Origin of the sequence: Flavobacterium chilense, from assembly GCF_001602525.1 — a bacterium.
GTDB lineage: Bacteria > Bacteroidota > Bacteroidia > Flavobacteriales > Flavobacteriaceae > Flavobacterium > Flavobacterium chilense.
The window spans coordinates 57,672-115,342 of sequence record NZ_LSYT01000007.1; the positions used below are offsets into that span (position 1 = coordinate 57,672).

The 57,671-nt window shown below is 33.9% G+C and carries 60 protein-coding genes (2 of these 60 cut by a window edge); 49 read left to right on the forward strand and 11 right to left on the reverse strand.

The annotated features are described in order from the left end of the window. Window positions 1–834, reverse strand: partial view of a PQQ-dependent sugar dehydrogenase gene (locus A4F88_RS16535; protein ID WP_068843762.1) — the 5' portion only. 441 nt of this gene lie to the left of the window's left edge; 834 of the gene's 1,275 nt are visible here — the first part of the coding sequence; the start codon lies at window positions 832–834; its stop codon lies beyond the left edge, outside the window. Between the two features lie 184 nt (window positions 835–1,018). On the opposite strand from A4F88_RS16535, the gene hpt reads away from it, so the two are divergent. The 5 genes from hpt to A4F88_RS16560 all read left to right on the forward strand — a co-directional run bounded on the left by hpt (window position 1,019) and on the right by A4F88_RS16560 (window position 7,098). Beyond that, complete coding sequence (gene hpt / locus A4F88_RS16540; protein WP_068843763.1) at window positions 1,019–1,549, forward strand: hypoxanthine phosphoribosyltransferase; 531 nt, start codon at window positions 1,019–1,021, stop codon at window positions 1,547–1,549. A gap of 74 nt (window positions 1,550–1,623) precedes the next feature. After that, on the forward strand, window positions 1,624–2,196 hold the full coding sequence (locus tag A4F88_RS16545; protein WP_068843764.1) for an adenylate kinase: 573 nt from the start codon (window positions 1,624–1,626) through the stop codon (window positions 2,194–2,196). 200 nt (window positions 2,197–2,396) lie between these two features. Continuing rightward, on the forward strand, window positions 2,397–3,671 hold the full coding sequence (locus A4F88_RS16550; RefSeq protein WP_073075443.1) for a hemolysin family protein: 1,275 nt from the start codon (window positions 2,397–2,399) through the stop codon (window positions 3,669–3,671). 104 nt (window positions 3,672–3,775) lie between these two features. Then, complete coding sequence (gene obgE, locus A4F88_RS16555) at window positions 3,776–4,777, forward strand: GTPase ObgE (protein ID WP_068843766.1); 1,002 nt, start codon at window positions 3,776–3,778, stop codon at window positions 4,775–4,777. Between the two features lie 176 nt (window positions 4,778–4,953). Continuing rightward, window positions 4,954–7,098 (forward strand): S46 family peptidase, encoded by a 2,145-nt coding sequence (locus A4F88_RS16560; protein WP_068843767.1) that lies wholly within the window; start codon window positions 4,954–4,956, stop codon window positions 7,096–7,098. Window positions 7,099–7,298: 200 nt separating this feature from the next. Here the strand turns inward: A4F88_RS16560 and A4F88_RS16565 are convergent, their stop codons facing one another. After that, on the reverse strand, window positions 7,299–13,646 hold the full coding sequence (locus A4F88_RS16565; protein WP_068843768.1) for an alpha-2-macroglobulin family protein: 6,348 nt from the start codon (window positions 13,644–13,646) through the stop codon (window positions 7,299–7,301). A 130-nt stretch (window positions 13,647–13,776) separates the two neighbouring features. On the opposite strand from A4F88_RS16565, the gene A4F88_RS16570 reads away from it, so the two are divergent. Both A4F88_RS16570 and A4F88_RS16575 read left to right on the forward strand, forming a co-directional pair. Continuing rightward, entirely contained in the window at window positions 13,777–14,460 is a 684-nt protein-coding gene (locus A4F88_RS16570) for a tetratricopeptide repeat protein (protein WP_068843769.1), read from the forward strand. 70 nt (window positions 14,461–14,530) lie between these two features. After that, window positions 14,531–15,886 carry a UDP-N-acetylmuramate--L-alanine ligase gene (locus A4F88_RS16575; RefSeq protein WP_068843770.1) on the forward strand — a complete coding sequence of 452 codons (1,356 nt, stop codon included), beginning with the start codon at window positions 14,531–14,533 and terminating at the stop codon, window positions 15,884–15,886. A gap of 100 nt (window positions 15,887–15,986) precedes the next feature. Here A4F88_RS16575 and A4F88_RS16580 read toward each other — a convergent pair whose 3' ends face one another. Further along, entirely contained in the window at window positions 15,987–16,619 is a 633-nt protein-coding gene (locus A4F88_RS16580; protein ID WP_068843771.1) for a DUF1287 domain-containing protein, read from the reverse strand. 133 nt (window positions 16,620–16,752) lie between these two features. Here A4F88_RS16580 and A4F88_RS16585 point away from each other — a divergent pair, with 133 nt between their 5' ends. The 4 genes from A4F88_RS16585 to A4F88_RS16600 are packed head-to-tail and all read left to right on the forward strand — an operon-like array spanning window position 16,753 to window position 19,349. Then, window positions 16,753–17,223: a GNAT family N-acetyltransferase gene (locus tag A4F88_RS16585; RefSeq protein WP_068843772.1), complete on the forward strand. Its 471-nt coding sequence runs from the start codon at window positions 16,753–16,755 to the stop codon at window positions 17,221–17,223. After that, a complete protein-coding gene (gene radC / locus A4F88_RS16590; protein ID WP_068843773.1) occupies window positions 17,224–17,913 on the forward strand; it encodes a RadC family protein in 690 nt (229 codons plus the stop codon). A gap of 3 nt (window positions 17,914–17,916) precedes the next feature. After that, window positions 17,917–18,603, forward strand: coding sequence for a YjjG family noncanonical pyrimidine nucleotidase (locus A4F88_RS16595; protein ID WP_068843774.1), 687 nt, complete (start codon window positions 17,917–17,919; stop codon window positions 18,601–18,603). 2 nt (window positions 18,604–18,605) lie between these two features. After that, on the forward strand, window positions 18,606–19,349 hold the full coding sequence (locus A4F88_RS16600; protein WP_068843775.1) for a hypothetical protein: 744 nt from the start codon (window positions 18,606–18,608) through the stop codon (window positions 19,347–19,349). Window positions 19,350–19,364: 15 nt separating this feature from the next. Here the strand turns inward: A4F88_RS16600 and A4F88_RS16605 are convergent, their stop codons facing one another. Next, window positions 19,365–20,642: a replication-associated recombination protein A gene (locus A4F88_RS16605; protein WP_068843776.1), complete on the reverse strand. Its 1,278-nt coding sequence runs from the start codon at window positions 20,640–20,642 to the stop codon at window positions 19,365–19,367. 218 nt (window positions 20,643–20,860) lie between these two features. On the opposite strand from A4F88_RS16605, the gene A4F88_RS16610 reads away from it, so the two are divergent. Beyond that, a complete protein-coding gene (locus A4F88_RS16610) occupies window positions 20,861–21,625 on the forward strand; it encodes a rhomboid family intramembrane serine protease (protein ID WP_068843777.1) in 765 nt (254 codons plus the stop codon). Window positions 21,626–21,690: 65 nt separating this feature from the next. After that, complete coding sequence (locus A4F88_RS16615; protein ID WP_068843778.1) at window positions 21,691–22,197, forward strand: hypothetical protein; 507 nt, start codon at window positions 21,691–21,693, stop codon at window positions 22,195–22,197. Between the two features lie 4 nt (window positions 22,198–22,201). Here A4F88_RS16615 and A4F88_RS16620 read toward each other — a convergent pair whose 3' ends face one another. The 7 genes from A4F88_RS16620 to A4F88_RS16650 form a co-directional block, all read right to left on the reverse strand. After that, window positions 22,202–23,005 (reverse strand): DUF2490 domain-containing protein, encoded by an 804-nt coding sequence (locus tag A4F88_RS16620; RefSeq protein WP_068843779.1) that lies wholly within the window; start codon window positions 23,003–23,005, stop codon window positions 22,202–22,204. A gap of 35 nt (window positions 23,006–23,040) precedes the next feature. Beyond that, window positions 23,041–23,775 (reverse strand): 23S rRNA (guanosine(2251)-2'-O)-methyltransferase RlmB, encoded by a 735-nt coding sequence (gene rlmB / locus A4F88_RS16625; protein ID WP_068843780.1) that lies wholly within the window; start codon window positions 23,773–23,775, stop codon window positions 23,041–23,043. A 91-nt stretch (window positions 23,776–23,866) separates the two neighbouring features. Further along, entirely contained in the window at window positions 23,867–25,246 is a 1,380-nt protein-coding gene (locus A4F88_RS16630) for a SusD/RagB family nutrient-binding outer membrane lipoprotein (protein WP_162268800.1), read from the reverse strand. 17 nt (window positions 25,247–25,263) lie between these two features. Then, entirely contained in the window at window positions 25,264–28,311 is a 3,048-nt protein-coding gene (locus A4F88_RS16635) for a SusC/RagA family TonB-linked outer membrane protein (RefSeq protein ID WP_068843782.1), read from the reverse strand. A gap of 310 nt (window positions 28,312–28,621) precedes the next feature. Then, window positions 28,622–30,127, reverse strand: a complete 1,506-nt coding sequence (locus A4F88_RS16640; protein WP_068843783.1) for a SusD/RagB family nutrient-binding outer membrane lipoprotein — start codon at window positions 30,125–30,127, stop codon at window positions 28,622–28,624. Between the two features lie 11 nt (window positions 30,128–30,138). Then, a complete protein-coding gene (locus A4F88_RS16645) occupies window positions 30,139–33,354 on the reverse strand; it encodes a SusC/RagA family TonB-linked outer membrane protein (RefSeq protein WP_068843784.1) in 3,216 nt (1,071 codons plus the stop codon). Window positions 33,355–33,441: 87 nt separating this feature from the next. Next, on the reverse strand, window positions 33,442–35,157 hold the full coding sequence (locus A4F88_RS16650) for a BamA/TamA family outer membrane protein (RefSeq protein ID WP_068843785.1): 1,716 nt from the start codon (window positions 35,155–35,157) through the stop codon (window positions 33,442–33,444). A 166-nt stretch (window positions 35,158–35,323) separates the two neighbouring features. Here A4F88_RS16650 and rpsL point away from each other — a divergent pair, with 166 nt between their 5' ends. The 36 genes from rpsL to A4F88_RS16825 form a co-directional block, all read left to right on the forward strand. Beyond that, entirely contained in the window at window positions 35,324–35,707 is a 384-nt protein-coding gene (gene rpsL, locus A4F88_RS16655; RefSeq protein ID WP_007136570.1) for a 30S ribosomal protein S12, read from the forward strand. Between the two features lie 24 nt (window positions 35,708–35,731). After that, the gene (gene rpsG / locus A4F88_RS16660; RefSeq protein ID WP_017495022.1) at window positions 35,732–36,208 is read left to right on the forward strand and encodes a 30S ribosomal protein S7; all 477 of its coding nucleotides are present in this window, start codon (window positions 35,732–35,734) and stop codon (window positions 36,206–36,208) included. A gap of 10 nt (window positions 36,209–36,218) precedes the next feature. Further along, window positions 36,219–38,375 carry an elongation factor G gene (gene fusA / locus A4F88_RS16665; protein WP_068843786.1) on the forward strand — a complete coding sequence of 719 codons (2,157 nt, stop codon included), beginning with the start codon at window positions 36,219–36,221 and terminating at the stop codon, window positions 38,373–38,375. Between the two features lie 11 nt (window positions 38,376–38,386). Further along, window positions 38,387–38,692, forward strand: coding sequence for a 30S ribosomal protein S10 (gene rpsJ / locus A4F88_RS16670; protein ID WP_007803605.1), 306 nt, complete (start codon window positions 38,387–38,389; stop codon window positions 38,690–38,692). A gap of 407 nt (window positions 38,693–39,099) precedes the next feature. Continuing rightward, window positions 39,100–39,717 carry a 50S ribosomal protein L3 gene (gene rplC, locus A4F88_RS16675; protein WP_057124294.1) on the forward strand — a complete coding sequence of 206 codons (618 nt, stop codon included), beginning with the start codon at window positions 39,100–39,102 and terminating at the stop codon, window positions 39,715–39,717. Next, complete coding sequence (rplD, locus tag A4F88_RS16680; RefSeq protein ID WP_068843787.1) at window positions 39,717–40,346, forward strand: 50S ribosomal protein L4; 630 nt, start codon at window positions 39,717–39,719, stop codon at window positions 40,344–40,346. Before rplC ends, rplD begins: the two co-directional genes overlap by 1 nt. Window positions 40,347–40,354: 8 nt before the next feature. Then, window positions 40,355–40,645 (forward strand): 50S ribosomal protein L23, encoded by a 291-nt coding sequence (rplW, locus tag A4F88_RS16685; RefSeq protein WP_012022489.1) that lies wholly within the window; start codon window positions 40,355–40,357, stop codon window positions 40,643–40,645. Window positions 40,646–40,654: 9 nt separating this feature from the next. Then, complete coding sequence (gene rplB / locus A4F88_RS16690) at window positions 40,655–41,479, forward strand: 50S ribosomal protein L2 (RefSeq protein WP_035650459.1); 825 nt, start codon at window positions 40,655–40,657, stop codon at window positions 41,477–41,479. A 6-nt stretch (window positions 41,480–41,485) separates the two neighbouring features. Then, window positions 41,486–41,764, forward strand: a complete 279-nt coding sequence (rpsS, locus tag A4F88_RS16695; RefSeq protein ID WP_008464288.1) for a 30S ribosomal protein S19 — start codon at window positions 41,486–41,488, stop codon at window positions 41,762–41,764. 6 nt (window positions 41,765–41,770) lie between these two features. After that, entirely contained in the window at window positions 41,771–42,184 is a 414-nt protein-coding gene (gene rplV, locus A4F88_RS16700) for a 50S ribosomal protein L22 (protein WP_007803631.1), read from the forward strand. Window positions 42,185–42,189: 5 nt separating this feature from the next. Next, on the forward strand, window positions 42,190–42,951 hold the full coding sequence (rpsC, locus tag A4F88_RS16705) for a 30S ribosomal protein S3 (RefSeq protein WP_007803635.1): 762 nt from the start codon (window positions 42,190–42,192) through the stop codon (window positions 42,949–42,951). A gap of 19 nt (window positions 42,952–42,970) precedes the next feature. After that, complete coding sequence (rplP, locus tag A4F88_RS16710) at window positions 42,971–43,396, forward strand: 50S ribosomal protein L16 (RefSeq protein WP_017495016.1); 426 nt, start codon at window positions 42,971–42,973, stop codon at window positions 43,394–43,396. 12 nt (window positions 43,397–43,408) lie between these two features. Next, window positions 43,409–43,600 (forward strand): 50S ribosomal protein L29, encoded by a 192-nt coding sequence (gene rpmC, locus A4F88_RS16715; protein WP_008464297.1) that lies wholly within the window; start codon window positions 43,409–43,411, stop codon window positions 43,598–43,600. 17 nt (window positions 43,601–43,617) lie between these two features. Beyond that, the gene (gene rpsQ, locus A4F88_RS16720) at window positions 43,618–43,878 is read left to right on the forward strand and encodes a 30S ribosomal protein S17 (RefSeq protein WP_007803646.1); all 261 of its coding nucleotides are present in this window, start codon (window positions 43,618–43,620) and stop codon (window positions 43,876–43,878) included. A 2-nt stretch (window positions 43,879–43,880) separates the two neighbouring features. Then, window positions 43,881–44,249 carry a 50S ribosomal protein L14 gene (rplN, locus tag A4F88_RS16725; protein WP_007803649.1) on the forward strand — a complete coding sequence of 123 codons (369 nt, stop codon included), beginning with the start codon at window positions 43,881–43,883 and terminating at the stop codon, window positions 44,247–44,249. 11 nt (window positions 44,250–44,260) lie between these two features. Then, a complete protein-coding gene (gene rplX, locus A4F88_RS16730; RefSeq protein WP_008464300.1) occupies window positions 44,261–44,575 on the forward strand; it encodes a 50S ribosomal protein L24 in 315 nt (104 codons plus the stop codon). Between the two features lie 2 nt (window positions 44,576–44,577). Further along, entirely contained in the window at window positions 44,578–45,129 is a 552-nt protein-coding gene (gene rplE, locus A4F88_RS16735) for a 50S ribosomal protein L5 (protein ID WP_017495015.1), read from the forward strand. A 3-nt stretch (window positions 45,130–45,132) separates the two neighbouring features. Continuing rightward, window positions 45,133–45,402: a 30S ribosomal protein S14 gene (rpsN, locus tag A4F88_RS16740; protein ID WP_031456037.1), complete on the forward strand. Its 270-nt coding sequence runs from the start codon at window positions 45,133–45,135 to the stop codon at window positions 45,400–45,402. A 104-nt stretch (window positions 45,403–45,506) separates the two neighbouring features. Then, window positions 45,507–45,905, forward strand: coding sequence for a 30S ribosomal protein S8 (gene rpsH / locus A4F88_RS16745; RefSeq protein WP_029272051.1), 399 nt, complete (start codon window positions 45,507–45,509; stop codon window positions 45,903–45,905). 18 nt (window positions 45,906–45,923) lie between these two features. Then, window positions 45,924–46,466: a 50S ribosomal protein L6 gene (gene rplF / locus A4F88_RS16750; protein WP_068843788.1), complete on the forward strand. Its 543-nt coding sequence runs from the start codon at window positions 45,924–45,926 to the stop codon at window positions 46,464–46,466. Window positions 46,467–46,477: 11 nt separating this feature from the next. Then, entirely contained in the window at window positions 46,478–46,828 is a 351-nt protein-coding gene (gene rplR / locus A4F88_RS16755) for a 50S ribosomal protein L18 (RefSeq protein ID WP_068843789.1), read from the forward strand. Between the two features lie 3 nt (window positions 46,829–46,831). Then, the gene (gene rpsE / locus A4F88_RS16760) at window positions 46,832–47,356 is read left to right on the forward strand and encodes a 30S ribosomal protein S5 (RefSeq protein ID WP_085950926.1); all 525 of its coding nucleotides are present in this window, start codon (window positions 46,832–46,834) and stop codon (window positions 47,354–47,356) included. 12 nt (window positions 47,357–47,368) lie between these two features. Further along, window positions 47,369–47,551: a 50S ribosomal protein L30 gene (gene rpmD / locus A4F88_RS16765; protein WP_017495010.1), complete on the forward strand. Its 183-nt coding sequence runs from the start codon at window positions 47,369–47,371 to the stop codon at window positions 47,549–47,551. An 11-nt stretch (window positions 47,552–47,562) separates the two neighbouring features. Then, window positions 47,563–48,015 (forward strand): 50S ribosomal protein L15, encoded by a 453-nt coding sequence (rplO, locus tag A4F88_RS16770; RefSeq protein WP_017495009.1) that lies wholly within the window; start codon window positions 47,563–47,565, stop codon window positions 48,013–48,015. Between the two features lie 13 nt (window positions 48,016–48,028). Next, window positions 48,029–49,375: a preprotein translocase subunit SecY gene (secY, locus tag A4F88_RS16775; protein WP_068843790.1), complete on the forward strand. Its 1,347-nt coding sequence runs from the start codon at window positions 48,029–48,031 to the stop codon at window positions 49,373–49,375. Between the two features lie 7 nt (window positions 49,376–49,382). Continuing rightward, entirely contained in the window at window positions 49,383–49,598 is a 216-nt protein-coding gene (infA, locus tag A4F88_RS16780) for a translation initiation factor IF-1 (RefSeq protein ID WP_007136545.1), read from the forward strand. Window positions 49,599–49,610: 12 nt separating this feature from the next. Then, on the forward strand, window positions 49,611–49,727 hold the full coding sequence (ykgO, locus tag A4F88_RS25210; RefSeq protein WP_002987490.1) for a type B 50S ribosomal protein L36: 117 nt from the start codon (window positions 49,611–49,613) through the stop codon (window positions 49,725–49,727). Between the two features lie 2 nt (window positions 49,728–49,729). After that, window positions 49,730–50,104: a 30S ribosomal protein S13 gene (rpsM, locus tag A4F88_RS16785; RefSeq protein WP_007803675.1), complete on the forward strand. Its 375-nt coding sequence runs from the start codon at window positions 49,730–49,732 to the stop codon at window positions 50,102–50,104. An 8-nt stretch (window positions 50,105–50,112) separates the two neighbouring features. Further along, window positions 50,113–50,496 (forward strand): 30S ribosomal protein S11, encoded by a 384-nt coding sequence (rpsK, locus tag A4F88_RS16790; RefSeq protein ID WP_007803677.1) that lies wholly within the window; start codon window positions 50,113–50,115, stop codon window positions 50,494–50,496. Window positions 50,497–50,586: 90 nt separating this feature from the next. Further along, window positions 50,587–51,192, forward strand: a complete 606-nt coding sequence (gene rpsD, locus A4F88_RS16795) for a 30S ribosomal protein S4 (RefSeq protein WP_029272055.1) — start codon at window positions 50,587–50,589, stop codon at window positions 51,190–51,192. A 21-nt stretch (window positions 51,193–51,213) separates the two neighbouring features. Beyond that, entirely contained in the window at window positions 51,214–52,206 is a 993-nt protein-coding gene (locus tag A4F88_RS16800; protein ID WP_026109818.1) for a DNA-directed RNA polymerase subunit alpha, read from the forward strand. Between the two features lie 62 nt (window positions 52,207–52,268). Next, window positions 52,269–52,760 (forward strand): 50S ribosomal protein L17, encoded by a 492-nt coding sequence (rplQ, locus tag A4F88_RS16805; RefSeq protein WP_068843791.1) that lies wholly within the window; start codon window positions 52,269–52,271, stop codon window positions 52,758–52,760. A 243-nt stretch (window positions 52,761–53,003) separates the two neighbouring features. Next, window positions 53,004–54,122 (forward strand): glutamine-hydrolyzing carbamoyl-phosphate synthase small subunit, encoded by a 1,119-nt coding sequence (gene carA / locus A4F88_RS16810; protein ID WP_068843792.1) that lies wholly within the window; start codon window positions 53,004–53,006, stop codon window positions 54,120–54,122. A gap of 102 nt (window positions 54,123–54,224) precedes the next feature. Next, window positions 54,225–55,517 carry a phosphopyruvate hydratase gene (eno, locus tag A4F88_RS16815; RefSeq protein ID WP_068843793.1) on the forward strand — a complete coding sequence of 431 codons (1,293 nt, stop codon included), beginning with the start codon at window positions 54,225–54,227 and terminating at the stop codon, window positions 55,515–55,517. Window positions 55,518–55,672: 155 nt separating this feature from the next. Then, complete coding sequence (locus tag A4F88_RS16820; protein WP_068843794.1) at window positions 55,673–56,950, forward strand: citrate synthase; 1,278 nt, start codon at window positions 55,673–55,675, stop codon at window positions 56,948–56,950. A 65-nt stretch (window positions 56,951–57,015) separates the two neighbouring features. Continuing rightward, window positions 57,016–57,671 carry the 5' portion of a dimethylarginine dimethylaminohydrolase family protein gene (locus A4F88_RS16825; RefSeq protein WP_068843795.1) on the forward strand. 259 nt of this gene lie beyond the right edge of the window, so only the first 656 of its 915 coding nucleotides appear in the window; it begins with the start codon at window positions 57,016–57,018; its stop codon lies beyond the right edge, outside the window.

The following is a 57,671-nucleotide window of genomic DNA, read 5'->3' on the forward strand; positions in this document are numbered from 1 at the left end:
TGTTACATAATCAGGAACAAGATCGTCACCCAATTCATCACGCTCGTTAACCGCAGTCCAAAGTTCCTTGTTTACAGGATTCCAGTCCATTCCAACAGGATTTCGGATACCAGCAGCATAAATTTTTTCGCCAGTTCCGTCAGGATTAACTTCTAATATAGCAGCACGGCGAACCTCTTTATCCATTCCGTTTTCACCCACATTACTTCCGGATCCCACAGAAACATAAATTTTTGTTCCCTCAGGATTCGAAATTATATTTCTCGTCCAGTGATTGTTATAACCTCCGGCAGGAAGTTCAAGAATCTTAGTTCCTTTAGTTTCTAATTTTAGCGGATTATTTTTATAAGGATATCGGTATAATCCGTCAGTATTAGCAATGTAGAAAAAGTCTTTTAGAACCAGCATTCCAAAAGGTTTGTTTAAGTCTTTTATAAAAACCTCGCGTGTTTCAAATTTGCCGTCTTTATCTTTATCGCGTAATACCGTAATTTGATTTTTACTCGTTCTTGTGCCACTTTCCACCACAAAAATATCATTGTTTGGTGCAATATAAGTCCAACGCGGATTTTCGAAACCATCTGCAAACTTCGTTACCGTAAAACCTTCCGGAGCTATAGGAGTTTTACCTTCCGGCCAGCCAATAACTTTACTGTTATTCGTTTTCGATTCAGTAGCATAGGGCGGTGGTAAAATAAGATCGCCAATGGCTGTTTTTACAATCGTGTTGGGTTGCTTAGCCAGAGCTTCTTTTTCCTCCTTTTTCACCTGTCCGTTACAGGCAGTTAATACGGCTAATAAAGATATTGAAAATAATTGTGTGGTATTTCTCATTATAATTCAGGGTTAAATATTTATAGAACAACAATTTAGTAAAATTACAAATGTTTTTAAGGAAATATTTGTAAATATTATGTGATATTTAACATTCTCAAAAAAAAGTATCTACAGTATATTTTGATACCAACAGTTTGGTTGTAATTCTGTATCTTTGCCCATTATTTTAAACATAAAAATAATGATACAACTTCACGATAAACAATTTGTTCCGTTTATTTCGGCTAAAGAAATTGATTTTGCTTTAACTAAAATAGTTGCACAGGTACAAGATGATTTTGGAGATGATACTCCAATTTTTATTGGCGTTTTAAATGGTGCATTTATGGTTGTTGCCGATTTTTTAAAAAAGTACAAAAGCCCTTGCGAAGTTTCATTTATCAAAATGGCATCTTATAAAGGAACCGAAACAACCAATACCGTAAAAGAATTAATTGGTATTAATCAGGATTTGTCCGGCAGAAGCGTTGTCATTATCGAAGATATTGTAGATACAGGAAATACAATCGAAGAGTTAAAGCACCTCTTTAAAGCGCAAAATGTAAAACATTTTAAAGTGGCTACATTATTCTTTAAACCGGAGGCTTATAAAAAAGATATTAAAATAGATTACATCGGAATCAGGATTCCAAATAAATTCATCGTGGGTTACGGATTAGATTACGATGGTTTAGGGAGAAATTTATCCGAAGTATACAAATTAGCAGAATAATAATAAACACACACAACTATATATTCATTTAAAACTTCTTATAAAAAACAGAAGTAACAACACTCACTCATATTATGATTAATATTGTTTTATTTGGAAAGCCGGGGGCAGGAAAAGGAACTCAGGCAGAATTTTTAAAAGAAAAATACAAATTAACACATCTTTCAACAGGAGATATTTTTCGTTTTAATTTAAAAAATGATACAGATTTAGGTAAAAAAGCAAGGATTTTTATGGACAATGGAGAGTTAGTTCCTTGCGAAGTTACCACAGCAATGTTAATTGATGAGGTAAATAAACATCCGGATACACAAGGATTTTTGTTCGATGGTTATCCAAGAACATTAGATCAGGCAATAGCGCTGGATAAATTTTTGCCAACAATTGGGTCAAGCGTTACTGCTACAATCGCATTAGAAGCTGATGACGAAATTTTGATAGCACGTTTATTAGAAAGAGGAAAAACAAGTGGCAGAGTTGATGATCAGGACGAAGAAAAAATTCGTGTAAGATATCAGGAATACAATGAAAAAACAGCTCCACTAATAGGATATTACAAAGAACAAAATAAGTTTCATGCCGTAAACGGTATCGGAACGATCGAAGAAATTACAGAGCGATTAACGTCAGTTATAGATAATTTGTAGAAGCTTTTTCCAGCTGCCGTTTCAAGTCCTCACTAAAAAAACTATTTTTCCACACCATAAAACGAGCTTCCGCTGGTCGCTGTTTTCTGGCAGGAAAAATTAGTTTTTTTAGCTCCGGGCTTTTCACTTTATCTGGGCTATAACACATTTAGGTTACAAATTACATTAACGAGACTATTATATAACGAATAAACCATACATTGGAAATACTAATAATATTTTTTCTAATACTATTAAACGGAGTTTTCTCTATGTCAGAGATCGCATTGATTTCAGCTAGAAAAAACAGACTTGAAACTGCCGCAAAAAAAGGAAATAAAAGTGCCAAAATTGCACTCGATTTAGCCAATTCGCCAAATAAGTTTTTATCAACAGTACAAATCGGAATTACCCTGATCGGGATTTTGACAGGTATTTATAGTGGTGATAAAATTACCATAGATGTAGAAACTTTCGTAAGCGGATTTGAAGTTTTAAAACCCTATGCACATTCAGTTGCAGTAGGAATTGTAGTAGTAGTTTTGACATTTTTCTCATTAGTTTTAGGAGAATTGCTTCCAAAACGAATCGGGTTAAATTATCCCGAATCGATTGCAAAAATGGTAGCAATGCCAATGAAGATTATTTCGATTATTACAGCACCTTTTATTTGGTTGCTAACCACTTCAACAGATTTTTTATTGAATATTTTTCAAATAAAACCAACTGCTGACGGAAAAGTAACCGAAGAAGAAATTAAGGCCATCATCAAAGAAGGTACAGAAGTTGGAGAAGTGCAGGAAATTGAACAGGATATCGTGGAACGCGTTTTTCATATTGGAGACAGAAAAGTAAGTTCTCTAATGACACATCGAAAATCAGTAGATATGTTGCCTTTCAATGCCGATAAAGCCAAGATAAAAGAATTAGTCTTAATGGATTTACATACTGTTTATCCGGTTTACAGAGACAATTACGATGATATTGTTGGGATCGTAACCCTGAAAAATATATTTGCAAACATCGAAAGTGATCATTTCGATTTAGGTGCAATCATGATAGATGCCCCGTATTTAATGGAGCAGACAACAGCTTATAAAGCATTAGAAAATTTCAAAAAAACAGGAATCCATTATGCTTTAGTTTCAGATGAATATGGCGTTTTTCAGGGAATAATTACCCTAAATGACATTCTGGAAGCTTTAGTTGGTGATGCATCTGATTTTTATAAAGATGAATTTCAGCTAATCGAAAGAGAAGATGGTTCATGGTTAGTTGACGGACATTATTCATTACACGATTTCTTAACTTATTTTGAGTTAGATGAACTGACAAATGATTACGAAGTAAATACCGTAAGCGGAATGATTATGACTGAGCTTTCTCATATTCCAAAAGAAGGAGAAAAATTAATCTGGCAAAAATTTGTCTTAGAAGTCATCGATATGGATGGTGTAAAGATTGATAAAGTGTTGGTAAAAGCACTTAAAGAGTAGAGAGAATTTGTTTCAGGTTTCAGGTTTCAGATTTCAGGTTAATTGCGTTAAGCAAACCTGAAACCTGAAACCTGGAACTTAGAACTACACATAAACAAAAAAAAATGACAGAAGGAAATTTTGTAGATTACGTTAAGATATATGTTTCTTCCGGAAAAGGAGGAAAAGGATCTACGCATTTACATAGAGAGAAATTTATTGAAAAAGGAGGCCCGGACGGAGGTGATGGTGGTCGAGGCGGACACGTATATTTGGTTGGTAATAAAGGACTTTGGACACTGTTTCATTTAAAGTTTGCCCGACATATTAAAGCGGGTCACGGTGGAGACGGAGGAGGAGACCGTAGTACAGGAGCTGACGGAGAAGATAAATTTATCGAAGTGCCTCTGGGAACTGTCGTAAAAGACAAAGAAACCGGAGAAACTTTATTCGAAATTACCGAAGATGGTGAAAAAAGAATTCTGTCAAAAGGTGGAAAAGGTGGTTTAGGAAACTGGCATTTTAGAAGCTCAACCAACCAAACACCAAGATACGCGCAACCAGGTTTACCGGGAGTAGAAATGGATGTGATCTTAGAACTTAAAGTCTTGGCAGATGTTGGATTGGTAGGATTTCCAAATGCTGGAAAATCGACTTTGTTGTCAGTGTTAACTTCAGCAAAACCAAAAATTGCCGATTATCCTTTTACAACCTTAAAACCAAATTTAGGAATTGTTGCTTACAGAGATTTTCAATCGTTTGTAATTGCTGATATTCCCGGAATTATTGAAGGAGCTGCAGAAGGAAAAGGTTTAGGACATTATTTCCTGCGTCATATTGAGCGTAACTCAACATTGTTGTTTTTAGTTCCGGTTGATACACCGGATATTAAAGCAGAATACGATATTCTGGTAAACGAGCTAACAAAGTACAATCCTGAAATGCTGGATAAAGAACGTTTGTTAGTAATCTCAAAATGCGATATGCTTGACGACGAACTGAAAGCAGAATTGAAAGCAGAGTTAGATGTCTCTTTCAAAGATGTTCCATATATGTTTATTTCATCAGTTGCCCAACAAGGTTTAACAGATTTAAAAGATAAACTTTGGAAAATGCTAAACGAGTAAAAAATAAGATTTAGATATTTAAAAGGCGTTCTGGAAACAGGACGCCTTTTTTTCTTTATAAAATGTTAAATTCGTAATAAATAGCTAAAATTATATTCGCATATTCAATTTAATTACTGTTTAAGATAATATAATTGTGAAAATGAGTTATATTCGCGTCACTTAAATAAAAAAACATGAAAAAAATAATTTTATTCTTGACTATGTGTCTGATGGCTTTTCCGGTAAGAGCTGATGAAGGAATGTGGTTCTTGATGTTTATCGAGAGATTGAACCATAGAGATATGGAAAAAATGGGCTTACAATTAACAGCCGAAGAAATTTACAGTATTAATCATCATAGTTTAAAAGATGCAATTGTACAATTTAACGGTGGTTGTACTGCAGAAATTGTTTCTAAAGACGGATTGGTTTTAACCAATCACCATTGTGGATATAATGCAATTGCTGAGCTATCTACAGCAGAACAAAATTATTTAAAAGATGGTTTTTGGGCAAAACAAAGAAGTGCCGAAATGAAACCAAAATCCTTATATGTTCGTTTCTTCGTTCGTATGGATGATGTTTCTAAAAGAATCTTATCAAAAGTAAACGATCAAATGACAGAAACTGAAAGAAACAAAATCATTCAGCAGGAAATCAATTTGATTGAAAAAGAAAATAGCGAAAACGGAAAATATACCGTTTCTGTTCGTCCTTTCTTTCAGGGAAATGAATATTACTATTTTGTTTACCAGGATTACACAGACGTTCGTTTAGTAGGAACGCCACCAGAAAGTGTTGGTAAATTTGGAGGAGATACAGACAACTGGGAGTGGCCACGTCAAACAGGAGATTTCTCAATGTTCAGAGTATATGCTGATAAAGACGGAAATCCTGCTGCTTATTCTAAAGACAACGTGCCTTTACAGCCTAAACATTACTTACCAGTAAGTATTAAAGGAGTTAAGGAAAATGACTTTGCTATGATTTTAGGTTATCCGGGAAGAACAAATCGTTGGATGCCGGCTGGCGGAATTGAGCAAAACATAAAATATGCTTATCCTGCATGGGTTGAAGGTGCTAAAACCGGAATGGACGTGATGAAAAAGTATATGGATAAAGATGCAACTGTTCGTTTACAATATGCATCTAAATATGCTTCAACAGCCAACTACTGGAAAAACCGTCAGGGTATGATTGATGCTTTAACAAAAGCAGGGACAGTAGATGTTAAAACAGCACAGGAAGATAAATTCTACGAATGGGCAACTAAACCTGCTAATAAAGAAAAGTACGAAAATGTAATTCCTACTATCAATGATTATTACAGAGAAACAAATTTAAAAGCGAGCCATGATAACTACTTAACGCAGCTTTTGCGTACTTCAGGTTATGCAACAGGACCAGCAAATTTAGGAAATGCATTAATTGCTTACTACAATGAAAATGATGCTAAAAGAGCAGAAATGCTTCCTAAAATTAATGCTATGATTGATAACATTTATGGCGAATTTTATGCACCGCTTGAAAAAGATGTGTTAACGGCGCAATTAAATTTGTATGCTGCCAAAGCTGCTGATTATGGTTTAGCTCCACAAGTTGCTAAAATGAAATCAGAGAACAATGGTGATTTTACTGCAGACGTAGCAAAGGCAACTGAAATAAGTTATTTTACGACTAAAGAGAAAGTATTGGCATTTATGGCCAATCCAAAACCATTAGCAATTGTACACGATCCTTTGTATATCATCTCTAATGATTTGATGACAAAATACCGTTCTAAATCTGATGATCAGGCAAAAGCAGATGATGGTTTTGCAACAGCTTACCGTAAATTGGTAGAAGGTTTAAGAGAATCAAAATTAAATGCGATTCAGTATCCTGATGCAAACTCTACATTGAGATTAACTTACGGAAAAGTTCGTGCTTTACCTGTAGATCCACGTAACGATGCTAAAATTAACAACTATACTACAATGGAAAGTATGGTGAAAAAGTACAAAGCAGGAGATCAGGAATTTGATTTGCCAAAACGTTTGCTGGAATTAAACAAAGCGAAAGACTACGGACAATATGCTGATAAAGCAGGTTATATGCCAGTAAATTTCTTAACAGATAATGACATTACAGGAGGAAACTCAGGTTCACCGGTTATTAACGGAAAAGGAGAATTAATAGGTATTGCTTTTGACGGAAACATCGAAGCTATGGCAGGAGATGTTATTTTTGATCCTAAATTACAAAGAACAATTAACGTAGATATTCGTTATGTGCTTTGGATTATTGACAAATACGCCGGAGCTAAAAACATTATTGATGAATTGACTATTGTAAAATAATTCAATTTGATATAAAAATAAAACCCGACAGGTTCTTAAACTTGTCGGGTTTTTTATTTTAAAAAGGTTTCAACTTTGCTTGGCTAGACAGAAATTAATTATGAAATTGATTGTCATCCTGAGCGAAGTCGAAGGCTCGCCAATTGGAACGGTGTCTTCGACTTCGCTCAGACTGACAAACTTCATCCAGTCTGAAAAAATTATTGAACTTTTACCCGAATCCCTTTTGTGTGACTTGAAAACTCCGGAGCGTACATACTTTGAATTGTTGTAATTCCGTTTGAGAATTCACCGCTGTTGTTTACTCTTATATCATATTCTATTACATACGTTCCTTTGTTGATAGTATCAAAAAAGAAATGTGTTGCAGCATCTTTTGTACTCATGTAATACCCTAAATGATCTTTATATTGATATTCTGAAATTACATTTACAGGTTCGAAACAAGAAGCTCTCATATCTTTTAAATGAACAAATTCCATGTCTTCCTTAGAAGTAATAATTAATCGTACGGTTACCAAATCTCCGGTTTTTAAAGAATTTTTAGAAGTGATTTTTTCTAATTGATCACCTTTTAAAGTGTTTTTCTTTAAATACAATTCTTTCGAAACAGATAAAACAGCACCTGAATTCGTTTTTATTTTATCTAAATCTTCAAAATACTGCCAGTAAACCCCTCCATAACCAGGAACTTTAGATTTGTTTTCAATTTTTATTGAAGCCATTTCTTTTTTTACTTCTTCGGCTTTCCAAGTCATTTTAATGTAACCCGTTTCGGCTTCTTTTTCATTATCTGCTAATTTCTTAGTTAGGATTTTCTCATTACCTATTTTAATAACAGTATTGTCTTTTACACTTAACCAATCCCTGCCTTGCATTAATAAAGCATAAATGGCTTCGGTGGTTGATTTTGTTGTGGGCCAGTTTTTGGTTTGTTTGTTTTTCAAAAGCCATACTTTCATTGCATCAACAGATTGAGTATCGTTTGTCACTTCGGCGAAAGCCTCAATTAATAAAGCCTGAGTTTCAATTGGTGCCTGATACCAATACCAGCCTGCTTTATTCGCAATCCAGTACATTCCCCAATCTTCATTATTTGAAGATGTTTCTTTTAAACTTTCAATTATTTTTTTTGCCGTTTCTTTTTCCCCAAAACGATTCAGCGTTATCGCTGCTAATCCTTTTTCGTAAAGAGAATACTGAAGCCAATCTTTTTTAGCCGTTTCCAAGTATAATTTTGAAGCTTTTTTTAATTCATCAGACATTGGATATTTCTCCAAATAAAAACTTCTGGTGTACAGATAATGCAAATCAGAATACGGATTGATCCAGATTAATTTGTCGGTTGCTTTTAAGTTTTTTGTTCTCGTTCTATAATATTCTAAAAAATTATTATCCAAATACGGAATTCCGGTTTTTGCAATTTGATCTATTTTATTTTCATTATCTTCAGATTTACTCAGCTTCGCCAAATGACCTAAACCGGCTAAAATATGTCTCGTAATATATTCACTTTCTGAATAGCCGTCAAACCATGGAAATCCGCCAGAAGCACTTTGTTTTCTTTTTAATTTTTCGAATGTAGCTTCCTGAGAATTTTTCATTTTTTCTAAATCAAATAAAAGCGCTAAATTCTTTTTCTTTTCTTCTTCAGATTGAGCATCATTGAGCCAAGGAGTTTCTGCAAGAATAAGCGATTTTAATTCCTCGTTTTCTTCTAACTTAGAAGTTGGTTTACCGCTTTTTTTACAAGTTTCAAAAACAGTTGCAATTTTTGGATTACTCGAAATGATTTCTGATGCCAAGGCATTTGCATAATATCGTGCAAAAGTCTGCTCGGCGCATTCATGTTCATATTCCATTAAATAAGGAAGCGACTGAATGGCGATCCAAGTTGGGTTTGAAGTATATTCAAGTGTAAACTGATGATTTCTTAAAGTCGAAGAATTATTGTTTTTTAAATTCTCAAACGTGTATTCTTTAGTCGAATTTTCACGGACCCAAAGCGGAATACTTTCGGTAACCAACATATTATTAGTCAAAACCGGAAGTATATTTTCTTCTCCATCAGAAAAATTGCCAGATTTTGCCACAATTTTATATTGTACACCTTGCAAACCTTCAGGAATCGCAATCGTCCAGTTTGCCGTTGTGTTTCCGTAACCCGGAATTGTAAAGTTTTTAATGTTTTTTAAGTTTAACATTTTGGCATCAATTGGTTCCATAGTCACGGCATCAAAAAACTGTAAACTTGCGATTCCGGTTTTTACTTCATTGGTGACATTTGAGATTTTCGCACTAATCACAATCGTATCTTTTTCTCTAAATAAACGAGGCAAATTAGGTAAAATCATTAATTCTTTTTGTGTGATAATGCTTTTCTCTAAATAACCAGAAACGGCATCTTTATTATGTGCCAATAAACGAAGTTTCCACGCTGTTAAAGCTTCAGGTGATGTGAAATTGAAACTTACATTTCCGTTGGAATCTGTTTTTAGATGTGGAAAAAAGAATGCTGTTTCGGAGAGATTTTTTCTAGTTTTTACCTGCGTCAACAATTCCATTGCTTTTTTTGTGGTGATAATAATAACACCGTTTGCACCTTTACTTCCATAAAGAGCTTTAGCTTTATCAGCGGTTAAAAAATCTATAGATAAAACATCTTCAGGAGTTATTTTGTTGAAATCACTTTCTGATAAGGTTTCTCCATCAATGATATATAATGTTGATGTATTTACGGCCATTGATGTTAGTCCGCTTACAATTTTTTTACCCGGAATAAATTTTATTTTATCTGTTTGATAATAATATTCAGGATTTTCAGTCGTTTCACTTGCGTGAGCAACAACAGGCTTTACGAATTTAACTTGACTAACTTTGATAGGAGATCTTTGAACAACATCACCTCCTTCAATCACCATAGCATTTACCGGTCCAGCTCCTACAGGTTCATCAACAGTTAAAACAGCGTCTGGATCTCCTTTAATAGTTACTTCTCCCACTTTCCCATCTTTAATTTCTAGTATAGTCATGCCAAGATCACCAAAATGACTATAATTGAAATTAAAACCAAACCAGTTTAATTGTGTTTCTTCATCCTCAAAATAAGTAGCACCAACATATTCATTTAGATTATTTACTTCCATATGGGTTTTGGCTAAACCTAAATCAGTTTTAAAATTAATGCTGTTGTAAGTGTTACGGTAAATATTCAAGTTCTGCCAATTTTTAATGCTGAATTGGTCTAAAGAACTGTCATACATAGAAGCTAAAACCTCGGCTTCGGTTTTTGTGTTAACACCATTTAATTTAAATGACCAGTTTTGCGGACTTCCGGGTTCAATCTTACTTCTAAAACTTTCAACAGTCCATTCTAATTTTGCTTCTGGCTCTTTAAGTGCTACATCAAGCATTTGTGTATAACTGGAATTTTCGAAAACACTTTCAAAACCTAATTTTATTTGGTTTTCAAATTCATCCTTTAACGGAATTTTAATTACAGTTTCATTGCTTTCTAAATGAAAAATATCTTCAAAGAAAGTACTGCTTTGGTAATTGCCACTCACAATAATATAAAGATCAGGAATAGGAGAGGTTACTTTTACTAGTACAAAGCCATCTTTCCTTGGGCCATCATTGACTTTTTTTACTGTTAATAAACTGCCTGCATAAAATTTTTCGGCACTTTGTTTAATTTGAAATATAGAGGAATTTTCGATAGGATTATTGAAACTATCTTTAGCTGAAAAGACCATTTTATAAGTTCCCGATTTATAGTTGGAAATGAAATCTAAGACAATTTTTTTGTCTTTTTGCGTGTCTACCTTTTTAGAGAATACTAAAACTTCTGCAATTTTATTTTCGTCTTCATTTTTATTGATTTCATAAGGAAATAGTTTTTCAAAATCTTCATCTGAAATACCCTTTATATCTGGCTGTTGAAAAATTCTGCGTTTAAATTTACTAGGAAAAGTACTTACTAAATATAATTTTACTTCGCCTTTGGCAGCCAAAAATTCTCCGTTCAGATTGGTACTTGATAATGTTATTTCGTTTTTGTCTTTAGTTTCTATAATTGAGGGAATAGATGCATTAAGAATCAAATCATGATAGCCGACTTTTACAATTGTCTGTGCAGTATGTGTTTCGCCATTTAGATCTGTAACCGTTGCTTCTATTTGATAATTGAAAACGGGCAATTCCTCTTTTCTATTGTTTTTTGAAGGAAGAGCTTTAAAGTCAATTGAAAATTTCCCTGAAGCATCCGTTTTTGTTTCTCCAACAACAAGAGTTTCTTTCTCTTCACGACCATAATAATTTCGATAATAACTGGTATATCGGGTTACATTGTATTTTACGATAGCATCAGAAATGGAGCTTCCGGCAAATGCTTTTGCGTTTCCTTTAATTTTAACCACTTGATTGAGTTTAAAAGACTCTTTCTTAGGTTCAAAAGTAACCTCAAATTTTGGACGTTTGTATTCCTCTACTCTAAAGGAAGTTCTCTGGTTATAAAAATCCACTTTATACCAAGGTAAGAGTTTAGACTCTTCGTTTGAAGAAATGTGAACTTTTTGCGCGACAATACTGAAATTTCCAGTCAGCCCATTTTTAGGAAGTACAAATTCTCCTGAAAACGAACCAAACTCGTTAGCAGTAACTTCCATTTTTTTTATGACTTGATTATTGACATCATAAACCGAGACTTCAAACCTCGCATTGGGCACGATACTGCTTTTATTTTTGTTTTTTTGAAAAGCAATACCTTTATAAAAAACAGTCTGACCAGGTCTGTAAATAGCACGATCTAAATAAAACTCTATTTTGCCATCTGTTCTGTTGTCAGGATTATATTCTGATACATGTTGTATGTAATAATTTCTCTCAACCATCAAAGAATCACCATCTTTTGAAAACTCAACAAACAAATTATTGTCTTCGTTTGTAGTTTTTGTAAAAAAAGCAATGCCTTTTGTGTTTGTCTCAGTTGTAACATTCTTAAATTTTACAATGGCGTTTTCAACTGGTTTACCGGTTTTTCGGTCTAGAACTTGATAACTTTCTGTATTTTTTTGTTCAGAAGCAAGCACCATCAAATTGGAAACCGACACGATATCACTTGCATAAGCTTTTTCTTCTTTTGAATCTGAATCGCTTTCTACATAAATCAAATAATGTCCAAGAGTTAGTTTTGGCAGTAAAACTTCTGTTGTATAATTAAAATAGTCTTTTTTGTTTAGGAGGTCATAATTTTGCGAAACAACTGGAGACCTTTTAGCAGTAATTAATTTAGACAGACTGTCTTGTTTTTCGCCTTTTTTAAATTCTTTTAATTCCGAAAGACTAATTTTAAAAAAGGAAATTTTAAAACGCTCTACATTTTGGTAATATATTAACGCTCTAGTATTTTTATTCGGATAAATATATTCTTCAAGTTCTAATGATAATGATTTGGAGAGAATCTGTGCTTTTTTTTCCAAAGCATCGCTTGCAGGATATGAGTTTTCATTGATTTTTACAATCTCATCAATCAGTGCAAGAGCTTTAATGTTGTTTTCTGGATAAGTTGTTTTGGATGCATTTTTCACGAGGATTGAAACCTGTTCCAATTTAATTTTCTGGATAAGTGGTTTCTCTTCGGCTTTCTTTTCAATCAAAGCGAGGTAAGTTTCGAAACGATCATCTAAGTTTAAAAATGTTTCCTGACAGAATTTAACTCGTTCAAACTGATTTTCTAAAGATGGATCATTTATTTCTTTCTGTTGGTATAAGAATAGAGTATTTTTTAGGTTTGTTTCAGTTATAAAATCGAGATTAAGTTGTATAAAAGCTTCAGAATTACCAAAAAACGATTCTGTGTAAGGGACAAATTCATTTTCTGAAATTTCCCAGCGTTCTATTTTAGAGGAAAAATAAGCAATATTCTCCTCTAATAAATAGTCAAATAAAGTCTGTTTTTTAAATTTTGAGTTTTTATGAAAGTAAAATAAAGCTTCATAATTGCTTAAAGGCGTACTTTTTAAGATTGATGCATTTTCTAATGTTTTTTTATAAAGTTCAGTAATTTCATCTTCAGAATAAAAATCAGTTTCAGAAGAATCTGAATCTTCCGTTGACGTATCTAAGGCAGAAGCAGTCGTGTCTACCGAAGTAGTTTCGTAATCTACTACTGAAGCGGCACTATCTACCATTATTTCGGTATCACCATAATCGCGGTAATGAATCAAAAATTTCGCATAAACCAGATTTAAAAGTGCTTTTGACGGGACGGAAACCCGGTTTATATCCCTTTTTAGATTGGCTAAAGTTTTGGTTTTAGCATTTTCATCCAAAGTATAAAGGTACTTTGAGGTATGAAAAAAGCATTTTATCATTTGTACTTCATCATTTTGAGTAACTGCTTTTTTGTAAATGCGATCTACAATTCTGTTGGCAGATCTAATTCTTCCGACGTTTTCAAGTGCCATGATTTTTTTCCATTCTTTGTCAAACTGCTGTGCGAAAACGGTGGTCGAAATCAATAAAAATAACAGTAAAATCTTTTTCATAAAGTAGCTTTTTATATCAGAGAGTGTTTTTGTGGCGTAAAGGTTGGTTTATATTAAAAATAATTTTCGTACAAATTACTAATTTATGTTTAAAAGTGAATAACATTCTATATTTCCTTATTTTTGAAACATGAAAAAACTACTCTTTCTTTTTTTATTTGTGCCCATTTGTATCTGGTCACAATCGAATTTTGAAAAAGGAGAAAAATTGTTTCAGGCAAAAAAATATGATGAAGCCGAAGTTGTTTTTGAAACAGTTCTAAAAGTAAATCCATTAGATGTAAAAACATTGGAATATCTGGGAGAAATTGAAGCACATCAAAAATCCTGGGTAAAAGGAGCTGAATATTTTAAGAAACTAAAAGAATTAAAGCCTACAGTAGCGGATTATTTTTTTAAATACGGAGGTTGCCTGGCAATGCGGGCAATGGAAGTAAATAAAATAAAAGCTTTTTCTATGGTTGGCGATATGAAAGAGGCATTTGAAAAAGCTATTGTTTTAAATCCAAAACATGTTCAGGCAAGATGGGCTTTGATAGAGATATATTTGCAATTGCCAGGAATTTTAGGAGGAAGTGAATCGAAAGCAATTGCGTATTCGAATGAATTAGCGCAATTTTCACCAGTAGACGGATATTTATCAAGAGGAAGAATCGAGGAGTATTTTAAGAGATATACTGCGGCTGAAAAAAATTACATAAAAGCAAATGAAATTGGTAAATCAAAAGTCACATTTCAAAAATTATATAATTTATATTTGAATAAATTAAAAGACCCTAAAAAAGCCAGGGAATTGAAACAAAAAGTTGAGTGATCATAATCAGAACTCAAATTAAATTCTAAACATTAATTAGAATTTAGAACTTAAAAATTAGAATCTTAAAATGAAAACACATTTCATCGCCATAGGCGGAAGTGCCATGCACAATTTAGCTTTAGCATTGCATAACAAAGGATATCAGGTTACAGGTAGTGATGATGCTATTTTTGAACCATCAAAATCAAGATTAGAAAAAAAAGGAATTTTACCAAAAGAAATGGGTTGGTTCCCTGAAAAAATTACTGCCGATATTGATGCTATAATTTTAGGAATGCATGCAAAAGCAGATAATCCTGAATTGTTGAAAGCACAGGAACTAGGGCTGAAAATCTACTCTTATCCGGAGTTTTTATACGAACAGTCTAAAAATAAAACGCGTGTTGTAATTGGTGGTTCTCACGGAAAAACAACTATTACTTCGATGATTTTGCATGTTATGCATTATCATAATATCGAAGTAGATTATATGGTAGGGGCACAGCTGGAAGGTTTTGATACCATGGTGCATCTTACTGAAGAAAATGATTTTATGGTTCTGGAAGGTGATGAATATTTGTCTTCACCTATCGACAGACGACCGAAATTTCATTTGTATCAGCCTAATATTGCTTTGATTTCCGGAATTGCGTGGGATCATATCAATGTATTCCCAACCTATGAAAATTATGTAGAGCAATTCGAAATTTTCATTGCGAAAATTACAAATGGAGGAATCTTGGTTTATAACGAAGATGATGCAGAAGTAAAACGAGTGGCAGAAGCAGCTACAAATCCAATTCGTAAACTGGCTTATACAACACCAAAATATACTGTGAGTGATGGTGTAACTTTACTGGGAACTCCGGAAGGCGATATGCCAATTGAAGTTTTTGGAGCGCATAATTTGAATAATTTGGCCGGTGCCAAATGGATTTGCCAAAACATGGGCGTAGATGAAGCTGATTTTTACGAAGCAATTGCAAGTTTTAAAGGTGCATCTAAGCGTTTAGAAAAAATTGCCGAAGGAAAAGGAAAAGTAGCCTATAAAGATTTTGCTCACTCACCAAGTAAAGTAGCAGCAACTACAAAAGCGGTTAAGGAGCAATATCCAAACCGAACTTTGGTAGCTTGTTTGGAACTACATACTTATAGTAGTTTAAACGCAGAATTCTTGAAAGAATATGAAGGAGCACTTGAATATGCTGATGTTGCAGTTGTATTTTACTCGCCGGATGCAGTAAAAATTAAACAATTAGAAGAAGTAACTTACGATCAGATTGCTAATTCTTTCAATAGAAAAGATTTAATTATCTATACAAATCCTGCTGAATTCAAAGAGTACCTTTTCAATTTAAACCTTGATAATTCAGCTTTATTATTAATGAGTTCAGGAAACTATGGCGGATTGAACTTTGATGAAGTAAAAGAATTGATTAATTAGAAAATGAATCAATTCAAAAAATAGATAATGTGCCAATTGCTATGCGTTGGCACTTTTTTTATAATTGTCTAATTATGTAATTTTCAAATTGGCACATTATCTAATTCAATTTCCAATATCGATAATGCCCTGTAATTTTGTATTCAAACAAACAATCCTGAAGAACCTGACCATTACCAACATTGTGTACAATTAGATTTCGTTTTCCGTCAGGAGATTTTCGGTTGGTAACAATGCCAATGTGTGGCAGTTTATCATTAATCATCCAGGTTACAAGTTCTCCGGTTTTATAGTCTTCTGGATTTTTCGTTACAGGAAGTTCTTCTCCTTTTCTTGCAAAAAAGACTTCTAAATTAGGAACCCTTCTGTGGTCAATATTAGTATCTGTTTTGATCATTCCCCATTTCTCTAAATTCGGATATGCCGAAAAATTTTCAATCATATCTTCGTGAACTTCTTTTTGTAAATCAACGCCTAATTTTCGATAAGAACGAATAATAACATCTGTGCAAACGCCTTTGTTTTTAGGAATATCCCCATCTGGATAAGGAATAGAAAAATAAGCAGGATCATAATCTACAGAAGGATCAATAATTGAAATTGCTGCATCTGATAATTTATCTGCAAAAGTTTTATTGTGAGTTGAAAGGTTTTCAGTAATAGAAATTTGATCTTGTTTTCGATTACAAGAACAAAAAACGATAATTATTGCTAAAATATAAGAAGTTCTCATCTGTTGTAATAAATTTAGATGTTTTCAAGATTCACATTTGCATTTAAAATTAATTAATTTAAAAATAGTAACTGCTGTTTGTGAGTGATTTTTCTTATTTTTTAATATATTAGCCTTTTAAGATTATGATAAAATGAATTCAAGAATAAAGGTTGTGAAAACAACAAGTGAAAACCCGGATTTTATATCCCTGATAAAAATATTTGACACTTTTTTATGGGATAGGTATCCTGAACTCAAAAAGGATTATTGGGGTAATAACCTGATAGAATTTAATGCAAATGTTGTTCTTATTTATTTAGATGAAAAAGCAGTTGCAAGTGGCTGTTTTAAAAAATATAATGAAAACACAGTCGAACTTAAACGAATGTTTGTTTCACCTGAAGCAAGAGGTTTGGGTCTGGCACAATTAGTAATTAAAGAGCTTGAAAAAGAAGCAAAAAATCAAGGTTTTCAAATCATGATTTTAGAAACTCTGTACAAACAAATTGAAGCAATAAGTTTATACCAAAAGGTAGGTTTTGAGATTATCGAAAACTACGAGCCTTATGTTGGGCTGTCGAATAGTATTTGTATGAGCAGATTCATTAATACAGTACAATAGATGGCAACTCATTCTTCAATTTCAAAATGGTCTGAAGAAGATCGTCCTCGTGAAAAATTAATGCTTAAGGGTAAAGAGGCTTTAAGCAATGCTGAATTAATTGCTATTTTAATTGGATCAGGAAGCAGAAATGAATCGGCAGTTGATCTAAGCAGGCGAATTTTGGCTAGTGCTGCTGATAACCTGAATTCTTTGTCAAAATTGACAATTACACAATTAATGAACTTTAGGGGAGTAGGTGAAGCCAAGGCAATAACAATTGTAGCTGCCTTAGAATTAGGTCGTCGCAGGAGGATTGAAAAAACAGTTGAATTGGTAAAAATTGTCTCAAGCAAAATGGTTTTCGAAATTATGCAGCCCATTATTGGCGAATTACCGCATGAAGAATTTTGGATGCTTTTTCTGAATAATTCTAATAAAGTGATTTCTAAATCTAAACTGAGTACAGGAGGTATAACAGGTACAATCGTTGATGTTCGTCTTGTTTTTAAATTAGCACTCGAAAGTAGCGCTACCAGTTTGATTTTGTGTCACAATCATCCTTCTGGAAATTTACGTCCCAGTGATGCTGACAAAGAAATTACAAAGAAATTAAAGGCAGCAGGAAATGTTCTAGATGTTAAAGTTTTAGATCATTTGATTATAACTGAAACAAAATATTATAGTTTTGTAGATGAAGGAATTTTTTAACTTATGAATACCACAATTACCGATGTCTTTTTTGACTTAGATCATACACTTTGGGATTTTGATAAAAACTCAGAAATGGCTTTTGACCGAATCTTTAAAAGCAAATTTCCCCAAATTAAAATAGAAGATTTTATACTTAAGTATGCTCCTATAAATCAGGAATGCTGGAAATTATATCAGCATGATAAAATTACGCATCAGGAACTGCGTTATAACAGATTGAAGCTTTCTTTTGATGCATTAAATCTGGAAGTGTCAGATAAGGATATTAATCAAATCGCAGAAGATTATATCGAGTTCCTGACAGATAACAATTATCTGTTTGATGGTGCAATCGAAGTTTTAGATTATTTAAAAACAAAATACAGATTGCATATCATTACAAATGGTTTTGCAAGTGTTCAGGACAAAAAAATTAATAACGCTGCACTTTCAGGTTATTTTGCTACAATCACAAATTCTGAACTGGCAGGTGTTAAAAAGCCAAATAGTATTATCTTTGATTATGCGATAAATAGTGCCAAAGCTTCAAAGGAGAATAGTATTATGATTGGAGATTGTCTTGATGCCGATGTGAATGGAGCATTAAATGCCGGTCTTGACGCTATTTTCTTTAACGATAAAAAGATTGAAGCACCTGAGAATATTAAACAAATAAACCATTTATTAGAACTTAAAAAATATTTATAATTATGAGAATTAAATTTTTGTTGATTGCCCTTCTTACATCAGTTATTGGATTTTCGCAAACTGTTAACGATTACAAAGCAGTTATTGTGCCTTTAAAATATGATTTTCTAAAAACAGAAAACCAATATAGAATGTCAACAATGACCAAGGCAAATTTAAATAAAGCAGGTTTTCAGGCTTTTTATGGTAATGAAGAACTTCCTGCAGGTTATGGAGATCGTTGTGATCTTTTATATGTTGATGTAAAAAAAGACAACGGTTTTTTAATTACAAAACTTTTTGTGGAATTTAAGGATTGTTACGGAAAAGTAATTTATACCTCGGAAATTGGAAAAAGTAAAGAGAAAGATTATGAAGTAGCTTATAGAGAATGTCTTGATTTAGCATTTGTTTCTATCAATGCTTTGCATTATAAATATAACGGAAATAGTGGAAGTACATCATCAAGAACCACAACTCCTGTAGCATCATCTGCTGTAATTGCTACAACAGCAGTTGTGGCAGCACCGGTTGCTGATATGAAAGATCCTAATCTGTTATATGCGCAGCCAACAGAAAACGGATATCAATTAATAGATAAAACTCCAAAAGTGGTTATGAAGTTGTTAAAAACATCTCGCCCTGATTCATTTATCGCAATAAAAGATGGTATTCAGGGATCTTTGAATGCAAAAGACAATCAATGGTTTTTTGAATACTATAAAAATGATCAATTAGTTTCTGAAAAAGTTTCAGTAAAATTCTAAAAATACAATAGGGCTTTAATAGCCATATTTATCTTTCCAACGGTTCTTTAAGAATTCGCGGTTGCTATTCTCTCTCGAATTGCTTCCCGGATTATAAAGAACCGTTTCTTTTATAGCATCAGGTAAAAACTCCTGTTCAGCAAAATTATTGGCATAATCATGCGAATATTTATAATCATCACCATAACCCAATTCCTTCATAAGCTTTGTTGGAGCATTTCTTAAATGAATTGGAACCGGTAAATCGCCAGTTTGTTTGACCAATTGCTGAGCGTTTCCAATTGCCATATACGAAGCATTGCTTTTAGGAGAAGTGGCCAAATAAATAGCGCATTGACTCAATATAATTCTGCTTTCAGGATAACCAATAGTAGTTACAGCCTGAAACGTATTATTTGCCATTATAAAAGCAGTCGGATTTGCATTTCCAATATCTTCACTGGATAGAATAAGCATTCTTCGGGCAATGAATTTTACATCTTCTCCACCTTCAATCATTCTGGCTAACCAATATACAGCTCCATTAGGGTCACTTCCGCGAATTGATTTTATAAAAGCCGAAACGATATCATAATGCTGTTCACCACTTTTGTCATACAAAACAGTATTTTGCTGAACCAGTTCGAAAACACGATCATTTGTAATGATTATTTCATCACCTGCAGATGCATTTATAACAAGTTCAAAAATATTCAATAACTTTCTTCCATCTCCACCAGAAAGTCGGAGCAAAGCCTCCGTTTCCTTTAGGGAAATATTTTTAGATGCCAGATAAGTATCTGTTTTCATGGCACGATGTAGTAAAGCCTCCAGATCTGCTTTTGTAAAAGCATTTAAAATATAAACCTGGCAACGTGACAATAATGCAGGAATAACTTCAAAACTAGGATTCTCTGTTGTTGCACCAACAAGCGTGATCCAGCCTTTTTCGACCGCAGCTAAAAGAGAATCTTGCTGAGATTTACTAAATCGGTGAATCTCATCTATAAATAAAATAGGATTTTTAGCAGTAAATAAGCCGCCACTTTGCTTGGCTTTCTCAATTACATCACGTATGTCTTTTACACCAGAATTTATGGCACTTAAAATATAAAAAGGACGTTTAGATTCCTGCGCAATAATTTGAGCTAAAGTTGTTTTTCCAGTTCCGGGGGGTCCCCAGAAAATTAAAGACGGAATAATTCCTTTCGAAATTTGTTGCGTCAACGAACCGTTTGGTCCAACCAAATGACTTTGACTAATGTAATCTTCTAATTTTTGTGGGCGAATTCGCTCGGCTAAAGGTGCTTCCATTTTGTAAAATTACTATTTTCAGTTCTAAATCTGTATGTTTAGGAGCTATTTCCTGCTGTCCGCTTTATCTTTTGTGGCGAACCCCGCCACAAAAGGATGCCGCTTTCATCAGGGCTAGTTGTATTCATAAGGATATTTTTTGCCTAGCTGACAAATTATCAGCAAATTAAAATTGGATAGTTTTTTGATGTTGCATTCAGAACTTATATATAAAAGCAATGAATGATAACCATTTTAAATTTTCGAATGCTGTAATTGGTCTTCCGGTTTTGTCTGTTCTTTTGTTGTGGATTATTTATTGGGTTCAGATTCGATTTGATTTTGATTTCTATGAATATGGAATTTATCCAAGAGAATTTTACGGTTTGAGAGGGGTTTTATTTAGCCCTTTCATTCATGAAAATTTAAGCCATCTGTATAATAATTCTATTCCTCTTTTGGTTTTGTTAGCGGCTTTGCAATTTTTTTATCCTAAGCAATCATTTTCGGTTATTGTATACGGAATTTTATTTTCGGGATTAATTACCTGGATTATAGGCCGCTCAAATTTTCATATTGGTGCCAGTGGATTAATTTATGTTTTAGTGAGTTTTATTTTCTTTAAAGGAATCCAAACACGGTATTACCGGTTAGTTGCTCTTTCTCTTTCCGTAATCCTGCTTTATGGTGGAATGATTTGGTATGTCTTTCCTGAGGTAGACAAAACTATTTCCTGGGAAGGGCATTTGGCTGGTTTTATTACTGGATTTGCAATGTCTTTAATGTACAAAACCCCTGAGTATGCAAAACCTATTGTATATGATTGGCAAAAGCCTGATTTTAAGCCTGAAGAAGATCCGTTTATGAAACATTTTGATGAAAACGGAAATTTTGTTAATACAGAAGTTCCTGAAGATACTCCAGATGATTTTTCGGGGTACTTTTACTCAAATATTCCAATTAATTATACTTTGACAAAAAAGGAATCAGACGAGAAAATATAAATCATAATACTCATTTAATTTTAAAGTCGTATTTTTGTTTGTATGACGTTTCTAATTAACGAGTTATGAGGAAAGTTGACTTAGTAATTATATTTTTTTTAGTTTTTGCTACATCGCGAGTATTTTCGCAATGTGACATTAAAAACAGGGTACTTGCAGATGGTACAATGATGTATTATTTTGCACCCGCCAATTTTTATAAGACAAAATCAAAATCATTAAAAATTAATATTGTTACAGATAAAGAGCATTTTTTTGTTACGCTTCAGCCCACACCATTTCCTGATAAGAAAGAAGGAAAGAAAATCAAAGACGATTTAATTATTCAACTCGCAAATAATAAAAAATATAAACTCACCCATTACGATACTCAATACAGACACAATGATTCTGTAATGCAGGTTCTTTATTTAATAGATCAGAAAGATGTTGAAGATTTCTCTAAGTTTGAAGCAGTGATTGCAGAAATTAATATGGAAGGTACAGAGTTTATACGCAATTATGATTTTAAATTACATAAAGATGCTATAGTAGAACAATTAAGATGTTTTTTGAAGAAAGATGACAAATAGTAGATTAGTCATCACTTTTTATAGTGTTGTTGTGATTTTGTAATTTCTTTTGAATGTTCCTGAACAGATTGTTGAATGTAACAGTTAATGAGGCTGCATTTACAATTTGATTTCCTTCATCTCTTGGCAAATATTCATTTGCATAGGTTAATTCTATTTGAATGTCATCAGTAAATAAATAGCCAGCACCAATGTTAAATCTATTCCGGTCAAAAAAACTAAGTCCTGTAACTTTTGTTTCAGATTTAAAAAATAGTTCGTCTGAAGCAATTGCATAAAAAACTCCTTCCCGAAGTACTTTGCTATTAATAGGTTGTAGATACTTTACTTGTTGACGATAACGGAGAACATTTTCGTAATCATCTTCTCCGTTTCTCATGTGTCTTAATTCTATTCGCATTCGGGTACTTAAAGTGTATCCAATTTTATGAAAATAGTATATGCCTTGTAATGCAAATCTCCATTCCGGTGATTTAAATTGACCAATTTCAGGTACATCTTTGTTGTCAATGTAGGAAACAAAAGAAGAAAGTTTCCACCTTGGTGTCAAATAATAATGTCCCCAGCCTCTAAAAGATTTTTGAGTATTCTGTTCAAAAATATTAGATGAAGTTGCAGTACTGCTATAAGATGAGCCAAGGTCTAATTCAGTTGACCATTTGTCATTTATTGTTGTTGTGAACTGAAATTCATTCCAAAATTGTCCATACGTAGTAGTTTGTCCGTAACTTAAATTTGTAATTAAGAAGATTACAAATAAGCAACAGGCTTTAAAAATGAATATATTATGAGTACATTTTAAAGACATTCATGATATATTTATTTGTCATCGCAATTGTACGATTAACTTCTTTGGCGAACAGTTTCGTATAAAAATGCTCCGCAGGCAACCGATACGTTCAAAGATCCAATTGATCCAAACATAGGCAACTTTGCTTTTTCATCCACAATTTTAAGTACAGAAGGGTTTATTCCTCTGTCTTCAGAACCCATGATAATAGCAACAGGTTCATTTAATGTGATATCGTAAATATTCTGATCTGTTTTCTCAGTTGCAGCGACAGTTTTAATTCCTGATCCCTGAAGGTAGAAAATGGCATCTTTAATATGTTCAACTTTGCAAATAGGTACATTGAAAACTGCTCCGGCAGAAGTTTTAACAGTGTCTCCATTTACTGGTGCAGAACCTGCTTTTTGAACAATGATTCCGTTTACACCTGTACATTCTGCAGTTCTGATGATGGCTCCAAAATTTCGAGCATCGGAGATTTGATCTAAAATTAAAAATAAAGGTTTAGAACCAGATTCGATTGTCGATTCAACTAAATGTTCCAGTTCAATAAAACCAATAGGAGAGATGGTTGCAACTGCTCCCTGATGATTATTTGGTGTTAATCGGTTTAATTTTTCTACAGGTACATAAGAGAAGTTAATGTTTGCGCGTTTCATCACCTTCATTAAGTCCTTCATTAACTCTCCGGAAATTTCTTTTTGTATAAATACTTTATCTACTTCTTTTCCTGCCTGAATAGCTTCTATAATGGCTCTAATTCCAAATATTTGATGTTCTTTTTCCATGAGGCAAATATAGGTATAATGTTTATATAAAAAAAAACCACTCTGAATGAACAGAGTGGTTTTTGGTATGCTTAATAGTTATTGTTAACTATTATTTATCCCACCATACATTTGTAGTAACATTACTTACTACAGTTGCATTTGGATTGTATTGTCTTTCGTCGGACGGAGTAGGTAGTCTAACAGGTATAGTTTTTGATTGAGAATTTTGATTCGGTATTAAAGCAGGGAATCCGGTTCTTCTAAAATCATTATATGGCTCCATCGTTAAGAATAGAGCAAGATATTTTTGTTGAATGATACTTGCAATATCAAATGTTGCTGTTGCTGCAGTTAAGAATGCTGGCGTAGCAGCTGTACCTGTTGTTTTTAGAACAGATGCAGCTACAGCTTGACTTAAAGCAGTTTGAACTCCTGGCTGATTTAATCTTGCTTTAGCTTCAGCTTCAATAAATTTAGCTTCAGCATAAGTTACTAAACCAGTACTAGATGATGAAGTGGCAAATGCGTTTCCAATATAAGAAGTGGAGATAGTCGTTTGATCTTCTGCTGCATTTCCTGTGTAGTTACCATTTGAATCTTTTGCAATAGAAAATGGTAATCTCGGGTCATTCGTATTCTGTAAATAATCTACAAAATATTTACCTACTTTTAAATAATCTTTACGAGTACCATTATTAAGAGCAAACCATTGATTCCATCCATTTGCAGTTCCAGGGAAATATGTATTAGCATCATCATCATTAGAAGCAATACCTGACAAAGTTACAAACTGTAAAGCTTTTTGAGCAGCATTAGTATCAACAGAAGTTAATCGTAATGCATATCTTGCTTTTAATACATAAGCAATTTTAATCCATTGTGCTGTGTTACCATTAAAGATAAAGTCATCAGTACCTGGTTTTGTAAGATTACTAGCTGCTGGCTTGTTTAGATTAGTAATCGCATTATCAAGTATTGTTTGCAATCTTTGGTAGATTTCCTCTTGTGTGTTGTATTTTGGTGCTTTGTTTCCAAGGTCAGCTTTAAAAGCATCATCATAAGGGACATCACCCCACATGTCTGTTGCGTATCCTAGGTTAATTGCAGTTATAATTTGACCTATTCCATTGTACCATGGATATTCAGCTCCAAAATCACGATTTAAGATATGGCCACTTACTAATGTTGTACCATAAATATTGTTCCACTCATTGTTTACATCTTGCTCAGTAATAATGTAACGTGAAACAGGGCCAAATTGACCAACGTCAGTACCAGATAAGTGTTGTGTAAAAATTGAAGCAGTTCTTATCACTCCACTTGTACTTGTAGAAAAGGTCGAAACTTCCATAGCTGCCACCAACAATGATGGTGTAGTGGTTATTGGAGAATTTGGATTTTCATTAAAGGTGTCTAATTCTGTCTGACAGCTGGATAGTAAGCTAATACTAAAAGCTGTAAGAATTATACTTTTTATATATTTTTTCATTTTCATTTATTTTTAGATTAAAAACTTACTCTTAGGCTCATTATGAATGATTTACTACCTGGATTGTTGAAATAATCTAATCCATTAATTCTCGATCCTGCACCAGTTAAACTAGTTTCAGGGTCCACGCCTTTGTAATTTGTGTTTAACCACAAGTTTCTTCCTGTTAATGATATTTGCGCGGCACTAAAGAATGGGAATTGTTTAACGTTGAAATCATAACTAATAGTGGCATCTCTTAATCTAACCCAGTTTACAGTTTCTACAGCTTCTTCTGCAGCACCTCCGTTATCACCAAGGAATTCTCTGTAATATTTTTGTGCTGGTATAGCAATGTCATTTTTAGTTCCATCTTCTTTTACACCATCAATAATGTATGTGTGCTCTCTGTCTGCTGATCTTTCAGAAAGACCGAAGTTGTCTAATCTAGCTAGTGTACCGTTATATACTTCTCCACCATGTCTGATGTCTATTAATGCTGACAAAGTAACTCTTTTGAAAGAGAATGTGTTTCTGATACCTCCTGTCCATTTTGGAGCAGAGTTTCCTAAATTACCAGTTTGTTCAGCAATTATTGGTAATCCATCACTACCGATTATTTTTTGCCCGTTTGCATCACGTTCCCATTTTGATCCATAAAAGCTTCCTAATGGTTGTCCTTTTACAGCAAAATATCCGATTGAAGCAAAAGCACTTTCTATAGAAATTGCATCTAAACCACCAGAAATGTCGGTTACTTTATTCTCGTTTTTAGCCCAGTTTAAGTTAATATTCCATTGAAATGGATTGCTTTTTTTGAAAATGTCATACCCAACTTCTAATTCGATACCTTTATTAACTAATTCTGCAGCATTTCTGTAATCAATACCAAAACCAGATGATTGAGGAAGCGGTACATTGATTAATAGGTCTTTAGATGTTTTGTAGTAAAGGTTAAGGTCTATTGCTAAACGATTTTCCAAAAATTTAGTACTTAGCCCAAGGTCATGTCCTAATACTCTTTCTGGTTTTAAATTTTGATTTCCTAATGTTCCAGATGGAGACATTCCGTTTACTCCATTATATGGGAAGCTTAATCCGTCAGTAAATCCGTCAGTCATAAATGGTTGAGCAAAAGTACTTATTGTTCTGTAAGCTGCAGGTGCAATACCTACTTCTCCATAACCGTAGCTTAATTTTGCAAAACTAGCCCAATCAAATGTATTTGATAAAATCCAAGACGCAGTTCCTGAAGGGAATATGGCGCTTCTTACATTGTTACCATAGGTAGATGACCATTCTTTACGAACAGTTCCAGCTAAAAAGATCTGATCTTTAATGTCGAACTCTAATTGTCCAAAAACAGCTCTTGACATTGTATTTTCTTCATAATTTGATGCATATAATTCAGTAGCGTTTCCTAAGTTATACACACCTCTAACTGCTAAATCTTTACCTCTAGAATATACACTTAAGTATTGAGTAGAACGTAAGTTAAGACCTGCTGTGTAATTTACTTTTAACCAATCAGTTCCTAATGGTAACAAACCAGAAGCAATAAAGTCGCCATAATAATCTTTGTTTGTGATACTGTTAAAAGCAACTTCACCAATTCCGCCTAAGCCATCTCCATTTGATGATATAGCGAAAATTTGTTTACGAGCATCTGAATAAGCATCTATACCCCCTTTTGCAGTTAAATTTAACCATGTAGCAGCATTATATGTTAAATACATGTTTCCTAAAGCACGATTAACGTCACTAGTAGCAGGGTTTTCATTTACAGTAAAATAAGGATTGTCATAAGAAGAAACATAATTTTTATTATCTCCAACTGGTGTTATGTAATTTCTTAAGTCATAATTAGTAGGAGAACGTAATAAACTCAACATTACACCTGCTACGTTACTACCGTTTTGGGCTAGAGTATTTGTTGTGTGTGTGTACTGTAAGCTACCTCCTGCTTTCCATTTTTCGCTAAGTCTTAAGTCTCCTACGAATCTAAGAGTGTTTCTCTTTAGTCCTGTTTCAGGGATCATACCTGTTTGAGTCACATTACCATAAGAAGCTCTAAAAGTTGCTTTATCATCTCCTCCGCTAATAGAAAGGTTATTTGTTAGTGTTATACCTTCTTGGAAGAAGTTTTTTTCATTATTGTAAGTTGGTAGTCCTAATGATGCTGCAGTAGGCCCCCAGCTTTGAGGTGCAGAAGGGTTAAATACGTTGTTTAATCCTTGAGCATATATTCTTTGTTTTGCAGGTAATTGACTTACTTTATCAATTCCTAATGAAGTAGTATAATCAATTCCTAAGCCTTTTCCGTTTTTACCTTTTTTGGTAGTATATATAATTACACCGTTACCAGCTCTTGCTCCATATAGGGCAGCTGCAGCAGGTCCTTTTAGTATAGTTACACTTTCTACATCATTAGGGTTAATATCTAATGCTCTGTTGGAGTTATTGATACCTGATAAGTTAGCATTAAAAGGGTTATCCCCTGCTGCAGTTTGATCAGTAGTATTATCAATAGGTACACCATCAACAACAATTAAAGGATCTGTTGTACCTGTAATTGTATTAGCTCCTCTAATGATAATTTTACTAGAAGCACCTGGAGTGCCACCAGAACCAATTACTTGTACACCAGCAGCTTTTCCTGCTAAGGCCTGAACAAGATTTTGCTCACCAGATTTTGTGATTTCATCTGAAGTTACTTTAGATACGGCATATCCAAGTTTTTTCTCGTCTTTTTTGATACCTAATGCAGTTACTACTACACCTTCAAGTTCTACTGAATCATCTTTTAATTTTACATTAAGAGAAGTTGAACTTGCAGCTACTTCCTGAGATTTCATCCCAATGTAGCTAAATACCAAAATTTGGCTTGATGATGCTTTGATAGAGAATTTACCATCAAAGTCTGTTTGCGTTCCTGTTTTAGTTCCTTTAACTAATACACTCACGCCCGGCAAAGGCATTCCTGTATTATCAGAAACTGTTCCAGAAACAGCTCTTTCTTGCGCGAAAGTAAGTTGCGCAACTAGTACTAATAAAAGCACTAAGAATCCATTGAACTTTAGTTTCATTTTTAAATATTTTGAATTAGTTTGACAAAAATCTTAATAATTTGTTAATCTACCTAATGTAAGAGGCTTTTTTTTTAGTTAAATTATGATTTTGTTATTGGATATTATTTTTTTATAGTTAAAAAAGTTAGATAAGTTGTAAATTCGTAATTTTTTAAAAGAAATATGATAATAATTAAATTTATTAAGAACGTATAAAATGTTAAATTTTAAGAAAGGACTGCTATGTTTTTTTATTTTATAAATTTTTTAACAAAAAAACCACCCTATTTTTAGGGTGGTTTAATGTTAAGTTATTGTTAGGAACTTTTTATTTGTCCCAGAATATTTTTGTGCTTAATTTATCGCCTCCTATTGAAGTTGAAGCGGCATTGTAATTTGTTGCATTTAATGTTTGTTCTCTAATAGGATATGCCATTCTTGATGGAACTTGTCCTCCGGCTGCTGCATCTGCGTTTGCAGGTGGTGTAAGTACTGGAAAGTTTAATCTTCTTGTTGATGTCCATCCTTCAAAACCTCGGTTAAACAATGCATACCATGCTTGTTCACCAACTTTTTGCTGCCATGTTCCTGTTGCTGTAGCATAAGCAACTTTAGGTTGAGCTAAATAAGTGTCTGCATCTGTAGAGCTTACTCCCCAATCTTCCATAGAGGCTTTGATTGCAGCTGTGTAATGTGACTCTATGGTACCACCTACTGCTACGCCTCTTCCAACAGCTTCTGCTAATAAAAACTGAACTTCTGCATAATCTAATAATGTTCCGCTAAAATCAGGTGCTTTAATTTTGTCACTTACGTGAGTGTATCTCGATTGGCTATTTTTCGAACCAACAATACCTCCTCTGTAACCTGTAATGGTTATCAGGTCACCAGTAACAGGGTCTGTATCCTTGTAAGTTGGTCTGAAATAAGGTGTTTTTCTTGGATCATTTAATGTAACTAATGCATCAACAAAAGGTTTTGCTACAACAAAATCATTTCTTCCGGAGAATACCATATCTACATAAAGTGGATTTGTATTTGGAAGGTTTGCCATATAAGGTAATTTAGCATTGTCAGCATTTGAAGTGAATGCACCTGCAGCAGCTGATACAATAGTTGCATCGGCAAGTGTAGATTCTGAACCTGATGCTTTTAGATTTACACCTAGTCTTAGTTTAATGCTATTAGCAAATTTAATCCAGGCATTTAAATCGTCTTTGTAAATTACTTCAGCATCTCCAAATCCCGGATGTGATGTGTCTATGTCTGCAATATCTTTATTAAGGCGAACAATCAAATCCTTATATATGTCTAATGCCTTGTCATATTTAGGAAGGTAGTTTCCAGATCCTTTTAAAGATTCAGTATAAGGTACATCTCCAAATGTATCTACTAATATTTGGTAAGTATAAACCATTAGAATGTCAATTTGAATCAATTGATTTTTTTTAGTAATGGTTTTTTGAGCGAATTCCGGATCTCCAGATGGGATTACGTCTTTCTCTAAAAAGCCTTTTGCTTGCGATAAATCTGCTAAAGCTCCGGCATAAAGTCTGTCCCAGTGATTGTCTGAGATTTTACGGGTAACCCAGTTGTAAGTTGATTCATCCAGATAAGTGGTTTCTGTCCATTGTTGGTTTACCAATCTAAAAATGTTTCTGTTTACATTGGTATTTACAAGTTGTTCTGTAAGTCCTTTTTCTGCATTTGTAAATAAAGTGCTTGCGGGTACTACAGAAGGATTTTTTACATCTACATTTAGGTCTGTTAGGCTGCTATCGTCACATGATACTGTGAGAAACATGATTCCTAAAGCATATATTAAATTTTTCATTTTTTTCTGTATTAAAATTTGAATGTTAAGTTAAATCCAATATCTCTTGTTGTTGGAAGAGATCCTACTGAATAACCTCTTGAGCTATTTCCTGAAGATAGTCCACTTTCTGGATCTGCGTAAGGTAGATTTTTACTGATTATCCATAAATTAGATCCTACAAGACTTGCGGATGCTGAGTTTAAAAATGTATTTTCGAACATTCTTTTAGGGAAGTTATAAGTAATAGATACTTCTCTTAATTTTACAAATGATGCATCATAAATAAATGCTTTGTTTGGGGCAGCTTGATATCCCATGCTGTTCGCAATAGAGCCTCCTTTTGTTTTTACTGTATTTGGAGTGCCATTAGGTGCAACACCTGGATTTAAAACACCATTTTCTCTAATGTCACCTACAGCAGTTTCTTTATAAAGCCCTGATGCTAAGCCGTAATACATGTCTAGTGAGAAAATATCTCCGCCTTTTTGAGTATCAATTAAGAAACCAAAAGTTAAATTTTTATAAGTAAATTTATTTCTAACACCACCAATCCAATCTGGAGTTATGTTTCCAATTGTATTACTTGAAGATGTAGTGATCATGTATTTTCCAGTAGCCTGATCGATAGTCGGTTGTCCGTTTGTGTAAACATAGTCAGTGCCTTTTAATGCTCCATAAGCTTCTCCAGGTGCTGCATTTACAGTAACACCTCCTTGGAAAGCTCCTAGTTGAAGGTTGTCTAATCCATTAGGTAAAGAGATAACTTTACTTCTGTTATTTGACCAGTTTACAATAATTTCCCAGCTAAAATCTTTTGTTCTGATTGGGGTTCCGTTTAGTTGAATTTCGAATCCTCTGTTTTCTATATTTCCGCCATTAACAAGTCCGTTAGTATAACCTGATCCTGAAGAAACGGCGGCTGCAACGATTTGATCAACTGAGTTTGTTTTGTAATAAGTGATGTCAAATCCTAAACGTCTGTCTAATAGACTTGTTTCTAAACCAACTTCGAATGATTTTGTTCTTTCAGGCTTAAGACCTGGGTTTTTATTAATGCTTCGGAATGGAAGTAATAATGAATTGGTATAAAGAGGTTGTCCCTGAAAGTTAGAAACTCTTGTATATGTGTTGTTGAGTTGTAATGCATCAGCATCATTTCCAACTTCTGCATAGTTAACTCTGAACTTTCCTAAATTTAACCAATTTGCTTTTACAACATTTGAAAACAAAAATGATCCGGAAACTGCAGGGTAGACATATGTGTTGTTATCGTCAGGTAATGTAGATGATACGTCTCTTCTTACGGATGCATCTATAAAGTAAGTATCTAAGTATCCAACAGAACCCTGAGCATAGATACCATTTACACCTGAAGAAATCTTAGCTTCTTTTGGAAATGGAAGGTCAAGACGAGAGTTAGATAAAGCATATATTCCAGGTACTACTAAACCTCCAACAGTGGAAGATAGGACATTGTCTCTGTCGTTTCTTCTGATGTTAGTTCCAATTACTCCGTTTATGCTAATGTCTTCTCCAATTTTTTTATTGAAGTTTAACATTACATCATAGTTGATCTCCTGGAAATTAATGTCGTTTCTTTGGTAACCTGAAGATTCATCAACTGGTGAAAGTCCAAAACCTGAAGCAATAGAACCTATTGCTCTTCTTTCTTCCTGAAGTTGTTTGTAGGTGTCTAAAGAGACTCTTCCTAATACGCTTAACCAAGGTGCTATGTCATAATTAAGAGAGGCGTAGCTAAATAAACGTGTTCTGTCATCAGATGAATAATTTTGATAACGAGTGAAATATGGGTTGTCCCAGTATGCTGGCACTAAGCCTTCTGGAGATGTCGGATCTGCCCAGTTCCATGTTATGTTTTGTCCGCCTGAAGCAAAGTAAACATCTTTTTGAGCCTGAACATCTGTATTTGTTTCCCACCATTGTCTAAAGTTGCCCATAATGTTGTCATTATAACCAGTAGAGTTTCTTCCTACTGTGCTTTGTAATGTTACAGCAGCATAAGCATTAGCAGTTAATTTATCAGTAACTTTTTGACTGAATCTGGCACTTAACTGATTCTTTTTTAATTCACTATTTGGTAGAATGCCAGTTTGGTTCGTATTTACATATGTCATGGAAAGGCTAGATCTTTCTGTCGATTTTTCAAGAGATATGCTATTAACGAAGGTTTGTGAATCTTTGAAGAAAGTGATCGGACCATTTTTAGCAGCTGCCCATGGAGTAGCTTTTCCATAATTAGGAGAGTATGGTGTGAAAGCATCCCATTGGTAAACCAATCGGTTATCGAATGCATCCCCGTCTGATGCGTCATTTGAAGTGTCTACTGTGTCAGGAGTTCCTGTTCCTAAAAATGATGATCCAAAGCCATATCCTGAACCATATCTATCTTGGTATTTAGGAAAGGTTGATCTGTCTACGCTTCCGTTTGTGAAACCACTTGAGAAAGAAAATCCTATTTTATTATCATTTGATTTTCCTTTTTTAGTGGTTACCATTACTACTCCGTTTGCTGCACGCGACCCGTAAAGAGCTGTTGCAGCGGCTCCTTTAAGGATATTGATGCTTTCGATATCTTCCTGATTGATATCAGAAGCATTGTTACCATAATCGTAACCTCCGCCACCAACTTGTTGAGAAGTTGCATTTGAGTTTGAGTTGTCAATTGGTACACCATCAATTACCCAAAGTGCCTGGTTGTTTCCAGTAAGAGATTTGTTTCCTCTTATTACAACATTTGTTGATCCTCCAAAGTTGTTATTTCTTTGAACTTCTACACCTGCTGCTTTACCGGATAAAAGGTTGGCAACGTTAGTGCTACCAGCTCCGCCATTAACATCTTTGCCTGAAATTTGTTGGGAGGCATACCCCAGAGATTTTTTCTCTCTTTTAATCCCCATGGCTGTTGTAACTACAACACCTTCTAATTGTTGAGCATCTCCGGATAACTTAGTGTTAATCTGTGAAGAGCTTGCTGCAATCTCTTGCGACTTCATTCCGATATAACTAAATACCAGAATTTGACTTGTTGTTGCTTTGATAGAATACTTACCATCAAAATCAGTTTGTGTTCCGGTTTTTGTTCCTTTAATTAATACACTTACACCTGGTAGTGGCATACCTGCATCATCGGTAACAGTTCCCGAGACAGCTCTTTCTTGCGCATAGGTTAATTGCGCGAATAGTACTAGTAATAGTACTAAAAATCCATTGAACTTTGGTTTCATTTTCTCAATTATTTTGAATTAGTCCTACAATATTCATAATAATTTGTTAACAAACCTAATCTTATGTTAATGAATTTTAGATTTAAGTTAAAATTTAACATTATAACAGATATTTAGAATACTGTTATAAAATTTTATTTCGGATTTATTTATGCTGCCATTTGCGATAATTATTCGCAGAAGCCCATTGTTTGTTAGTAGTCCGAGTCCTACGCCTGCAGAAATTAAGTTGTTGAATTTTCTATTATTTTCTAAAGATGTCTGATCTTGATAAAATCCATAATCTATTATGCTATGGAGGTATAAATTTTTAGTAGTTAAATATCTGTATTCTGTCATAAGAATGTTAATATTGTTTCCTTGCAAACTATTTTCAGTAAAGCCTCTAATTGAATTTAATCCGCCAAAACGAAATAATTCATTCGAAATGTAATTTTTACTTTTTAAATATAGATTTTGTGAGTTGATGTAGATGAAGTTCTTTTTGTTCAATTCAAAATTGTATGAAAAATTTAAATTCATATATATCTGTTTGCTTGACTCAGCAGTGTTGGGATTATTATTAGTGTTTCTTTTTCCGTAGCCAATAATTAAATTGAGATAAGTTTTCTTTGGGAAAAGATTGTTAATAGGATCTAATATTTTGTATTCAATATTAGATGTAATATATGAGTTTTTGTAATCGCTAATAGTTGAATTATTGGTGTTTTGTATATCGCTAGATTCTGTTGATTGATATCCTAGGTATATTTTAGAATTATAGTTTAGATAATATCCTAAATCTATTGATGTTTTAGTATTTTGAAAAGTGCTGTCTTGTTTGAATATGTTTAATTGGGCTTTAACTCCTAAAGAAGATTGGAAAATGTATGGAATTTCGATTCTGGTATTAAAAGTTTTTTGTTGGTTTCCATCGCTTTTCCAATACAATGAGAATTGTTCACCAGCATGCAAAGTATTTAAAAGAGAGATGTCAAGGTATCCGTTAAGTGTTGTTTTTTTGTTTTCGCTATTAGAAAAACCAATATATCCGTCAAAAGTATTTGCTTTTCTTTTTTCAATATAGGTGTATATTTTTGTAGAATCGTTTGTGAATAATATCTCCGGATATTTTGTTTGAGTTACAAATTCAAAAGAATTTATATCATTATATAATTGTTTTATAACTTCTTGATTAAAAGTCTTTTTTAGGTATTTTTTGTTTAGTTGTTTTAGGTGGCCTTTTGGGAAAAAATCTTTTTTCTGATCATTTGTTTGATTCAGGACAATGGAATTAATAGTGCGTTTTTTTTCAGATTTCAGATTTAGATCTGCATAAATTATTAGATTCTTTCGATGGATATTTTCAAGTTTTAACTTGCTTAGAGCGAAACCTGCTTTTTCTGCGTCTGCTATTTTTTGATTTAAAAAAACTTCTATTTCTTGATATGGAATAACTATGGTATCGTTTTTAACTTTTGAAGGAAAAAAAAAGTCTGAATTTGTTCCTATATATATATGAATGCTTTTTATTTTGCTTTTTAATTCTATTGTTGAAATAAAAGTGCTGTCATTTATTTTTTGAGTTTCGTATATTTTGTTATCCAGATAGCCTCTTTTTGATAATTTTTCTGAAGTGCTTTTTACTTCATCAAATAATGATTTTATGTTGGAGTGATTGTTTGAATAATTCAGGGAATCAATAATTTGGCTTTCAGATTGATTTGATCCATTTATTTTTAAATGAAAATTTTGCGCATAACAGGAAAGGCTTATGCAAAAAAAGAAGAGATGTAAAAAAGCTTTCAATGGTAATTGTTTCATTTATTAAAAGTATTGCAAATATCAATTGTTTATATGTAAAAACATAAGCTTAAATAATGTTGTTGAAAATTAATGAATTAACGTTTGTATAGTGAAAAATATTTTATACATTTGCAACCCCGTAAAAAGCGGGAATTTAATATCATATTAATTTTTAGTATTAATTATGCCAACAATTCAACAATTAGTAAGAACAGGAAGAACTCAGATAACTAAGAAGAGTAAATCGGTTGCTTTAGATTCTTGTCCTCAAAGAAGAGGGGTTTGTACGCGTGTTTACACTACTACACCAAAAAAACCAAACTCTGCAATGCGTAAAGTTGCGCGTGTGCGTTTGACAAATGGTAATGAAGTGAATGCTTACATCCCTGGAGAAGGACACAATTTACAAGAGCACTCGATAGTATTAGTTAGAGGCGGAAGGGTAAAAGATTTACCAGGTGTTAGATATCATATCGTTCGTGGAGCGCTTGACACGTCAGGTGTTGCAGGAAGAACGCAAAGAAGATCTAAATACGGTGCTAAACGCCCAAAAGAAGCAAAAAAGTAATTTAAAAACTTTTAAGAAAAAGACATGAGAAAAAGAGCGGCAAAGAAAAGACCACTTTTACCAGATCCAAGGTTTAACGACCAATTAGTAACGCGTTTTGTGAATAACTTAATGTGGGATGGTAAGAAATCTACAGCTTTTAAAGTATTTTATGATGCAATTGATATCATTGAATCTAAAAAGCAAAATGATGAGAAAACTTCATTAGAGATCTGGAAAGATGCTTTAACAAACGTTATGCCTCACGTAGAAGTACGTAGCCGTAGAGTTGGTGGAGCTACATTTCAAATCCCAATGCAAATTCGTCCAGACAGAAAAATTTCTATGGCAATGAAGTGGTTAATACTTTATTCAAGAAGAAGAAATGAAAAATCTATGGCACAACGTTTAGCGTCAGAATGTTTAGCTGCTGCTAAAGAAGAAGGTGCTGCGGTTAAGAAAAGAATGGATACTCACAAAATGGCAGAAGCTAACAAAGCATTCTCTCATTTTAGATTTTAATTCGTAAGAAATGGCTAGAGATTTAAAATATACAAGAAATATCGGAATTGCTGCTCACATTGATGCTGGTAAAACAACAACGACTGAGCGTATTCTTTTTTATACTGGAAAGTCACATAAAATTGGTGAGGTGCACGATGGTGCTGCAACAATGGACTGGATGGCTCAAGAGCAGGAAAGAGGTATTACAATTACTTCTGCTGCTACAACTTGTACTTGGAATTTTCCAACTGAACAAGGTAAAGCTATTCCAACATCGTTACCGTACCACTTTAATATTATTGATACTCCTGGGCACGTTGACTTTACTGTAGAGGTAAACCGTTCTTTACGTGTACTTGATGGTTTGGTTTTCTTATTTAGTGCTGTTGATGGTGTTGAGCCACAGTCAGAAACTAACTGGAGACTTGCTGATCAATATAGAGTTCCTCGTATGGGATTCGTTAATAAAATGGACCGTCAAGGTGCTAACTTTTTAGGAGTATGCGGACAGGTTAAAGATATGTTGAAATCGAATGCGGTTGCAATTACTTTGCCTATTGGTGATGAAGCAGATTTTAAAGGTATTGTTGACTTAGTTAAAAATCAAGCTATTGTATGGCATGATGAAACTCAAGGAGCTACTTTTGATATCGTTGATATTCCTGCTGATATGGTAGATGAAGTTAGACAATATCGTTCTATTCTTATCGAAGAGATTGCTACTTACGACGAGAATCTTTTGGATAAATACATGGAAGATGAAAACTCTATTACAGAGGAAGAAATCAACAATGCATTAAGAGCTGCTACTATTGATATGGCAATTATCCCAATGCTTGCTGGTTCATCTTTCAAAAACAAAGGTGTTCAATTTATGTTGGATGCAGTTTGTAAGTATTTACCATCTCCATTGGATAAAGAAGGTATCGAAGGAATTCACCCTGATGATGCTGATTTATTAGAAGAAGATCAAACTAAAATCTTGCGTAAGCCAGATGTTAAGGAGCCATTCGCTGCTTTAGCATTTAAAATTGCTACTGACCCATTCGTAGGTCGTTTAGCTTTCTTCCGTGCTTACTCTGGGCGTTTAGATGCTGGTTCTTATGTTTTAAATACTCGTTCTGGTAACAAAGAAAGAATTTCTCGTATTTACCAAATGCACGCTAATAAGCAAAATCCAATCGAATTTATTGAGGCTGGAGATATTGGTGCTGCTGTTGGATTTAAAGATATTAAAACAGGAGATACTCTTTGTGATGAAAAGAATCCAATTATCTTGGAATCTATGAAATTCCCAGATCCTGTAATTGGTATTGCTATTGAGCCGAAAACAAAAGCTGACGTTGATAAAATGGGTATGGCTTTAGCTAAATTAGCTGAAGAAGATCCAACATTTACAGTTAGAACTGATGAGGCTTCTGGTCAAACTATTATTTCAGGTATGGGTGAGCTTCACTTAGATATCTTAGTAGATCGTATGAAACGTGAGTTTAAAGTTGAAGTGAACCAAGGTGAGCCTCAAGTTGAGTATAAAGAAGCGTTTACAAGATCTGCAACACATAGAGAGACTTACAAGAAACAATCTGGAGGTCGTGGTAAATTCGGTGATATCGTATTTACAATTGAGCCTGCTGATGAAGTTGATGGTAAAGTTCCGGTTGGATTACAATTTATCAATGCTGTAAAAGGTGGTAACGTTCCTAAAGAATATATCCCTGCTGTTGAAAAAGGATTTAGAGAAGCTATGAAAACGGGTCCATTAGCAGGATATGCTGTGGATAGTTTAAAAGTAACTTTAACTGATGGATCTTTCCACCCTGTGGATTCTGATGCATTATCTTTTGAGTTGGCTGCAAGAATGGGTTATAAAGAATCTGGACGTGCTGCTGGAGCTGTTATTCTTGAGCCAATCATGAAAATCGAAGTTATTACTCCAGAAGAAAATATGGGTGATATCGTAGGTGACTTGAACCGTCGTAGAGGTCAGGTTAATGATATGGGTGACAGAAATGGAGCTAAAACTATCAAGGCTGATGTGCCTTTATCAGAAATGTTTGGTTATGTAACAACATTAAGAACATTGTCTTCTGGTAGAGCAACTTCAACAATGGAGTTTTCTCACTATGCAGAGACGCCTTCTAATATTTCAGAAGCGGTAATTAAAAAAGCAAAAGGTAACGCTTAATTCTTAAGAAAATGAGTCAAAAAATCAGAATAAAACTAAAATCTTACGATCACATGTTGGTAGATAAATCTGCTGAAAAGATCGTAAAAACAGTAAAAACTACTGGGGCAGTTGTAACAGGTCCAATTCCGTTGCCAACTCACAAAAAACTTTTCACTGTATTACGTTCTCCGCACGTTAACAAAAAAGCGAGAGAGCAATTTGAAGTAATGTCATACAAGAGATTGATTGATATTTATTCATCTTCATCTAAAACTATTGATGCTTTAATGAAGCTTGAATTGCCAAGTGGAGTAGAAGTAGAGATAAAAGTATAATTTTTTTATATTTTTTTATATAAAAAGCGAGACAGAAATGTCTCGCTTTTTTTTGTTTTAGAAGGGCGATTTGGATTTGCTTATTTTTTAAATGTTTCATGATTTTTAGGGTCTTTTAAATTTGTGCAAAGCCCTATGTTTTAAGGCGGTGCGAAAGTTTTTTGTTTGAATTTTATTAAGTAATTGTTAAGTCTGAATTGTCTAAAGATTAAAAAAAATATTTCAAATTTTGAGATATGTAAAGTTGTTTTTGGTGTCATTTTGGAGCTTGGATTTTGATTATGAGCGATTTAATTTTTGTAACTGTTTGGTATATTCAATTTTAATATCTACTTTTGCACTCCCTGTTTGAAAATTTCTGTTATTTTCAAATTGAAGGGAATTTTAGTAATCAATAATTAATATTTATGTCTGGGTTAATTGGTAAAAAAATCGGCATGACTAGTATTTTCGACGAAAACGGGAAAAATATTCCTTGTACAGTAATCGAAGCTGGGCCGTGTGTTGTTACCCAAGTCAGAACCAAAGGTGTTGACGGGTACGAAGCGTTGCAACTTGGTTTCGATGACAAAAACGAGAAACATTCTACTAAAGCGGCTTTAGGTCACTTTAAAAAAGCTGGAACTGTTGCTAAGAAAAAAGTCGTTGAATTCCAAGATTTTGCAACTGAACAAAAATTAGGAGATCTTATTGATGTTTCTATTTTTGAAGAAGGAGAATTTGTAGATGTACAAGGTGTGTCTAAAGGTAAAGGTTTTCAGGGTGTTGTTAAGCGTCACGGTTTTGGTGGGGTTGGACAAGCTACTCATGGTCAACATAACCGTTTAAGAGCGCCAGGTTCTGTGGGAGCTTCTTCTTATCCATCTAGAGTATTCAAAGGAATGCGTATGGCTGGAAGAATGGGAGGAGATAATGTAAAAGTTCAAAACCTTAGAGTTTTAAAAGTAGTTGCTGAAAAGAACCTGCTTGTTGTTAAAGGGTGTATTCCTGGGCACAAAAACTCTTATGTAATCATTCAGAAGTAATGGAAGTAAAAGTATTAGATTTCAACGGAAAAGATACTGGTAGAAAAGTTCAACTTTCTGATTCAGTATTCGCAATTGAACCAAACAATCACGCTGTATATCTTGATGTTAGGCAATATCTTGCTAATCAAAGACAAGGTACTCATAAAGCTAAAGAAAGGGCTGAAGTAACCGGAAGTACACGTAAGATTAAAAAACAAAAAGGAACTGGTACAGCTCGTGCGGGAAGTATTAAGAATCCATTGTTTAAAGGTGGTGGAACAATTTTCGGACCAAGACCAAGAAGTTATTCATTTAAATTGAATAAAGGATTGAAAAGATTGGCAAGAAAATCAGCTTTCTCGATCAAAGCAAAAGAGTCGAATATTATCGTTCTTGAAGACTTTAATTTTGAAGCGCCAAACACTAAAAATTTCATTAACGTTTTGAAAGCTTTAGGGTTAGAAAATAAAAAATCTCTATTTGTGTTGGGAGAGTCAAATAAAAATGTATATTTGTCGTCACGCAATTTGAAGGCTTCTAATGTCGTAACTAGCTCAGAATTAAGCACTTACGCTATTTTAAACACTAACAATTTAGTGCTTTTAGAAGGTTCTTTGGAGTTAATCGAAGAAAATTTAAGTAAATAAATAGGAGTATGAGTATCATAATTAGACCTATAGTAACAGAAAAAGTAACCAAAGAAAGTGAAGTTCTAAACCGCTTCGGATTCGTTGTTGACAAAAAAGCAAACAAAGTTCAGATTAAGAAAGCTGTTGAAGCTGCTTATGGAGTAACTATCGTTTCAGTTAACACAATGAATGTGAGACCAGATAGATCTACTAAATACACTAAAAGTGGTTTAATCAGTGGAAAGACAAATGCAATCAAAAAAGCAATTGTTCAAGTACAAGAAGGAGAAACAATTGATTTTTACAACAATATCTAAGATAGAAAAATGTCAGTAAGAAAATTAAAACCTATTACCCCAGGTCAGCGATTTAGAGTTGTGAATGGTTATGACGCCATTACAACTGATAAGCCGGAACGCTCTTTGATAGCGCCGATAAAAAACTCTGGAGGTAGAAATAGTCAAGGAAAGATGACCATGCGTTATACGGGTGGTGGTCACAAGCAGAGATATCGTATTATTGATTTCAAAAGAACTAAAGACGGAATTCCGGCTACAGTGAAATCAATCGAATACGATCCAAATCGTACTGCATTTATCGCTTTATTAGCTTATGCTGATGGAGAGAAAACTTATGTAATTGCTCAAAACGGATTGAAAGTTGGTCAGAAATTAGTTTCTGGTCCAGAATCTCAACCTGAAATTGGTAATACATTACCTTTAAGCAGAATTCCTCTTGGAACTGTTATATCTTGTATTGAGTTACGTCCAGGACAAGGAGCAGTTATTGCTCGTTCAGCTGGAACTTTTGCTCAGTTAATGGCAAGAGACGGGAAATATGCAACAATTAAAATGCCATCTGGTGAGACAAGATTGATCTTGTTAACTTGTTCGGCTACAATTGGAGCTGTTTCTAATTCTGATCACCAATTAGTTGTATCTGGAAAAGCAGGTAGAACAAGATGGTTAGGAAGAAGACCTAGAACTAGACCAGTAGCGATGAACCCAGTTGATCACCCTATGGGAGGTGGTGAAGGACGTTCTTCTGGAGGGCACCCACGTTCAAGAAACGGATTGCCAGCTAAAGGTTACAGAACTCGTTCTAAGAAAAACCCGAGTAACAAGTATATCGTAGAACGTAGAAAGAAATAATAAGATATGGCACGTTCATTAAAAAAAGGACCTTTCGTTCATTATAAATTAGACAAGAAAGTTCAGGAAAACGTAGAAAGTGGTAAAAATGCAGTTGTTAAGACTTGGTCTAGAGCTTCAATGATTACTCCAGATTTCGTTGGACAAACTATCGCAGTTCATAACGGTCGTCAATTTGTACCAGTTTACGTAACAGAAAACATGGTAGGTCACAAATTAGGAGAGTTTTCACCAACTAGATCTTTTAGAGGTCATGCTGGAGCAAAAAATAAAGGTAAAAAATAAGAAGCAATGGGAGTTCGTAAAAGAGAAACAGCAGATGCGAGAAAAGAGGCTAATAAGTCTATTGCTTTCGCAAAATTGAATAACTGCCCTACTTCACCTAGAAAAATGCGCTTAGTAGCGGACTTGGTAAGAGGTCAGAAGGTAGAAAGAGCACTTAACATTTTAAGATTCAGTTCTAAAGAAGCTTCAAGAAAATTAGAAAAACTATTATTATCTGCAATCAACAACTGGGAGCAAAAAAATAGTGAAGGTAATTTAGAAGAAGCTGGATTATTTGTTAAAGAGATCAGAGTAGATGGTGGAATGATGTTAAAAAGACTTCGTCCAGCTCCACAAGGTCGTGCACACAGAATCAGAAAACGTTCTAATCACGTAACAATCGTGCTTGGAGCTATCAATAACACACAAAGCAATTCTTAAGCAGCATGGGACAAAAGACAAATCCAATTGGAAATAGACTTGGTATCATCAGAGGATGGGACTCAAACTGGTATGGTGGAAATGATTACGGTGATAAATTAGCCGAAGATCACAAAATCAGAAAGTATATCCATGCTCGTTTATCAAAAGCTAGTGTATCAAAAGTAATCATCGAGAGAACTTTGAAGCTTGTAACCGTTACTATCACTACTGCTAGACCTGGTATCATTATCGGAAAAGGTGGACAAGAGGTAGACAAGTTAAAAGAAGAACTTAAGAAAGTTACTGACAAAGAGGTTCAAATCAACATCTTTGAAATCAAAAGACCTGAGTTAGATGCTTATCTTGTGGCGACAAGCATCGCTCGTCAAATCGAAAGCCGTATTTCTTACAGACGTGCAATCAAAATGGCTATTGCTGCTTCTATGCGTATGAACGCTGAAGGTATCAAGGTTTTGATTTCTGGTCGTTTGAATGGTGCTGAGATGGCGCGTTCAGAAGGTTTCAAAGAAGGTAGAATTCCTCTATCAACTTTCAGAGCTGATATTGACTATGCTTTGGCTGAAGCTCACACTACTTACGGTAGAATGGGTATCAAAGTATGGATCATGAAAGGTGAGGTTTACGGAAAGAGAGATCTTTCTCCACTTGCAGGAATGGATAAAAAACAATCTGGAACTGGTGGTGGTAAAGGTGGAGATTCTCCAAGAGGAGATAGAAAACCTTTTAATAAAGGTGGTAAACCAGACGCTCGTAAAAGAAAGTAAATTTTTAAACTAAAGAAAAATGTTACAGCCTAAAAGAACAAAATACCGTAAGGTACAAAAAGGTAAGATGAAAGGTAACTCTCAAAGAGGGCATGAACTTTCTAATGGAATGTTTGGTATTAAATCTGTACATGAAGATGGAATGTTCTTAACTTCTCGTCAAATCGAAGCTGCGCGTATCGCTGCAACTCGTTACATGAAGAGAGAGGGACAATTATGGATTAAAATATTTCCAGACAAACCTATCACTAAGAAACCTCTTGAAGTACGTATGGGTAAAGGTAAAGGAGCAGTTGAGTATTGGGCTGCTGTTGTTAAACCAGGAAGAATTATGTTTGAAGTTGGAGGAGTTCCGTTATCAGTTGCAAAAGAGGCTTTACGTCTTGCAGCTCAGAAACTTCCAGTAAAAACTAAATTCGTCGTTGCTAGAGATTTCGAAGCATAATTTATATTTATTATGAAACAATCAGAAATAAAAGATCTTTCTGCAGCGGAGTTGCAAGAAAAGCTTAGTCAAACTAAGAAAGTATATGCTGACCTAAAAATGGCTCACGCTATTTCTCCAATTGCTAACCCACTTCAAATTAGAAGCGTTAGAAGAACAGTTGCAAGATTGGCTACAGAGTTAACTAAAAGAGAGTTACAATAATTGTATTCTGCTGAAAGATGGAAGAAAAAAGAAATTTAAGAAAAGAAAGAATAGGTGTTGTTACTTCAAATAAAATGGATAAGTCTATTGTTATTGCTGAAGTAAGAAAAGTAAAACACCCATTATACGGTAAGTTCGTGTTGAAAACTAAGAAATATGTTGCACACGACGAAACAAACGACTGTAACATTGGAGATACTGTAAGAATTAGCGAAACGCGTCCTTTAAGTAAAACAAAATGTTGGAGATTAGTTGAAATCTTAGAAAGAGCTAAATAATTATGGTACAACAGGAATCAAGACTAAAAGTAGCAGATAACACGGGAGCAAAAGAAGTTTTAACTATCCGTGTTTTAGGAGGTACCAAAAGAAGGTATGCCTCTGTTGGTGACAAGATTGTAGTATCTATTAAAGATGCAACTCCAAACGGTAACGTGAAAAAAGGAGCTGTTTCAACTGCAGTTGTTGTACGTACCAAAAAAGAAGTGAGAAGAGCTGATGGTTCTTATATCCGTTTCGATGACAATGCATGTGTTCTTTTGAACGCTGCAGGTGAAATGAGAGGGACTCGTGTTTTTGGTCCGGTAGCAAGAGAACTTCGTGAAAAACAATTCATGAAAATTGTATCATTAGCACCAGAAGTGCTTTAATTCGTTTTAAGATGATAAAGCTAAAAATAAAATCAGGAGATATCGTAAGAGTTATTGCAGGTGACCATAAAGGTGCTGAAGGTAAGGTTCTACGTGTTTACCGTGAGAAAAATAAAGCGATAGTTGAAGGTGTTAACCTGGTTTCAAAACATACAAAACCAAGTGCTAAAAACCCTCAAGGTGGTATCGTTAAGAAAGAAGCTTCTATTCAAATTTCTAACATTGCACTAATTGATCCTAAAACTAAGGAAACAACTAGAGTAGGTATTAGAGTAGAAGGAGATAAGAAAGTAAGATTTTCAAAAAAATCTAATCAAGTACTATAGTAATGGCATATACACCTAGACTAAAAGAAGAATATAAGAGTAGAGTAATCTCTGCTCTTAAAGAAGAGTTCGGATATACAAACGTAATGCAAGTTCCTAAACTTGAAAAAATCGTTTTGAGCCGTGGAGTTGGTGCAGCTGTATCTGATAAAAAACTTATTGATTATGCAGTTGATGAGTTAACAAAGATCACTGGACAAAAAGCAGTATCTACAATTTCAAAGAAAGACGTAGCGTCATTCAAATTGAGAAAAGGGATGCCTATTGGAGCAAAAGTTACTTTACGTGGTGAGAGAATGTATGAGTTTTTAGATAGACTTATTACTTCTGCTTTACCACGCGTTAGAGATTTTAGTGGTATTAAAGCTACTGGTTTTGACGGAAGAGGTAACTACAATCTTGGAGTTTTGGAGCAAATCATTTTCCCTGAAATTGATATTGACAAAGTAAACAAAATCTCAGGAATGGATATTACATTTGTTACTACTGCAAAAACAGACAAGGAAGCAAAGTCATTATTGGCTGAATTAGGATTACCTTTTAAAAAGAATTAAGACATGGCTAAAGAATCAATGAAAGCCCGTGAGGTGAAAAGAGAGAAAACGGTAGCTAAGTACGCTGAAAAAAGAAAAGCTTTATTAGAAGCTGGAGATTATGAAGGCTTACAAAAATTACCTAAAAATGCTTCGCCAGTTCGTTTACACAACCGTTGTAAATTAACAGGTAGACCAAGAGGTTATATTCGTCAATTTGGTATTTCACGTGTAACTTTCCGTGAGATGGCTAATAATGGATTAATTCCTGGAGTAAAAAAGGCATCTTGGTAATCTCGCAATAAGTTATTACTTTTGCAAACCAAAAAATAATTTTAATTGATTAAAGGTTCGGGAGACGGGTGTCTCCCGAAAACCATAATCGCAATCAAATACATATGTATACAGATCCTATTGCAGATTATTTGACTAGAGTTCGTAACGCTGTGGCTGCAAACCACAAAGTTGTAGAAATTCCAGCTTCTAATCTTAAAAAAGAAATAACTAAGATCTTATTTGATCAAGGTTATATCTTGAGTTACAAATTTGAAACGAACACCGTTCAGGGTTCAATCAAAATTGCTTTAAAGTATGATAAAGATACTAAAGAGCCTGTAATTAAAGATATCCAAAGAATTAGTAAACCTGGTTTACGTAAATATGCAGGTGCTGCCAAATTACCAAGAATCCTTAACGGATTAGGAATTGCAATTGTTTCAACTTCAAAAGGTCTTATGACTGGAAAACAAGCGAAACAATTAAATGTAGGTGGTGAAGTAATTTGTTACGTATACTAATTTTAAAGACTAAATAAGATGTCAAGAATAGGTAAAAGCCCAATTGTAATCCCTGCTGGTGTAACTGTAGAAGTTAAAGACGGTATTATTACAGTAAAAGGAAAAAAAGGTCAATTAACTCAGGAGTTTTCGGACGTAACTGTAAAAGTTGAAGGCGATCAAGTATCTGTAGAAAGATCGTCTGATCATAAAGACCAAAGAGCAAAACACGGATTATACAGATCATTAATCAATAATATGATTATTGGAGTATCTGAAGGTTTTACTAAAGAACTAGAATTAGTTGGAGTTGGTTACAGAGCTTCAAACCAAGGTCAAAAATTAGATTTAGCTCTTGGATATTCTCACAATATTGTTTTAGAAATTGCTCCGGAAGTAGCTTTAGAAACAATATCTGAAAAAGGTAAGAACCCTATCGTAAAATTAACATCATTTGATAAACAACTTTTAGGTCAGGTTGCTGCGAAAATCAGAGGTTTCCGTAAGCCAGAGCCATACAAAGGAAAAGGTGTTAAATTTGTGGGTGAAGTATTAAGAAGAAAAGCAGGTAAATCAGCTTAAAAAATAAGATTATGTCATTAACAAAATCTGATAGAAGACAGAGAATTAGATTCAGAATTAGAAAATCGATTAGTGGTACTGCTGCTAACCCAAGACTATCTGTATTTAGAAGTAATAAAGAAATTTACGCTCAACTTATTGATGATGTAAATGGAGTTACTATATTAGCTGCATCTTCAAGAGAAAAAGAAATAGGAAAAGGTACTAACGTTGAAATCGCTGCTGCTGTTGGAAAATTAGTTGCAGAGAAAGCGTTAAAAGCTGGGATCGAAACCATCACTTTTGACAGAGGTGGATATTTATATCACGGTCGTATTAAATCATTAGCAGAAGGCGCAAGAGCGGCTGGACTTAAATTCTAATATATTATGTCTAAATACAAAAATGTAGAATTGGTAAAACCAAGTGGTCTTGAACTTAAAGATCGTCTGGTAAGTGTTAATCGTGTTACTAAAGTTACAAAAGGAGGTAGAGCTTTCGGTTTTTCTGCTATTGTAGTTGTAGGTGATGAAAATGGAGTAGTTGGTCACGGATTAGGAAAATCTAAAGACGTTTCTGAAGCAATTGCGAAAGCAGTAGAAGATGCTAAGAAAAATTTAGTAAAAATTCCTTTGAATGGTCAATCAGTTCCTCACGAACAAAAAGGTAAATTTGGTGGTGCACGTGTATTCTTAATTCCTGCTTCTCATGGTACAGGAGTTATTGCTGGTGGAGCTGTTCGTTCAGTTCTTGAATCAGTGGGTATTCACGATGTATTGTCAAAATCTCAAGGATCATCAAATCCTCATAACGTAGTGAAAGCAACTTTTGATGCTTTATTACAAATGAGAAGCGCTCACACTGTTGCAAAACAAAGAGGTGTTTCTTTAGAAAAAGTTTTTAAAGGTTAATTCAAGGAAATTATGGCTAAATTATTAGTAAAACAAGTAAGAAGCAAAATCAACTGCCCTCTTTCTCAAAAAAGAGGTTTGGAAGCTTTAGGTCTACGTAAAATGGGACAAGTTGTAGAGCATGATTCAAATCCTGCAATCCTTGGGATGATAAACAAAGTTAAACACTTAGTTTCTGTTGAAGAAGCTAAATAACAAATACTGTTATGAATTTAAGTAACTTACAACCAGCTGAAGGGTCAACGCACAATCAAAATAAAAGATTAGGTAGAGGAGAAGGTTCTGGAAAAGGTGGTACTTCTGCAAGAGGTCACAAAGGAGCAAAGTCTCGTTCTGGTTATTCTAAAAAGATTGGTTTTGAAGGAGGGCAAATGCCACTTCAAAGACGTGTGCCTAAGTTTGGTTTCACAAACATCAATCGTAAAGAATACGAAGGTGTTAATTTAGATACGCTTCAATTATTAGTAGACAATGGTGTGATTACTGATTCTGTTTCTATGACAGATTTCGTAGCAAATCGTCTGGCTACCAAAAATGAAATCGTTAAGATTTTAGGTAGAGGAGAGTTGAAAGCAAAATTAAAAGTAACTGCCCACAAATTTACTGCTACTGCAAAAGCTGCTATTGAAGCTGCTGGTGGAGAAGCTGTAACTATATAACTTATCTACTAAGATGAAGAAATTTATTGAATCAATAAGTAATGTTTGGAAAATCGAAGAACTGAAAAACAGAATCCTAATTACATTAGGATTACTTTTAGTATATCGTTTTGGTGCACACGTAACGCTACCTGGAATTGACGCAACTCAATTAACAGGTTTAGCGGGACAAACTAAAAATGGTCTGGGATCTATTCTGGACATGTTTACAGGGGGTGCTTTCTCTAAAGCTTCAGTTTTTGCTTTAGGTATTATGCCTTATATTTCTGCATCTATTGTTGTTCAGTTAATGGGAATTGCTATTCCTTATTTGCAAAAACTTCAAAACGATGGAGAGAGTGGTAGAAAAAAGATTAATCAAATCACTCGTTGGTTGACTATAGCTATTACACTGGTTCAAGGTCCAACTTATATCTATAATTTATACAGAACATTGCCTGGTAGTGCATTCTTACTAGGCTTTAATTCTCCTGAATTTTTGTTCTCGTCTGTTATTATCTTAGTTACAGGTACAATTTTTGCTATGTGGCTTGGAGAAAAAATTACAGATAAAGGTATTGGAAATGGAATTTCATTATTGATTATGGTTGGTATTTTAGCAAGATTACCTCAGGCATTTATGCAGGAGTTCTCTTCTAGAGTTACCAATAACAATGGTGGTCCAATGTTATTAGTTATTGAAATTATTGTGTGGTTATTGGTAATCATTTCTTGTGTATTGCTTACAATGGCAGTACGTAGAATCCCGGTTCAATACGCTCGTCGTACAACAACCGGAGACTATGAGCAAGATTTAGCAGGTGGTAATAGACAATGGATTCCTCTTAAGCTTAATGCTTCAGGAGTTATGCCAATCATTTTTGCTCAGGCAATTATGTTTATCCCTGCAGCTGTAGCTGGATTGTCTAAATCAGATACATCACAATCTATCGTTGGAGCGTTTAGTAATATGTTCGGATTTTGGTATAACTTTGTATTTGCAACTTTAATTATTGTATTTACATTTTTCTATACTGCGATCACTGTGCCTACTAACAAAATGGCCGATGATTTAAAAAGAAGCGGTGGTTTTATTCCTGGCGTTCGTCCGGGAGCTGAAACTTCAGATTTCTTAGATAAAGTGATGTCTTTAATAACTTTCCCAGGATCTTTATTCCTTGCTTTGATTGCTGTGTTCCCAGCCATTGTTGTAAGTATTATGGATGTACAACAATCTTGGGCAATGTTTTTTGGAGGTACCTCATTAATAATTATGGTTGGAGTTGCAATAGATACTATTCAACAAATCAATTCATACTTGTTAAACAAACATTATGATGGTTTAATGAAGACTGGTAAAAATAGAAAAGCGGTAGCTTAATATATTTATGGCAAAACAATCAGCAATAGAACAAGACGGATCAATCATTGAAGCATTGTCAAATGCGATGTTCCGTGTAGAGTTAGAAAATGGACATATTGTAATTGCTCATATTTCTGGTAAAATGCGTATGCATTACATCAAGTTATTACCTGGTGATAAAGTGAAACTGGAAATGAGTCCTTACGATTTGTCAAAAGCAAGAATTACTTATCGATATTAAAGGATATTCACTATGAAAGTTAGAGCATCAGTAAAAAAGAGAAGTGCCGAGTGCATTATCGTGCGTAGAAAAGGGAGATTGTACGTAATAAACAAAAAGAATCCTAGATTTAAACAAAGACAAGGATAATTATGGCAAGAATAGCAGGGGTAGATATCCCAAAAAATAAAAGAGGTGTTATAGCACTAACCTATATCTTTGGATTAGGAAGAAGTAGAGCTATTGAGATTTTAGAGAAAGCTCAAGTTAGCCAAGATAAAAAAGTTCAAGATTGGAATGATGACGAGATCGGAGCAATTCGTGATGCAGTTTCATTTTACAAAATTGAAGGAGAATTACGTTCTGAAGTTTCTTTGAACATCAAACGTTTAATGGATATTGGTTGTTACAGAGGTATCCGTCATAGATCTGGTCTTCCGTTAAGAGGACAAAGAACTAAAAACAACTCTAGAACAAGAAAAGGTAAAAGAAAAACTGTTGCTAACAAGAAAAAAGCAACTAAATAATAAGTAATATGGCTAAAGCAACTGCAAAAAAACGTAAAGTTATCGTTGAATCAACGGGTGAAGCTCATATTTCTGCCACTTTCAACAATATTATCATTTCTTTGACTAATAAGAAAGGTGAAGTTATTTCTTGGTCTTCAGCTGGTAAAATGGGTTTCAGAGGTTCTAAAAAGAATACTCCGTACGCAGCTCAAATGGCAGCAGAAGATTGTAGTAAAGTAGCACTTGAGGCAGGACTTAAAAAAGTAAAAGTTTATGTAAAAGGACCAGGGAACGGACGTGAGTCTGCTATCCGTTCTATTCATAACGGTGGAATTGAAGTTACTGAAATTATCGATGTTACTCCAATGCCTCACAACGGATGTCGTCCTCCTAAAAGACGTAGAGTTTAATACTCAAAAATTTATAGTATAACCTAGATTGAAAATAGATTATCGAAGGATATGACCTGAATTCATAATCTCAATCTTAAACAATTTAAAATGGCAAGATATACTGGTCCTAGCACAAGAATCGCTCGTAAATTTGGCGAGGCAATCTTCGGAGATGATAAATCTTTCGAAAAAAGAAATTACCCACCTGGTCAACACGGGATGGCTAAAAAAAGAGGAAAAAAATCTGAGTATGCTGTTCAGTTAATGGAAAAGCAAAAAGCTAAATATTCTTATGGAATTTTAGAAAAACAATTCAGAAATTTATTCGAAAAAGCATCAGCAACTAAAGGAGTAACTGGTGAGGTTTTATTACAATTATGTGAAGCAAGATTAGATAATGTTGTTTTTAGAATGGGAATTGCTCCATCTAGAAGAGGTGCTCGTCAAATAGTATCTCACAGACACATTACTGTTAATGGTGAAGTTGTAAATATTCCTTCTTACCACCTTAAGCCTGGTGATAAAGTTGCAGTTCGTGAAAAATCTAAATCTTTAGAAGCTATCGAACGTTCTTTATCAAATTCAAGTCATGTTTATGAATGGATTACATGGAACAATGATCTTAAAGAAGGAACTTTTGTTTCTGTACCTGCAAGACTTCAAATTCCAGAAAACATTAAAGAACAATTAATCGTAGAGTTGTACAACAAATAATAATTGACTTAGTCGAAATTTATGGCAATATTTAATTTTCAAAAGCCCGATAAAGTTATCATGATCGATTCAACCGATTTTGAAGGTAAATTTGAATTTAGACCTTTAGAACCTGGTTACGGATTGACAGTTGGTAATGCACTTAGAAGAGTTTTGCTTTCAGCATTAGAAGGTTATGCAATTACATCTGTTCGTATCGAAGGTGTAGATCATGAGTTTTCTACTATTTCAGGTGTTGTTGAAGATGTTACCGAAATTATCCTTAATCTTAAACAAGTGCGTTTCAAGCGTCAGATTGAAGATATCGATAATGAAGCAGTTACAATTTCTGTTTCTGGTAAAGATCAGTTAACAGCAGGTGATTTTCAAAAATTTATTTCAGGTTTTCAAGTTTTGAATCCAGACCTTGTTATCTGTAATTTAGATTCTAAAATCAAATTGAACTTCGATTTAACAATCGAAAAAGGTAGAGGATACGTTCCTGCTGAAGAGAACAAAAAACAGAATGCTGCAATTGGAACAATTTTTACAGATTCTATTTTTACTCCGGTAAAAAATGTAAAATATGCAATTGAAAACTTCCGTGTAGAGCAAAAAACAGATTACGAAAAATTAGTTTTTGAAATTAAAACTGATGGTTCTATTAATCCAAAAGATGCTCTTACTGAGGCTGCTAAAGTTTTAATTCACCATTTCATGTTGTTTTCTGACGAAAGAATTACACTTGAGGCTGACGAAATTGCACAAACAGAATCGTATGATGAAGAGTCATTGCATATGAGACAATTGCTTAAAACTAAGCTTGTTGATATGGATTTATCTGTGAGAGCATTAAATTGCTTGAAAGCGGCTGAAGTTGATACACTTGGTGATTTAGTATCGTTCAATAAAAATGACCTAATGAAATTCCGTAATTTTGGTAAAAAATCTTTAACTGAACTTGACGAACTTGTTGCAGTTAAAAATTTAACTTTCGGAATGGACTTAGCTAAATACAAATTAGATAAAGAATAATTTACTTCATATTTTGCTCTCCATAGTGGATTGTAGCAAGATGAAGATAAAAAAAACACGTCATGAGACACGGAAAAAAATTCAACCACTTAAGCAGACAGACTGGACATAGAAAAGCTATGTTGGCTAATATGGCTTGTTCTCTTATTGAGCACAAACGTATTAACACTACTGTTGCTAAGGCTAAAGCGCTTAAACAATTTGTTGAGCCTTTAATCACAAAATCAAAAGAAGATACTACTCACAATCGTCGTATCGTGTTTGCTTACTTACGTAGTAAATATGCTGTAACTGACTTGTTCAGAGATGTAGCTGCTAAAGTTGGTGACCGTCCAGGTGGATACACTCGTATCATTAAAGTTGGAAATCGTTTGGGAGATAATGCTGATATGGCAATGATCGAACTTGTAGATTTCAATGAACTTTACAATGGAGGTAAAAAAGAAGTTAAAAAAGCAAAAAGCCGTCGTGGTGGTAAAGCAAAAAAAGCTGAGGAGACTGCTCCTGAAGCTCCGGCTGCTGAATCAGAATCGACTACTGAAGCTTCTGAATAATTATGAAAGTAATGATTCTATAGAAATCAAGGATAAACTAATTTTTAGTTTATCCTTTTTTTTTGATTTTTTTAAAAGTAGTAGATTTTAACTTTTTTGAATGTTCTGGTTTTATTTTTGGCTATGAAATTTTTAAAAAATCTTGGAAGCACTCTTTTAAAGAAGTAAATTTGCAAAATATCTAATTACAAATAAAACAAGTTTAGCTGGTTTTATAATACGGTTAACAATACAAATTAAATAATGAAATACACAACACGACAAAGCGCCATTTTATTACTAAGTGATGGGACTATTTTTCATGGTAAATCTATCGGAATCAGTGGTAAAACTTTTGGTGAAGTTTGTTTTAATACAGGAATGACCGGTTATCAGGAAATTTTTACAGATCCTTCTTATTTTGGACAAATCATGGTTGCTACCAATGCGCATATTGGTAATTATGGTGTAAATGATTTAGAGATTGAATCTGATAGCATCAAGATTGCTGGTTTGGTTTGTAAAAATTTTAGTTTTAATTTCTCAAGAGAAGGTGCTTCAGGAAGTTTAGAAGATTATTTTGCTAAGCAAAATTTAGTATGCATTTCTGATGTAGATACAAGAGCTTTGGTTAGTTATATTCGTGATAATGGAGCAATGAATGCTGTAATTTGTACGGATGGAACTTCGATTGAGGACTTGAAGAAAGAATTGGCTAATGTGCCAAATATGGAAGGTTTAGAGTTAGCATCGAAAGTATCAACTACTGAACCTTATTTTTTTGGTGATGAAACTGCTACTTATAAAGTTTCGGCTCTGGATCTTGGAATAAAGAAGAATATTTTGAGAAACCTGGCAAAGAGAGATTGTTATATTAAAGTGTTTCCATACAATTCCTCATACGAAGATTTAGCATCATTCAATCCAGATGGATATTTCTTATCAAATGGACCTGGTGATCCTGATCCGCTTTTTGGAGCAATTGAAGTAGCGAAGAATATTCTTGCGGATGATAAGCCTTTATTTGGAATCTGTTTAGGACACCAGGTAATTGCTTTAGCAAATGGAGTTCAGACATATAAAATGTTTAACGGGCACAGAGGAATTAATCATCCTGTAAAAAATGTTATTACTGGTAAAGGAGAAATAACATCTCAAAATCATGGTTTTGCTGTAAATAAAGAACAATTGGACAATCATCCTGATCTGGAAATTACACATTTGCATTTGAATGACGGAACTGTTGCTGGTATGCGAATGAAAAACAAGAATTGTTTTTCTGTACAATATCACCCGGAAGCGAGTCCTGGTCCGCATGATTCATCTTATTTGTTTGATCAGTTTGTGGCAAATATCAAAGAAGCTACCGCTAAAACGATGTAGTTAATAAATAAAGGTGTTTAATGTTTAAAATACGTTTTAAGTATTAAATATTTTTCTAATTTCGAAAAAAAATATATAATTTATTAATAAAAAACAAAAATAATGAGTATTATAATTAAAGTTCACGCAAGACAAATTCTTGATTCTAGAGGTAATCCTACTATTGAAGTTGATGTAGTAACTGAAAATGGAGTTTTAGGTAGAGCTGCTGTTCCGTCTGGAGCATCAACTGGAGAGCACGAAGCTGTTGAATTACGTGATGGAGGTAAAGCTTATCTTGGAAAAGGAGTTTTGAACGCAGTGAATAATGTAAATACTGTTATTGCTGAAGAACTAGTTGGAACTTCTGTTTTTGAACAAAATACTATTGATCAATTAATGATCGATTTAGATGGAACTCCAAATAAATCTAAATTAGGAGCTAATGCTATTTTAGGAGTTTCTTTGGCTGCTGCAAAAGCTGCTGCAAACGAACTTGGATTGCCTTTGTACAGATATGTAGGTGGAGTTTCTGCTAATACGCTACCTGTGCCAATGATGAATATCATCAACGGTGGTTCTCACTCTGATGCGCCTATTGCATTCCAGGAATTTATGATTTTCCCTGTAAAAGCAACTTCTTTTACACATGCTATGCAAATGGGAACTGAAATCTTTCACAGCCTGAAAAAAGTTTTACATGACAGAGGCTTAAGTACTGCTGTAGGTGATGAAGGAGGCTTTGCTCCAAATTTAGCCGGAGGTACGGAAGATGCTTTGGATACTATCAAACTTGCGGTTGAAAAAGCAGGATATACTTTCGGTGACGAAATTATGATCGCTCTTGACTGTGCTGCTTCAGAATTTTATGTAAACGGTAAATACGATTATACTAAATTTGAAGGTGAAACTGGAAAAATCAGAACATCTGAAGAGCAAGCTGATTATTTAGCTGAACTTGCTGCTAAATATCCAATTATTTCTATCGAAGATGGTATGTATGAAGATGATTGGGATGGATGGAAATATTTGACTGATAAAATTGGTAATAAAGTGCAATTAGTAGGAGATGATTTATTCGTTACGAATGTTGCTCGTTTATCTACTGGAATTGAAAAAGGAATTGCTAATTCAATTTTAGTAAAAGTAAATCAAATTGGTACCTTAACAGAAACTATTGCAGCTGTAAATATGGCTAAAAATGCTGGGTATACTTCAGTTATGTCTCACCGTTCCGGAGAAACAGAAGATAATACAATTGCAGACTTAGCCGTTGCTTTAAACTGTGGACAAATTAAAACAGGTTCTGCTTCACGTTCTGATCGTATGGCAAAATACAATCAGTTATTAAGAATTGAAGAAGAGTTAGGAAGTACTGCTTATTTCCCAGGATTAAACGCTTTCAAAATAAAATAATTGTAAGAGTTATATATCGATTTTAAACCATTCGTTTTTGCGAATGGTTTTTTTTTGGAGTTTTAACAAATTCATAGCAGGATTCTTTTTTTAATTAGTCTTAAATTCCTTAGATTTGATAAATTATTATTTTAAAGAATTATTTCCGATATATTATGTCAAAAATAGCTACATTAGAAGTAGATGGTCAAAAAATTGAACTTCCGGTTATTACGGGAAGCGAAAATGAATCAGCTATCGATATTAACAAATTACGTGATTTAACAGGTATTATTACTTTAGACCCGGGTTATAAAAATTCTGGTTCTTGTAAGAGTGAAATCACTTTCTTAGACGGAGAATTAGGTATTTTGCGTTACAGAGGATATTCAATCGAAGATTTGGCTGAAAAAGCTAATTTTTTAGAAGTATCTTATCTTTTAATTTTTGGAGAACTACCAACAGCCCAAGAATTAGAGCAATTTGAAAATGGTATTAAAAAACATACTTTGGTAAACGAAGAAATGAAAAATATCATTGATGGTTTTCCAAAAACAGCTCATCCAATGGGTGTTTTATCTGCTTTAACAAGTGCTTTAACAGCATTCAATCCAAAAGCAGTAAATGTTGAGAATGAAAAAGAAATGTACGAAGCCATTTGTAAAACAATGGGTAAATTTCTTGTAATTGCAACATGGACTTATAGAAAAACTATGGGATATCCATTAAATTACTATGATAATACAACTGGTTATGTAGATAATTTTATGCAGTTAATGTTTAAATTACCTACAGGACCTTATGCTGCAAATCCTGTTGTTATTGATGCATTAGATAAATTATTTATTCTTCATGCTGATCATGAGCAAAATTGTTCTACTTCAACAGTGAGAATGGTAGGTTCGTCTCATGCAGGTTTATTTGCTTCTATTTCTGCGGGAGTTTCTGCACTTTGGGGACCTCTTCATGGAGGTGCAAATCAGGCTGTACTTGAAATGCTGGAAGAAATTAATAAAGATGGAGGAGATACTGATAAATTTTTAGCAAAAGCAAAAGATAAAAATGATCCTTTCCGTTTAATGGGATTTGGTCATAGAGTTTACAAAAACTTTGATCCAAGAGCCAGAATCATTAAAAAAGCAGCTAAAGAAGTATTGGATACTTTAGGTGTTGAAGATCCTATTTTAGAAATTGCTAAGAAATTAGAATCTGCTGCTTTAGAAGATGATTACTTTAAATCAAGAAACTTATATCCAAATGTAGATTTCTATTCTGGAATTATATACAGAGCGTTAGGAATTCCTACAGATATGTTTACGGTAATGTTTGCTATTGGAAGATTACCAGGCTGGATCGCACAATGGAAAGAAATGCGTGAAAATAAAGAACCAATTGGCAGACCAAGACAAATTTATACTGGACATCCGTTGAGAGACTTTAAGTCGAATAAATAAAAATATTTTAAAGCTTCACTTAACTGTGAAGCTTTTTTTATCTTTGGTCAAAATATAATAAAGTTATGTTGCAATTAAATATAAAGAACGAAACGTCAAGATTACGTGCTGTAGTTTTGGGTTCCGCTGTTCATAATGGGCCAACTCCATCTTTAGATGAAGCCTACGATCCTAAATCATTGGAACATATAAAAGCAGGGACATATCCTTTAGAAAAAGATATGATTGTAGAAATGGATGCTTTTAATGCTGTTTTTCAAAAATACGATGTAAAAGTTTATCGTCCGGAAATGATTGAAAATTACAATCAGATTTTTGCAAGAGATATTGGTTTTGTGATAGATGACACTTTTGTAAAATCAAATATCTTACCTGACAGAGAACGAGAATTAGATGCGATTCAATATGTAATCGATCAAATGGATCCGTTAAAAGTAGTTCGTCCACCTGAGGAAGTTCATATCGAAGGTGGTGATGTTATGCTTTGGAATGATCATATTTTCATTGGTACGTACAAGGGAAGCGATTATAAAGATTACATCACAGCAAGAACTAACATGCAGGGGGTAAACTATATAAAAGGATTATTCCCAAATAAAATTGTAAAAGAGTTTGATTTAGTTAAATCTAAATTAGAAGCCCGTGATAATGCTTTGCATTTGGATTGCTGTTTTCAGCCTGTTGGAAAAAACAAAGGGATTATCTATAAAAGAGGTTTTCG

Excerpts from the sequence above, each read along its gene's own strand:
- hpt (WP_068843763.1), top strand. The coding sequence starts at position 1,019 with ATGATACAACTTCACGATAAACAATTTGTTCCGTTTATTTCGGCTAAA.
- A4F88_RS16545 (WP_068843764.1), top strand. The coding sequence starts at position 1,624 with ATGATTAATATTGTTTTATTTGGAAAGCCGGGGGCAGGAAAAGGAACT.
- obgE (WP_068843766.1), top strand. The coding sequence starts at position 3,776 with ATGACAGAAGGAAATTTTGTAGATTACGTTAAGATATATGTTTCTTCC.
- A4F88_RS16560 (WP_068843767.1), top strand. The coding sequence starts at position 4,954 with ATGAAAAAAATAATTTTATTCTTGACTATGTGTCTGATGGCTTTTCCG.
- A4F88_RS16565 (WP_068843768.1), bottom strand. The coding sequence starts at position 13,646 with ATGAAAAAGATTTTACTGTTATTTTTATTGATTTCGACCACCGTTTTC.
- A4F88_RS16570 (WP_068843769.1), top strand. The coding sequence starts at position 13,777 with ATGAAAAAACTACTCTTTCTTTTTTTATTTGTGCCCATTTGTATCTGG.
- A4F88_RS16575 (WP_068843770.1), top strand. The coding sequence starts at position 14,531 with ATGAAAACACATTTCATCGCCATAGGCGGAAGTGCCATGCACAATTTA.
- A4F88_RS16580 (WP_068843771.1), bottom strand. The coding sequence starts at position 16,619 with ATGAGAACTTCTTATATTTTAGCAATAATTATCGTTTTTTGTTCTTGT.
- A4F88_RS16585 (WP_068843772.1), top strand. The coding sequence starts at position 16,753 with ATGAATTCAAGAATAAAGGTTGTGAAAACAACAAGTGAAAACCCGGAT.
- radC (WP_068843773.1), top strand. The coding sequence starts at position 17,224 with ATGGCAACTCATTCTTCAATTTCAAAATGGTCTGAAGAAGATCGTCCT.
- A4F88_RS16595 (WP_068843774.1), top strand. The coding sequence starts at position 17,917 with ATGAATACCACAATTACCGATGTCTTTTTTGACTTAGATCATACACTT.
- A4F88_RS16600 (WP_068843775.1), top strand. The coding sequence starts at position 18,606 with ATGAGAATTAAATTTTTGTTGATTGCCCTTCTTACATCAGTTATTGGA.
- A4F88_RS16605 (WP_068843776.1), bottom strand. The coding sequence starts at position 20,642 with ATGGAAGCACCTTTAGCCGAGCGAATTCGCCCACAAAAATTAGAAGAT.
- A4F88_RS16610 (WP_068843777.1), top strand. The coding sequence starts at position 20,861 with ATGAATGATAACCATTTTAAATTTTCGAATGCTGTAATTGGTCTTCCG.
- A4F88_RS16615 (WP_068843778.1), top strand. The coding sequence starts at position 21,691 with ATGAGGAAAGTTGACTTAGTAATTATATTTTTTTTAGTTTTTGCTACA.
- A4F88_RS16620 (WP_068843779.1), bottom strand. The coding sequence starts at position 23,005 with ATGTCTTTAAAATGTACTCATAATATATTCATTTTTAAAGCCTGTTGC.
- rlmB (WP_068843780.1), bottom strand. The coding sequence starts at position 23,775 with ATGGAAAAAGAACATCAAATATTTGGAATTAGAGCCATTATAGAAGCT.
- A4F88_RS16630 (WP_162268800.1), bottom strand. The coding sequence starts at position 25,246 with ATGAAAAAATATATAAAAAGTATAATTCTTACAGCTTTTAGTATTAGC.
- A4F88_RS16635 (WP_068843782.1), bottom strand. The coding sequence starts at position 28,311 with ATGAAACTAAAGTTCAATGGATTCTTAGTGCTTTTATTAGTACTAGTT.
- A4F88_RS16640 (WP_068843783.1), bottom strand. The coding sequence starts at position 30,127 with ATGAAAAATTTAATATATGCTTTAGGAATCATGTTTCTCACAGTATCA.
- A4F88_RS16645 (WP_068843784.1), bottom strand. The coding sequence starts at position 33,354 with ATGAAACCAAAGTTCAATGGATTTTTAGTACTATTACTAGTACTATTC.
- A4F88_RS16650 (WP_068843785.1), bottom strand. The coding sequence starts at position 35,157 with ATGAAACAATTACCATTGAAAGCTTTTTTACATCTCTTCTTTTTTTGC.
- rpsL (WP_007136570.1), top strand. The coding sequence starts at position 35,324 with ATGCCAACAATTCAACAATTAGTAAGAACAGGAAGAACTCAGATAACT.
- rpsG (WP_017495022.1), top strand. The coding sequence starts at position 35,732 with ATGAGAAAAAGAGCGGCAAAGAAAAGACCACTTTTACCAGATCCAAGG.
- fusA (WP_068843786.1), top strand. The coding sequence starts at position 36,219 with ATGGCTAGAGATTTAAAATATACAAGAAATATCGGAATTGCTGCTCAC.
- rpsJ (WP_007803605.1), top strand. The coding sequence starts at position 38,387 with ATGAGTCAAAAAATCAGAATAAAACTAAAATCTTACGATCACATGTTG.
- rplC (WP_057124294.1), top strand. The coding sequence starts at position 39,100 with ATGTCTGGGTTAATTGGTAAAAAAATCGGCATGACTAGTATTTTCGAC.
- rplD (WP_068843787.1), top strand. The coding sequence starts at position 39,717 with ATGGAAGTAAAAGTATTAGATTTCAACGGAAAAGATACTGGTAGAAAA.
- rplW (WP_012022489.1), top strand. The coding sequence starts at position 40,355 with ATGAGTATCATAATTAGACCTATAGTAACAGAAAAAGTAACCAAAGAA.
- rplB (WP_035650459.1), top strand. The coding sequence starts at position 40,655 with ATGTCAGTAAGAAAATTAAAACCTATTACCCCAGGTCAGCGATTTAGA.
- rpsS (WP_008464288.1), top strand. The coding sequence starts at position 41,486 with ATGGCACGTTCATTAAAAAAAGGACCTTTCGTTCATTATAAATTAGAC.
- rplV (WP_007803631.1), top strand. The coding sequence starts at position 41,771 with ATGGGAGTTCGTAAAAGAGAAACAGCAGATGCGAGAAAAGAGGCTAAT.
- rpsC (WP_007803635.1), top strand. The coding sequence starts at position 42,190 with ATGGGACAAAAGACAAATCCAATTGGAAATAGACTTGGTATCATCAGA.
- rplP (WP_017495016.1), top strand. The coding sequence starts at position 42,971 with ATGTTACAGCCTAAAAGAACAAAATACCGTAAGGTACAAAAAGGTAAG.
- rpmC (WP_008464297.1), top strand. The coding sequence starts at position 43,409 with ATGAAACAATCAGAAATAAAAGATCTTTCTGCAGCGGAGTTGCAAGAA.
- rpsQ (WP_007803646.1), top strand. The coding sequence starts at position 43,618 with ATGGAAGAAAAAAGAAATTTAAGAAAAGAAAGAATAGGTGTTGTTACT.
- rplN (WP_007803649.1), top strand. The coding sequence starts at position 43,881 with ATGGTACAACAGGAATCAAGACTAAAAGTAGCAGATAACACGGGAGCA.
- rplX (WP_008464300.1), top strand. The coding sequence starts at position 44,261 with ATGATAAAGCTAAAAATAAAATCAGGAGATATCGTAAGAGTTATTGCA.
- rplE (WP_017495015.1), top strand. The coding sequence starts at position 44,578 with ATGGCATATACACCTAGACTAAAAGAAGAATATAAGAGTAGAGTAATC.
- rpsN (WP_031456037.1), top strand. The coding sequence starts at position 45,133 with ATGGCTAAAGAATCAATGAAAGCCCGTGAGGTGAAAAGAGAGAAAACG.
- rpsH (WP_029272051.1), top strand. The coding sequence starts at position 45,507 with ATGTATACAGATCCTATTGCAGATTATTTGACTAGAGTTCGTAACGCT.
- rplF (WP_068843788.1), top strand. The coding sequence starts at position 45,924 with ATGTCAAGAATAGGTAAAAGCCCAATTGTAATCCCTGCTGGTGTAACT.
- rplR (WP_068843789.1), top strand. The coding sequence starts at position 46,478 with ATGTCATTAACAAAATCTGATAGAAGACAGAGAATTAGATTCAGAATT.
- rpmD (WP_017495010.1), top strand. The coding sequence starts at position 47,369 with ATGGCTAAATTATTAGTAAAACAAGTAAGAAGCAAAATCAACTGCCCT.
- rplO (WP_017495009.1), top strand. The coding sequence starts at position 47,563 with ATGAATTTAAGTAACTTACAACCAGCTGAAGGGTCAACGCACAATCAA.
- secY (WP_068843790.1), top strand. The coding sequence starts at position 48,029 with ATGAAGAAATTTATTGAATCAATAAGTAATGTTTGGAAAATCGAAGAA.
- infA (WP_007136545.1), top strand. The coding sequence starts at position 49,383 with ATGGCAAAACAATCAGCAATAGAACAAGACGGATCAATCATTGAAGCA.
- ykgO (WP_002987490.1), top strand. The coding sequence starts at position 49,611 with ATGAAAGTTAGAGCATCAGTAAAAAAGAGAAGTGCCGAGTGCATTATC.
- rpsM (WP_007803675.1), top strand. The coding sequence starts at position 49,730 with ATGGCAAGAATAGCAGGGGTAGATATCCCAAAAAATAAAAGAGGTGTT.
- rpsK (WP_007803677.1), top strand. The coding sequence starts at position 50,113 with ATGGCTAAAGCAACTGCAAAAAAACGTAAAGTTATCGTTGAATCAACG.
- rpsD (WP_029272055.1), top strand. The coding sequence starts at position 50,587 with ATGGCAAGATATACTGGTCCTAGCACAAGAATCGCTCGTAAATTTGGC.
- A4F88_RS16800 (WP_026109818.1), top strand. The coding sequence starts at position 51,214 with ATGGCAATATTTAATTTTCAAAAGCCCGATAAAGTTATCATGATCGAT.
- rplQ (WP_068843791.1), top strand. The coding sequence starts at position 52,269 with ATGAGACACGGAAAAAAATTCAACCACTTAAGCAGACAGACTGGACAT.
- carA (WP_068843792.1), top strand. The coding sequence starts at position 53,004 with ATGAAATACACAACACGACAAAGCGCCATTTTATTACTAAGTGATGGG.
- eno (WP_068843793.1), top strand. The coding sequence starts at position 54,225 with ATGAGTATTATAATTAAAGTTCACGCAAGACAAATTCTTGATTCTAGA.
- A4F88_RS16820 (WP_068843794.1), top strand. The coding sequence starts at position 55,673 with ATGTCAAAAATAGCTACATTAGAAGTAGATGGTCAAAAAATTGAACTT.